Origin of the sequence: Microbispora sp. NBC_01389, assembly GCF_045040095.1 — a bacterium.
GTDB lineage: Bacteria > Actinomycetota > Actinomycetes > Streptosporangiales > Streptosporangiaceae > Microbispora.
Genome location: NZ_CP109552.1, coordinates 5,413,295 through 5,470,965, shown reverse-complemented (window position 1 = coordinate 5,470,965; position 57,671 = coordinate 5,413,295). Strand labels below are relative to the sequence as shown.

The 57,671-nt window shown below is 70.1% G+C and carries 42 protein-coding genes and 1 pseudogene (1 of these 43 cut by a window edge); 29 read left to right on the top strand and 14 right to left on the bottom strand.

The window, feature by feature from the left end; translation table 11 throughout:
- Positions 1-252 carry a LuxR C-terminal-related transcriptional regulator gene (locus tag OG344_RS24030; protein ID WP_405085008.1) on the top strand — a complete coding sequence of 84 codons (252 nt, stop codon included), beginning with the start codon at positions 1-3 and terminating at the stop codon, positions 250-252.
- A 314-nt stretch (positions 253-566) separates the two neighbouring features.
- Positions 567-1,517: pseudogene (locus OG344_RS24025) on the top strand (glycoside hydrolase family 44 protein); the annotation flags it as partial.
- Positions 1,518-2,062: 545 nt separating this feature from the next.
- Here OG344_RS24025 and OG344_RS24020 read toward each other — a convergent pair.
- Positions 2,063-2,362 carry a hypothetical protein gene (locus tag OG344_RS24020; protein ID WP_405089162.1) on the bottom strand — a complete coding sequence of 100 codons (300 nt, stop codon included), beginning with the start codon at positions 2,360-2,362 and terminating at the stop codon, positions 2,063-2,065.
- On the opposite strand from OG344_RS24020, the gene OG344_RS24015 reads away from it, so the two are divergent.
- The gene (locus OG344_RS24015; protein ID WP_405089161.1) at positions 2,349-2,657 is read left to right on the top strand and encodes a cellulose binding domain-containing protein; all 309 of its coding nucleotides are present in this window, start codon (positions 2,349-2,351) and stop codon (positions 2,655-2,657) included. The genes OG344_RS24020 and OG344_RS24015 overlap by 14 nt on opposite strands.
- 141 nt (positions 2,658-2,798) lie before the next feature.
- Positions 2,799-3,341 carry a DUF4259 domain-containing protein gene (locus OG344_RS24010; RefSeq protein WP_405085007.1) on the top strand — a complete coding sequence of 181 codons (543 nt, stop codon included), beginning with the start codon at positions 2,799-2,801 and terminating at the stop codon, positions 3,339-3,341.
- Positions 3,342-3,360: 19 nt separating this feature from the next.
- Here the strand turns inward: OG344_RS24010 and OG344_RS24005 are convergent, their stop codons facing one another.
- Positions 3,361-3,552: a hypothetical protein gene (locus tag OG344_RS24005; protein WP_405085006.1), complete on the bottom strand. Its 192-nt coding sequence runs from the start codon at positions 3,550-3,552 to the stop codon at positions 3,361-3,363.
- Positions 3,553-3,894: 342 nt separating this feature from the next.
- On the opposite strand from OG344_RS24005, the gene OG344_RS24000 reads away from it, so the two are divergent.
- Positions 3,895-4,398, top strand: coding sequence for a hypothetical protein (locus OG344_RS24000; RefSeq protein ID WP_405085005.1), 504 nt, complete (start codon positions 3,895-3,897; stop codon positions 4,396-4,398).
- A 95-nt stretch (positions 4,399-4,493) separates the two neighbouring features.
- Here the strand turns inward: OG344_RS24000 and OG344_RS23995 are convergent, their stop codons facing one another.
- From OG344_RS23995 to OG344_RS23985, 3 genes are all read right to left on the bottom strand, one after another.
- Positions 4,494-6,869 (bottom strand): PHB depolymerase family esterase, encoded by a 2,376-nt coding sequence (locus OG344_RS23995; protein ID WP_405085004.1) that lies wholly within the window; start codon positions 6,867-6,869, stop codon positions 4,494-4,496.
- Between the two features lie 209 nt (positions 6,870-7,078).
- A complete protein-coding gene (locus tag OG344_RS23990) occupies positions 7,079-7,312 on the bottom strand; it encodes a hypothetical protein (RefSeq protein WP_405085003.1) in 234 nt (77 codons plus the stop codon).
- 130 nt (positions 7,313-7,442) lie between these two features.
- Positions 7,443-8,117, bottom strand: a complete 675-nt coding sequence (locus OG344_RS23985; RefSeq protein WP_405085002.1) for a helix-turn-helix domain-containing protein — start codon at positions 8,115-8,117, stop codon at positions 7,443-7,445.
- Between the two features lie 185 nt (positions 8,118-8,302).
- Between OG344_RS23985 and OG344_RS23980 the strand changes: the two genes are divergently transcribed.
- Both OG344_RS23980 and OG344_RS23975 read left to right on the top strand, forming a co-directional pair.
- Positions 8,303-9,511 (top strand): cytochrome P450, encoded by a 1,209-nt coding sequence (locus OG344_RS23980; RefSeq protein WP_405085001.1) that lies wholly within the window; start codon positions 8,303-8,305, stop codon positions 9,509-9,511.
- Positions 9,512-9,623: 112 nt separating this feature from the next.
- A complete protein-coding gene (locus OG344_RS23975) occupies positions 9,624-10,088 on the top strand; it encodes a cupin domain-containing protein (protein WP_327045523.1) in 465 nt (154 codons plus the stop codon).
- Positions 10,089-10,179: 91 nt separating this feature from the next.
- Here the strand turns inward: OG344_RS23975 and OG344_RS23970 are convergent, their stop codons facing one another.
- Positions 10,180-12,303, bottom strand: a complete 2,124-nt coding sequence (locus OG344_RS23970) for a S8 family peptidase (RefSeq protein WP_405085000.1) — start codon at positions 12,301-12,303, stop codon at positions 10,180-10,182.
- Between the two features lie 716 nt (positions 12,304-13,019).
- Here OG344_RS23970 and OG344_RS23965 point away from each other — a divergent pair.
- From OG344_RS23965 to OG344_RS23955, 3 genes are all read left to right on the top strand, one after another.
- The gene (locus OG344_RS23965; protein ID WP_405084999.1) at positions 13,020-13,241 is read left to right on the top strand and encodes a hypothetical protein; all 222 of its coding nucleotides are present in this window, start codon (positions 13,020-13,022) and stop codon (positions 13,239-13,241) included.
- Positions 13,242-13,379: 138 nt separating this feature from the next.
- Positions 13,380-14,720 carry a M1 family metallopeptidase gene (locus tag OG344_RS23960; protein WP_405084998.1) on the top strand — a complete coding sequence of 447 codons (1,341 nt, stop codon included), beginning with the start codon at positions 13,380-13,382 and terminating at the stop codon, positions 14,718-14,720.
- Positions 14,721-15,185: 465 nt separating this feature from the next.
- The gene (locus tag OG344_RS23955; RefSeq protein ID WP_405084997.1) at positions 15,186-16,454 is read left to right on the top strand and encodes a hypothetical protein; all 1,269 of its coding nucleotides are present in this window, start codon (positions 15,186-15,188) and stop codon (positions 16,452-16,454) included.
- Between the two features lie 348 nt (positions 16,455-16,802).
- Here OG344_RS23955 and OG344_RS23950 read toward each other — a convergent pair whose 3' ends face one another.
- The 3 genes from OG344_RS23950 to OG344_RS23940 all read right to left on the bottom strand — a co-directional run bounded on the left by OG344_RS23950 (position 16,803) and on the right by OG344_RS23940 (position 21,445).
- Complete coding sequence (locus OG344_RS23950; protein ID WP_327045517.1) at positions 16,803-17,627, bottom strand: SAM-dependent methyltransferase; 825 nt, start codon at positions 17,625-17,627, stop codon at positions 16,803-16,805.
- Positions 17,628-17,690: 63 nt separating this feature from the next.
- Entirely contained in the window at positions 17,691-19,289 is a 1,599-nt protein-coding gene (locus OG344_RS23945) for a lectin (protein WP_405084996.1), read from the bottom strand.
- Positions 19,290-19,315: 26 nt separating this feature from the next.
- Positions 19,316-21,445: a family 43 glycosylhydrolase gene (locus OG344_RS23940; protein WP_405084995.1), complete on the bottom strand. Its 2,130-nt coding sequence runs from the start codon at positions 21,443-21,445 to the stop codon at positions 19,316-19,318.
- A gap of 1,050 nt (positions 21,446-22,495) precedes the next feature.
- Between OG344_RS23940 and OG344_RS23935 the strand changes: the two genes are divergently transcribed.
- From OG344_RS23935 to OG344_RS23910, 6 genes are all read left to right on the top strand, one after another.
- Positions 22,496-23,977 (top strand): lectin, encoded by a 1,482-nt coding sequence (locus OG344_RS23935; protein WP_405084994.1) that lies wholly within the window; start codon positions 22,496-22,498, stop codon positions 23,975-23,977.
- A 303-nt stretch (positions 23,978-24,280) separates the two neighbouring features.
- Complete coding sequence (locus OG344_RS23930) at positions 24,281-25,315, top strand: LacI family DNA-binding transcriptional regulator (protein WP_405084993.1); 1,035 nt, start codon at positions 24,281-24,283, stop codon at positions 25,313-25,315.
- A gap of 101 nt (positions 25,316-25,416) precedes the next feature.
- Positions 25,417-26,514: a multiple monosaccharide ABC transporter substrate-binding protein gene (gene chvE / locus OG344_RS23925; protein WP_405084992.1), complete on the top strand. Its 1,098-nt coding sequence runs from the start codon at positions 25,417-25,419 to the stop codon at positions 26,512-26,514.
- Between the two features lie 33 nt (positions 26,515-26,547).
- Positions 26,548-28,083 carry a multiple monosaccharide ABC transporter ATP-binding protein gene (gene mmsA, locus OG344_RS23920; RefSeq protein ID WP_405084991.1) on the top strand — a complete coding sequence of 512 codons (1,536 nt, stop codon included), beginning with the start codon at positions 26,548-26,550 and terminating at the stop codon, positions 28,081-28,083.
- Positions 28,084-28,085: 2 nt separating this feature from the next.
- The gene (gene mmsB, locus OG344_RS23915; RefSeq protein ID WP_405089160.1) at positions 28,086-29,282 is read left to right on the top strand and encodes a multiple monosaccharide ABC transporter permease; all 1,197 of its coding nucleotides are present in this window, start codon (positions 28,086-28,088) and stop codon (positions 29,280-29,282) included.
- A 278-nt stretch (positions 29,283-29,560) separates the two neighbouring features.
- Entirely contained in the window at positions 29,561-30,133 is a 573-nt protein-coding gene (locus OG344_RS23910) for a TetR/AcrR family transcriptional regulator (protein WP_405084990.1), read from the top strand.
- On the opposite strand, the gene OG344_RS23905 is transcribed toward OG344_RS23910, so the two are convergent.
- The gene (locus OG344_RS23905) at positions 30,130-30,717 is read right to left on the bottom strand and encodes a hypothetical protein (protein WP_405084989.1); all 588 of its coding nucleotides are present in this window, start codon (positions 30,715-30,717) and stop codon (positions 30,130-30,132) included. The genes OG344_RS23910 and OG344_RS23905 overlap by 4 nt on opposite strands.
- Before the next feature lie 31 nt (positions 30,718-30,748).
- Positions 30,749-33,250, bottom strand: coding sequence for an ATP-dependent Clp protease ATP-binding subunit (locus OG344_RS23900; protein WP_405084988.1), 2,502 nt, complete (start codon positions 33,248-33,250; stop codon positions 30,749-30,751).
- A gap of 647 nt (positions 33,251-33,897) precedes the next feature.
- Between OG344_RS23900 and OG344_RS23895 the strand changes: the two genes are divergently transcribed.
- On the top strand, positions 33,898-35,697 hold the full coding sequence (locus OG344_RS23895; RefSeq protein WP_327045506.1) for a ricin-type beta-trefoil lectin domain protein: 1,800 nt from the start codon (positions 33,898-33,900) through the stop codon (positions 35,695-35,697).
- A gap of 83 nt (positions 35,698-35,780) precedes the next feature.
- On the opposite strand, the gene OG344_RS23890 is transcribed toward OG344_RS23895, so the two are convergent.
- Positions 35,781-37,385, bottom strand: a complete 1,605-nt coding sequence (locus OG344_RS23890) for a ThuA domain-containing protein (RefSeq protein WP_405084987.1) — start codon at positions 37,383-37,385, stop codon at positions 35,781-35,783.
- Positions 37,386-37,779: 394 nt separating this feature from the next.
- A complete protein-coding gene (locus OG344_RS23885; protein ID WP_405084986.1) occupies positions 37,780-38,499 on the bottom strand; it encodes a FadR/GntR family transcriptional regulator in 720 nt (239 codons plus the stop codon).
- Between the two features lie 188 nt (positions 38,500-38,687).
- On the opposite strand from OG344_RS23885, the gene OG344_RS23880 reads away from it, so the two are divergent.
- From OG344_RS23880 to OG344_RS23855, 6 genes are all read left to right on the top strand, one after another.
- On the top strand, positions 38,688-39,959 hold the full coding sequence (locus OG344_RS23880) for an ABC transporter substrate-binding protein (RefSeq protein ID WP_405084985.1): 1,272 nt from the start codon (positions 38,688-38,690) through the stop codon (positions 39,957-39,959).
- Positions 39,960-39,961: 2 nt separating this feature from the next.
- The gene (locus tag OG344_RS23875; protein ID WP_405084984.1) at positions 39,962-40,939 is read left to right on the top strand and encodes a carbohydrate ABC transporter permease; all 978 of its coding nucleotides are present in this window, start codon (positions 39,962-39,964) and stop codon (positions 40,937-40,939) included.
- On the top strand, positions 40,939-41,766 hold the full coding sequence (locus OG344_RS23870) for a carbohydrate ABC transporter permease (protein ID WP_405084983.1): 828 nt from the start codon (positions 40,939-40,941) through the stop codon (positions 41,764-41,766). Before OG344_RS23875 ends, OG344_RS23870 begins: the two co-directional genes overlap by 1 nt.
- A 1-nt stretch (position 41,767) precedes the next feature.
- Positions 41,768-42,964, top strand: coding sequence for a mandelate racemase/muconate lactonizing enzyme family protein (locus OG344_RS23865; protein ID WP_405084982.1), 1,197 nt, complete (start codon positions 41,768-41,770; stop codon positions 42,962-42,964).
- Positions 42,961-44,919, top strand: coding sequence for a right-handed parallel beta-helix repeat-containing protein (locus tag OG344_RS23860; RefSeq protein ID WP_405084981.1), 1,959 nt, complete (start codon positions 42,961-42,963; stop codon positions 44,917-44,919). Before OG344_RS23865 ends, OG344_RS23860 begins: the two co-directional genes overlap by 4 nt.
- Positions 44,920-44,982: 63 nt before the next feature.
- On the top strand, positions 44,983-46,479 hold the full coding sequence (locus tag OG344_RS23855) for an alpha-N-arabinofuranosidase (protein WP_405084980.1): 1,497 nt from the start codon (positions 44,983-44,985) through the stop codon (positions 46,477-46,479).
- On the opposite strand, the gene OG344_RS23850 is transcribed toward OG344_RS23855, so the two are convergent.
- Positions 46,460-47,500, bottom strand: coding sequence for a LacI family DNA-binding transcriptional regulator (locus OG344_RS23850; protein ID WP_405084979.1), 1,041 nt, complete (start codon positions 47,498-47,500; stop codon positions 46,460-46,462). The genes OG344_RS23855 and OG344_RS23850 overlap by 20 nt on opposite strands.
- A 291-nt stretch (positions 47,501-47,791) precedes the next feature.
- Between OG344_RS23850 and OG344_RS23845 the strand changes: the two genes are divergently transcribed.
- The 6 genes from OG344_RS23845 to OG344_RS23820 form a co-directional block, all read left to right on the top strand.
- Positions 47,792-48,784, top strand: coding sequence for an ABC transporter permease (locus tag OG344_RS23845; RefSeq protein WP_405084978.1), 993 nt, complete (start codon positions 47,792-47,794; stop codon positions 48,782-48,784).
- Positions 48,781-49,653 carry a carbohydrate ABC transporter permease gene (locus OG344_RS23840; protein ID WP_327045495.1) on the top strand — a complete coding sequence of 291 codons (873 nt, stop codon included), beginning with the start codon at positions 48,781-48,783 and terminating at the stop codon, positions 49,651-49,653. The genes OG344_RS23845 and OG344_RS23840 overlap by 4 nt, the downstream gene beginning before the upstream one ends.
- A gap of 60 nt (positions 49,654-49,713) precedes the next feature.
- Positions 49,714-51,369 (top strand): extracellular solute-binding protein, encoded by a 1,656-nt coding sequence (locus tag OG344_RS23835; RefSeq protein WP_405084977.1) that lies wholly within the window; start codon positions 49,714-49,716, stop codon positions 51,367-51,369.
- Between the two features lie 201 nt (positions 51,370-51,570).
- On the top strand, positions 51,571-52,263 hold the full coding sequence (locus OG344_RS23830; protein ID WP_405084976.1) for a hypothetical protein: 693 nt from the start codon (positions 51,571-51,573) through the stop codon (positions 52,261-52,263).
- 40 nt (positions 52,264-52,303) lie between these two features.
- The gene (locus OG344_RS23825) at positions 52,304-54,451 is read left to right on the top strand and encodes an alpha-glucuronidase (protein ID WP_405084975.1); all 2,148 of its coding nucleotides are present in this window, start codon (positions 52,304-52,306) and stop codon (positions 54,449-54,451) included.
- Positions 54,452-54,876: 425 nt separating this feature from the next.
- Positions 54,877-57,671, top strand: the 5' portion of a protein-coding gene (locus tag OG344_RS23820) for a glycosyl hydrolase family 95 catalytic domain-containing protein (RefSeq protein WP_405084974.1). Its footprint extends 814 nt past the window's final position; 2,795 of the gene's 3,609 nt are visible here — the first part of the coding sequence; it begins with the start codon at positions 54,877-54,879; the stop codon falls past the right edge of the window.

Here is a 57,671-nt window from a genome sequence, read left to right as displayed (position 1 = left end):
ATGGACCTTGTTTCCGACGGCCTGATCAATGATCGCGACCGATGGCTGATCGTCATGCTGGCCAGGGGTTACACGACGACGAAGATCGCCCACGAGATGCACCTCAGCCGGTACACCGTGGCGGAGCGGATCAGCAAGCTGCTCCTCCAGTTCGCCTGCAGCAACCGCAGCCAGCTCGTGGCCTACTTCTACGCGCACCGGCTCCTGAACGTCGGCATCTGGCCGCCCAGCGCCTCCGACGTCCTCGGGTAAGCAGGCCCCGTAGCTCAGGCGGGGTTCACGCGGCCTTCATGCGGCGTTCACGCGCGGGCGGAACCGGGCGGCCCGGCGCGGTCCCGGCCGCCGCTGAAACTTTCGTCCCGCGCGGCGGGCCGTGCCAGCTCACCGCCCGTTTCCGCTGCCCCGGCGGCCTTCCTTCTTGTCTCCCGCCCGGCCCTTGGCCAGCGTGGTGCCCTGGCCGCGACGGCGACTCCCGGTAATCCCGCGCCGTCAGGCCGCCAGGATCCCAGGGATTCGGAAGGAAACACGTGCTCAGAAGAACGCTTCCCGCCAGCCTCACGGTGGCGATGGCCCTGGCCGCCGGCGCGGCCGGGGCGGCTCCGGCCGCCCTCGCCGCCGCCACCGGCCCGGCGGTCACCGTGGACGTGACCGCCGGACGGCACGCCATCAGTCCGTACGTCTACGGCATGAACTTCGCCGACGAGACGCTGGCCAAGGAACTGCGCCTGCCCGTACGGCGCTGGGGCGGCAACGCGACGACCCGCTACAACTACCTGTACGACACCAGCAACCGGGCCTCCGACTGGTTCTTCGAGAACATCGCGGAGGACAACACCAACCCGTCCGCGCTCCCCGACGGCTCCAGCGTCGACAAGTTCGTGGAGCAGGACCGGCGCACCGGCACCGACACGATCCTCACCATGCCGCTGATCGGCTGGGTGCCGAAGGGCCGCGACGCCTCCTGCGGCTTCTCCGTCGCCAAGTACGGCACGCAGCAGCAGACCGACCAGTGGCGGCCCGACTGCGGCAACGGCGTGAAGCCGGACGGCACGAAGATCGCCGGCAACGACCCCCACGACACGAGCGTGGAGGCCGGGGCGTCGTACGTGAAGGACTGGATCGGCCACCTCACCGGCAGGTACGGCACGGCGGCCGGCGGCGGGGTGAAGTTCTTCAACCTGGACAACGAGCCCGACATCTGGCATGGCACGCACCGCGACGTCCACCCCGAGGGCGCGAGCTCGGTCGAGCTGCGGGACAAGGCGTACCTCATCGGCGCCGCGATCAAGGCCGCCGACCCCGGCGCCAAGACGCTCGGGCCGGTCGGCTGGGGCTGGTCCTCGTGGGACTACTCGGGCCTCGACCAGGACGTCTGCGGCCGGACCAACTGCTGGTCGAACCCGCCTGACAAGGCGGCCCGCGACGGCCTGCCCTTCACGACCTGGTACCTGCGGCAGATGAAGAAGTACGAGGACACGAACCACCTGCGCGTCCTCGACTACTTCGACGAGCACTTCTATCCCCAGGCCTCGGGTGTCGCGTTCGGGAGCGGCGGCGACCCTGCGACCGACGCACTGCGGCTGCGCTCCACCCGGGCCCTGTGGGACCCGTCGTACACGGACGAGAGCTGGATCAACACCCAGGTCCGGCTGATCCCCCGGATGAAGGAGCTGGTCGCCGCGGAGTATCCGGGCACCAAGACCGCGATCACCGAGTACAACTGGGGCGCCCTCGACCACATCAACGGCGCCCTGGCGCAGGCCGACGTCCTCGGCATCTTCGGCCGTGAGGGGGTCGACCTGGCCAGCCTTTGGGGCCCGCCGACCGCCTCCCAGCCCGGCGCGTACGCCTTCCGGATGTACCTCAACTACGACGGCAAGGGCGGCCGCTTCGGTGAGACCGCGGTCAGCTCCGTCAGCGCCGACCAGGGCAAGCTGGCGGTGTACGCGGCCGAGCGCGCCTCCGACAAGGCCCTCACCCTCGTCGTGGTCAACAAGACCGGCGACGCCCTGACCAGCGACATCGCGCTCAAGGGCCGCACCGGCGGCGCGACCGCGCAGGTCTACCGGTACGGCGCGGCCGACACCTCGGCCATCAGGAGGGACGCCGACGTCCAGGTGGGCGCGAGCGGCTTCACCGGCACGTACCCGGCGAACTCGATCAGCACGATCGTCGTCCCGGCGGGGACCGTGACGTCCCCCAGCCCGTCGCCCAGCGCGTCTCCCTCGCCCAGCGCGTCTCCCTCGCGCAGCCCCAGCCCCTCCCCGTCGCCGTCGCCGAGCCCGACGCGGTCCCCGTCGCCCAGCCCGTCGCCCAGCGGGACCCCGACTCCGCCCGGCTCCTGCTCGGTGACGTACACCATCACGAACCAGTGGCCCGGCGGGTTCCAGGCCGATGTGCGGATCGTCAACCGCGGCGCCTCCGCCGTGAAGGGCTGGCAGCTCGGCTGGACGTTCGGCAACGGGCAGACCGTCAGCCAGCTGTGGGACGGCTCGTACACCCAGAGCGGCGCGAAGGTGACGGTGACCAACGCGAGCTACAACGCCTCGATCGCGGCCAACGGAGGCAGCGTGAGCTTCGGCTTCATCGGCGGCTGGAACGGCTCCAACACCGCACCCAAGCAGTTCACCCTCAACGGCGCCCCCTGCGGCGCGTGAGTTGAGGACGCGGAGGGCGGCGCGGTCCCGCACCGCCCGCCCTCCGGCCCCGGCCTGACTCCGTCCCTCGATGCTGTGTCCCGCGAGACTCCGTCGGCGATGTCACCGCGCGGCGTGCGCGATCATGGCAGGATCGCCGCCATGGACGATGAGATCGGCTTCCTGGAGGGGCCGTTCGACAGCGACGAGACCGCCGACGCGGTGGCGGAGATCGAGGAGAGCGACGACGTCGCGGCCGCGATGACCGGCCTGCTCGGCGAGTTCCTGCGGTTCCACGAAGAGGACGACGATCTCGCCGAAGCCGCCCTGGCGGTCGCCTGCCTGGTCGCCGCCCGGATGTCGGGGATCGCCCCCGACGAACGGGCCCACCACTGGCTGGACCGCAACCCCTTCGCCGTCACCGAGGACCTGCGCCGTCTGGCCGCCGCCGCCTTCGCGTGCACGACCGGCCCGGACGGCCTGCTCGCCCATCTGCGCCCGGACTGGCAGGACTTCCTGGACCACGTCGAGCCGTATCGGAAGGCGCTGGCCGGGGAGCCGCAGGAGGTGTGGATCGACTTCGGGCACCCGCACCTGCTCCCCGGCGAGGACGTCGAGCGGGAGGTCGCGGCCGATCTGCACCGGGCCCTGTCGGCCGCGGGCCGTTACCTCGGCCTCGCCTCCCTCCCGCCGCTGCCCGCCTGACCCGGCCCGGCCGGCCCGGTCAGCCGTAGGTGTAGCAGTAGTTCGACCTGCCCTTGAACCGGTGGAAGGCCTTCGGGTCGTGGAAGCGCCATCGGCAGCCCGCGTCACGCTGGCTCTGGGAGAGGTACATGGTGTCGCCCTTCCGCTTGACGCAGTACGCACCGGGCGTGGGCGACTCCCGGTACTCCACCCACTCCCAGCCGAGGCTCACGCAGTAATCGGTGAAGTGTCCGCCGCCCAGCTCCACGAGCCGCCCGGCCGGCGCGGGCGACGGCTTCGCCTGCTTCGAGGCCGACGGATCCGCGGGGACCGGTGCGGCCGTCTTCGAGTGGCGGACGGTCGGCCGTGCGGTGATCGTCCTCGTCGGGGCCGGCCGGGTGACGCCGGGCCCGGCCGTGGGCCGGCTCGCCCGCGGCGGGGGCGCACGAGGCGGTCGAGGATCTCCCGTGCGGCCGGGCGCCGTCCGGGGTCCTTGGCGAGGCAGGCCGTGAGCAGGTCGCGCAGCGGCGCCTCGACACCGTCCAGGTCGGGTTCGTGGTGGAGGATCCGGTTGATGATGGCGGGGATCGCGTCGGCGCCGAACGGCGCGCGGCCGGTGGCGGCGAACACCATCGTGGACGCCCAGGCGAACACGTCGAGGGCGAAACCGAGCTCGCCCGCCGCGAACTGCTCGGTACTCGCTCACGATGTACGGCCGGCCGCCGTCCACGCCGGACTCCAGCACCTGGGCCGTGCAGAACCGGGCGACCCTGCGGGCGAGCTCCGTCTCGCGGACGAAGGCGTCGCGGGCCGCGGCGTCCCCACCGAGCCGCGCGTGGAGGAGCTTGACCGCGACGAGGTCGCCGGACTCGCCCTCGCCGAGATAGACGACGCCCTGCCCTCCCTCGCCGATCCTGCCGGTGATGCGGTAGGAGCCCAGGCGACCGGGGTCGCCGGGCTCCAGCGGCTGCGGCATGACTCTCCGGTGGGTCGGGGGCACGTACGGCGCTCCCATTATCCCGCCGAAGATCGGCGGCAGGGCCGGGTTCGCCGGACCGCGGCCGCACCGATGCCTTGAGGGCTGCCGAAGGCGTGCGCTGGGCACCCCCGCGAACGGCGGGAGTGCCCAGCACGCTCCTCCTGGTCAGGAGCTCGTCATCGGGTTCCCGCCGGTCAGGACGCGCCGCACGTCAGGCTGGGCGTCTCAGCGCTGCCGCTGCCGGTGAAACCGAAGGTGGTGGTGCCGCCCGCGGCGACCGTGCCGTTGTAGGACTCGTTGCGGACGGTGACGGCCGAGCCGGAGCCGGACCGGACGCCGTTCCACAGCTGGGTGATGGACGGGGAGCCGGACCAGTTCCAGCTCACCGTCCAGCCCCTGATCGCCGAACCGCCCGCGCGCACCGTGACCTCGGACTGGAATCCGCCGGGCCAGGAGTTCACCGTCAGCATCGTCGCGCTGCATCCGCCCGGCTCCACCGTGGGCGACGGCGACGGGCTGGGCGACGGGCTGGGCGACGGGCTGTCGGAGGGAGTCGGGCTGGGGCTGTCCGAGGGGGTCGCGCTCGGGCTCTCGGACGGCGTCGCGCTGGGGCTCACCGGCGGGGTGGGACTGGGCGAGGTGCTGGGGACGGCGGCGTTGAGGGCGTTGAGGACCGCGTCGTAGGCGGGCTTCTTGTTGTTGCCGCTGAACAGCAGCGGGGTGTCGCCCGAGCGCCAGGAGTCCTGGTCGCGCACGCCCCACGTGGTGAGGCCGGCGCAGCGCGACACTGCCAGGCAGTCGTTCACCACGGCGGCGTAGGTTTGCGCGGATGCGCCCTGGATGTCCAGCTCCGTGATCTGCACGTCCACCCCGAGGGCGGCGAAGCTGGAGATTGTGGTGCGGTAGTTGCTGTTGTACGGGCTGCCGCTGTTGAAGTGCGACTGCAGGCCGACGCAGTCGATCGGCACGCCGCGCGACTTGAAGTCCTTGACCATGTTGTAGACGCCCTGCGTCTTGGCCCAGGTCCAGTTGTCGATGTTGTAGTCGTTGTAGCAGAGCTTGGCGGCCGGGTCGGCGGCCCGCGCGGTGCGGAAGGCCACCTCGATCCAGTCGTTGCCCGTCGCCTGCAGGTTGGACTGCCGACGACCGCCGTTGCTGTCGTCGAAGGCCTCGTTGACGACGTCCCAGGCGTAGATCTTGCCCTTGTAGTGGGCCATCACGCCGTTGATGTGGTCGATCATCGCCTGGCGCAGCGAGCTGCCCGACAGCGACTGCATCCAGCCCGGCTGCTGGGAGTGCCAGGCCAGCGTGTGCCCGCGCACCTGCTTGCCGTTCTGCACCGCCCAGTTGTAGACCTGGTCGCCGCTGGAGAAGTTGAACTGACCGCGGTTCGGCTCGGTCGCGTCGATCTTCATCTCATTCTCGGCCGTGACCATGTTGAACTCACGGTTCGCGATCGTCGTGTACTGCGAGTCGCCGAGCTTGCTCGCACTGATCGCGGTGCCGAAGTAGCGGCCACTGCGGGCCGCCGCCGCGCCCAGTGTCGAGGCGGGCGGACCGGCCGAGGGGCTGGGCGACGGGCTGGGCGACGGGCTGTTCGGCGGCGTGAGTGAGGGGGTAGGTGACGGCGAGCTGGGCGTCGTGCTGTTGAGTCCGAGGAAGTTGATGGCGTAGGCGATCTGGCCGTTGAGGGGCAGCGTGTGGTCCTGGCCCGAGACGCTGACGCCCTCGACGGGCGGCTGGGTGCCGTTACCGCCGTACCGGGTGCGGGTCCAGCCCGACGAGGGGGTGTCGGTGGCGGTCGGCGTCTGGCTGACGCCGTTGAGGTTGGTCCACTGCTTGATCTCTTCGCCGAAGTTGTTGTAGCGCAGAGTGCTGTCGTTGGTGCCATGCCACAGCTGCATCCGCGGGTAGGAGCCGCTGTAGCCGGAGTACATCGAGCGGGCCAGGTCCCCCCACTGCTGGGCGGTCTTGCTCACCTGCCCGTCGGCGCACTGACTGTTCCAGGTGGAGCCGTCGGTCGTCGCGAAGCAGCCCGCCGGGACGCCCATGAACGCCGAGCCCGCCTTGAACACGTCCGGATACTCGGCGGCGAGCACGTTCGTCATCATCGCGCCGGAGGAGACGCCGCTGACGTAGATCCGGCCGGGGTCCACGTTGTAGCGCGACCTGGCGTAGTCGACCATCGACATGATGCCCACCGGGTCGCTGCCACCACCTCGCCTGAGCGCCTGGGGCGAGTACACGTCGAAGCACTGGCCGCTGCGGGTGGCCTCGGGGAACACGATGATGTATCCGTACTGGTCGGCCGCGGTGACGTAGTCCCGGAAGTACCCGCTGTACAGCGCGGACGCGGTTCCCGTGCAGTAGTGGACGGCGACCAGCAGCGCCGGCCGGGAGGCCACCCGGTCCGGCACGTAGATGTACATGTTGAGGTTGCTCGGGTTGTTCCCGAAGCCGGTCACCCGGGTCAGGGAGGCCGCGGCGGCCGGCTGGGCGACCAGTAACGCGGCCATCGCGACCACGGGCATCAGCACGGCCGCCAGCACGGCCACGATGCGTCGTCTCACGTGAGGTTTCCTTCCTCCGGTCGCACCGGCCCGGTGTCGCGCCGGCGACACCCGGGATCGGGCTCCCCGCACCACTCCGAGATCGCGGGACATCGGGCCATGCCTCCACCGGATTCTGCGCCATTTAATGTTTCAGAAGACTGCCTAAAACTTTCCGGCACCACAACCGGTGGCGGATTCGTTTGGGGGCCAACCGAAGGAGCCAAAGCTCACGAGACAACCAGGCCCTCATGGAGAGCCCGGCGCTCGGAAACTTTCATACGCTTATCGAAAAGTTCCGAATCCGTTCGACATTTCGACACCACATGTTCGGCCTTCAGGTAGGCGAGCAGGCGGTCGCGCCAGTCGAGGCCGGGGACGGGCCCGTCGGCGAACCTGGCCAGCACGGCAGGCTGCCCGGCCAGGCCGGCGAGCGCCGGCAGGATGCCCGCGTGCAGGGCCATGCCGTACTCGATAATGTTCCGGCCGTCGCCCTCCGTCAACGGCGGGCCCGGTCAGCTCTTCCGCTTCGCGCAGGTGCCGCGGGTCGCCTTGTCGAGCAGCCAGAGGGCCGCCACGGCGAGACGACGCCCGTCAGGTCAGGAGGGCGCGCCAGCGGTCGGCCGACTCCATCATGTCCAGGCTGACCCGCTCCAGGAACGCCCCTCCCCTGGCCAGCCGCTGCCCCACGGGCCCGTCGAGCCCGACCGTCTCCGCCGCCGCCATCGAGACCCGGGCCGCCTCCAGCGTCTGCCGCGTACTGGTCACGATCGAGTGGTACCACGCCTCGTTGTCGACCACGTAGACGTCGCGACGCCGCCGGGGATCGCGCTCACGCCGGACGAACCCGTGCTGGACCAGGTAGTTCACGGACATGGAGACGGAGGCCGGGCTGACTTTGAGCCTGCGGGTCAGCTCGGCCGCGGTGCGCCTGCCGTCCTCGGACAGCAGCAGGTCGAGGTGCACGCGCGCGATCATCCGCGGGAGGCCCGTCCGGACCGCCATCTCGATGATCTCCTGTTCCATCGCGCCCGGCGACGGCCCGGCCGCGTGCGAGGGGGCCGGTGCGTCACGCCGTGCCCGCCGGACCGTCGCCTGATGCGCCTGCTGGGGCCGGTAGCCGCCGGGCCCGCCGTTGCGCCCGATCTCCCGGCTGATCGTCGAGGTCGGCCGGCCGAGCCGCCGGGCGATCTCGGCGTAGGAGAGCCCGTCGGCGAGCCCGGCCGCGATGCGCTGGCGGTCCTGCTGGGTCAGTCGTCCTCCTGGCATCCCGCCAGTATTGCCTTCGCTTCCATTCATTGCAACGCCGCATTGCATTCGGATTCAGTGCCATTGCATCAGTTTATGCGTATTTATCTGGGCAAACGCAATCTTCTCTATTGACGTCCAGTACGAACGCAACGTAGCTTTCGACAGAACCCGAAACACGTACTATCGCGAAATGAGGAACGGCGATGGGTGACTCCCTCCACACGGTCCCGACGCTGCCGACGGCCCGTCGGTCCGGTTGCCCGTTCGACCCGCCCAAGGAGCTGATCCAGGCCCGCGAACACGGTCCCATCAGCCGATTCCCCTTCCCCGACGGGCACCAGGGCTGGCTGGTCACCGGATACGACCTGGTCCGGTCCGTTCTCGCCGACTCGCGGTTCAGCTCGCGCAGGGAGCTCATGCGCCACCACCCGCTGGTGGACTACGGGGACGTCGAGGTGCCACCGGCGCCGCCCGGCGAGTTCCTCCTCATGGACGAGCCGCGGCACAGCCGCTACCGCAAGCCGCTGGTGGGCAGGTTCACCGTACGGCGGATGCGGCAGCTCGCCGAGCGCGTCGAGCAGATCACCGCCGACCACCTGGACGCCATGGAGAAGGCCGGGCCGCCGGCCGACCTGGTGACCGCGTTCGCGAGGCCCATCCCCTCCGTCGTCATCTGTGAGCTGCTGGGGGTGCCGTACGAGGACCGGGGCTCCTTCCAGGGGCACATCGACAAGTTCCTCGGCGGAGAGGCCGGCGACGAGGAAGTGCTGACGGCCTACACCGCGACCCAGCGGTATCTCGCGGAACTGGTGGCGGCCAAGCGCGCGAACCCCACCGACGACGTGCTCAGCGACCTCACCGACAGCGACCTCACCGACGAGGAGCTGCGGGGGATGGCCCTGATCCTGCTGGCGGCGGGATTCGACACCACCGCGAACATGCTGGCGCTGGGCACCTTCGCACTGCTGAGCCACCCGGCACAGCCGGCCGCGTGGCGCGCCGATCCCGCGCTCACCGACCGGGCCGTGGAGGAGCTGCTGCGGTATCTCAGCGTCGCCAAGACGTTCATGCGCACGGCGCTGGAGGACGTGGAGCTGGGCGGCCGGACCATCGAGGCCGGTACGACGGTCATCCTGTCGTACCACACCGCCAACCGCGACCCCGAGCGCTTCGCCGATCCCCACGTGCTCGACCTCGGCCGGGAGAACGGCGGGCACCTGGCCTTCGGCCACGGCATCCACCAGTGCCTGGGGCAGCAGCTCGCCCGCGTCGAGATGCGGGTCGCGTTCCCCGCGCTGCTCAGTCGCTTCCCCACGCTGCGCCTCGCCGTACCGGCCGAGGAGGTCGGCCTGCGCCCGGAGACCGCGGACATCTTCGGGGTCAAGAACCTGCCCGTCACCTGGGACGCGTGATCCGGGCGGGTCCTTCGCGGGCGACGCCGCGCCGTCTGCCGTTCACCCGGAATATTCCGTCACATCCTACTGATTCAGTAGGTGAAAGCCGTTCGCACCGGAGGAGCGCCAGGTGAGCAGCATCATCCTTCCCGAGGACCCGTTCCACCGCAGGCTGCATCACGTGGCGCCGGCCGGTCTGACGCCCGAGACCGCACAGACGGGCGGGATGACCCGCCGCGCCGCCGTCAGCGGCGCCACCGTCGGTTCGAGTCGCCTGTGGATGGGCCAGACGCACGTGGCCCCGGGAACCGTCTCGGCGAACCACCACCACGGCGACTCCGAGACCGCCATCTACGTGGTCAGCGGCACCCCGTCGTTCGTGTTCCTCGACGTCGACGCCGAGGAGCCGCGGGAGGTGCGGATCGACACGAAGCCGGGAGACTACATCTTCGTGCCCCCGTTCGTGCCCCACCGGGAGGAGAACCCGGACCCCGGCCTGGAGGCCGTCGTCGTCATCGCCCGGAGCACCCAGGAGGCCATCGTGGTCAACCTGCCCGAGCTGAGATGGTCCGGCCCGGTCCGGACGACGGCCTGACCAGTGCCGCGCGCACGACCACGGCCCGTACGCCGCCGGAAACGGAGAGCCCCCGGCCGGAAGGCGTCCGGCCGGGGCTCTCCGTGATCTGTCAGAAGGTGGGGTAGATGTCGTAGGTCCCGCCGCCGACGCCGTAGTAGTTGGAGCCGGTGGCCCAGACGCTGTCGTTGATCAGCGGCTTGTAGAGGAACGGCTGCCCGGTGGAGAGGTTGAACCCGCACTCCCACAGGCCGGCCGTGGTGCTGACGCAGTTCTGCCCGCCGGCCCAGCTCAGTGGCGAGTCGCCGCGGAGGGTGATCCGGTTGCCCGCGCCGGGGTTGTAGTGGACGCGGACCGTGGTGTTGTAGGTGGAGGTCGCCTGGATCCGGCCGCCCAGCGCGGTGCGCACCGACGCGCCGCCGGAGGACGTCGCGGTCAGGACGCCCCCGTAGAGGCTGTTCGCGGCGCTCACCTGGTGCAGGGAGACGGTGACCTGCGCGGTGCCGTTCGCGGGCACCGTCACGGCGCTCGCGCTCAGGGTGAACAGGCCCGACGGGGCGGCCGTCGTCCCGGCGGCGTCGGTCGCGGACACGGCCAGGTTCAGCGTCACCGCGGAGGCCGCGCCGTTGGTGTAGGTCACCGTGCGCGTGGCCGTGGGCTGGGCGGTGGTGACCGACAGCGCGGCGCTCGGCGGGTTGGCGGTGAGTGACTGGCTGACCGCCCGGGCCGCGTCGACCCGGCCGGTGCCGTACGAGTACGGGGTGAGCCCCGCGGCCGCCGCGGCCGTGCCCATCAGCGCGTCCTTCAGCCGCTGCGCGCCCCACGCGGGGTGGCGCTGCTTCACGAGCGCGGCCGTGCCGGCGACGTGCGGGGTCGCCATCGAGCATCCGCTCATCGTGCCGTAGCCGCCGCCCGGCACGGCCGCGGTGATGTCGACACCGGGCCCGGTCATGTCCGGCTTGAGGCCCTGGTCGCCCACCGGGCCACGGCTGGAGAAGCCCGCCACCGTGTCGGTCAGGTCCACCGCGCCCACGGTCAGCGCCTTGTCGGCGACGCCGATGGAGCTGATGGTGGACGTGCCGGGACCGTAGTTGCCCGAGCAGACCACGAACAGCGCGTCGTACTGCGAGGTCAGGCTGTTGATCGCGGCCGCGACCGGGTGGTCGGGATAGCCCGCGCCGCTCTGGATGCTCATGCTGACGATCTTGGCGCCCTGCTGACCGACCGCCCAGTTCATCCCGTCGATGATCCAGGAGTCGTAGCCCCAGTTCTCGTCGCTGAGGACCTTGCCGACGACCAGGCTCGCACCGGGGGCGACCCCCTTGTAGCGGCCCCCGGAGGCGGCGCCGGTCCCGGCGACGGTGGAGGCGGTGTGCGTGCCGTGCGAGTTGCCGTCCTCGACCCCGCCTGCGTTGCCGGTGAAGTCCGCGGAGGCGACGACCCTGCTGACGAGGTCGGGGTGGTCGGTGTCGTAGCCGCTGTCCAGCACCGCGACCTTGACGCCGGTGCCGTCGTACCCGCTCGCCCACGCGGCCGGCGCGCCGATGTGCGGGACGCTGCGGTCGAGCCCGGCCGTCACCCTCCCGTCCAGCCACAGCTTGGTGACGCCGCCCCGCAGGCCGGTGGGCGTGGCGGAGCCGCCGGTGAGGCCGCGCCAGGCGTCGGGTGCGGCCGTCTTCCCGATGCTGAGCGCGCTGATGCCCAGCCGGGGGAAGGCGCGCCGGCTCCTGGCCGCCCCGCCGAACGCGGCCCGGGCCCGGTCGGCGTTCTCGGTGGTCGTGCTCTTGTCATAGGTGGTCATGACCGGGATCGACTGGCTGCGCGCGTCGTCGTAGCCGTCCGCGATCAGGGTGCCCACCTCGAAGAGGTCGGGGTCGAGGCGACCGGCCCGGACGAGGGGGGCCGCGTCCGACGGGACCACCGACACCTGGTCGCCGCGGTCGGTGACGTCGAAGGTGATGCCCGTACGCCCCTCTCCCGGCTCGGCCGACAGGACGCGCAGGTCGTGGCCTTCCAGGCGCGCCCGCACCGTGTCGCCGGTGACGAGCGTGACGGTGTGGTCGCCGTCCTGCGGGGCCGCGGCGGCTCCCGTCGCCGCGGAGGTTCCGGTGGGGACCGCGCTGGAGAAGGCCGCGCCGGTGAGGGCCGGAGGGGCCGCCTGTGCCGCGGCGGACACGGCGGGCAGGCCGAGGAGGACGGCCGTCGTGAGGGCGACGGCCACGGATGAACTTCGCAAGAGGTTTCTCCCGGTTGCTGCGGGTTGATCAATGCGGCATCAGGCTAGGGTTTTCCGGGATAATTGGGAATTGTGCGGAATTCGTGTATTTGAGCTGACCCTGTGATCGAAAAATCGGCGTGTCGCATACTGATGAAAGCGGTTTCAGTGGCAGTGGACCCGACCGCGCGACGAGATCGGCAGCGGACCACTCCCCTGTGGCTTCGATCACGCCCGCCGGCGTTGTTTTCTCCGTCGGCCCTGGTGTACGGGCCGGAGATCAGCCGGGCTCCCATAAGCGCCCGGCAGCGGATTTGCGTTTCGAATGGCGGAACATTTCGTGAAAGCGATGTAACGGAATTTTGTTCGCTGGATTTTCGGCCGGTGCCGGGCTGAGACCGTCAGCAGGTGCGGCGGGGCCGGGCATCGGCGTCGCGCGACGGGCGCGGCGACGGGCGTGAACGCCGGCCCGAGGGCCACTGTGGGGGTTTCCCCCAGGAGGCGGGGGCGTAGTGGCGCCGAGGTGAATGGAACCCGCGGAGCCCGCCGAGAGTTCCCCCTGTGACATCCGGAAGAACGCACCGTTTCGCGGGGGTGGAAAGGGTGGCCGTAAACGGCTTTCGGCACCGCTCGAAATGGGATTCGACACTACGGACACGAAGGGATGGCGAATGTCAGACGCGGACATGAGGGCTGTCTTGACCTGGCGGGCCACGATACTCACGATCATCACAGGGGTGAACGTTCTGCAGATCACCGCGGACCCGGCCTACTGGGACAAATACCGCTTCGTCGTCATCTTCGGGGCCCTCGCGACCATCTACTTCTGGATCACCGCGATCCGCGCCGAGGAGGACCCGGAGGAGGCCGCCGAGAGGATCTACCGGGAGACCCGGGTGCACCGGCCCCTGTCCGCGTCGGACGTCCGCGACGAGGCACGGCGGCGCTACCCCATGTGATCCCCGGCCCCGCCGGCGTCGCTTCCGGACGCCGCGCGGCGGCGGATCGCCCTGCAGGTCCATTGACCGGTTCTTGACGAAAAGTTAGATTACGTCGGCAGATTCGGGGGGCCGGGTACCTGAAGGGAGACCGTCCTCATGCTGCGACGTGTCCTGATCTCCGCCGCAGCCGCGGTGTCGCTCCTCGTCCTGGGTGTCCCGCCGGCGGCCCACGCCGCGGACGGCGTCCGGACTCCGTCGAAACCCTCCTACACCGTCACCCTGAGCAGTAACGCCTCGGGCACCACCTGGACGGGCCACGAGAGCGTCACCTTCACCAACGCGTCCGCCGACCCCCTGACGGAGGTCTACCTCCGGTTGTGGGACAACGCCCACGGGGCGTGCCCGTCCACTCCGATCACGGTGTCCAACGTGACCGGGGGCACGCCGTCCGCCCTGTCCGTAAGCTGCACCGCGATGAAGATCGCGTTACCCGCCGCGCTCGCCCAGAACCAGAGCGCCTCGGTCGGGTTCGACCTGAGCATCGTGGTGCCCAGCGGCGCCGACCGGTTCGGCCGCGACGGGTCCTACAACTTCGTCGGGAACGCGCTGCCGGTCCTGGCGGTCCGCGACGCGAGCGGATGGCACCTCGACCCCTACACGAACAACGGGGAGTCCTTCTACGCGCTCATCGGCGACTTCGACGTCACGCTCGACCATCCGACGTCGCTGCTCGTGCCCGCCACCGGCACGTCCGTCGACACGCCGGGCGCCTCCGGCCGTACGGTCACCCGGGCCACCGCGAAGAACGTCCGCGAGTTCGCGTGGGCGGCCGGGCCGTTCACGAAGACCACGGGCACCACGACCACCGGCGTCACGGTGAACGTCTACCGGGTGAGCTCGATCAGTTCGAGCAGCGCGAGCTCGATGATGACCACCGCCAAGAACGCTCTGGTCGCCCATGCCGGGCGGTTCGGCACCTTCCCGTACGCCGAGGTGGACGTGGTGCTGGACAACAACTTCTGGTTCGGCGGCATGGAGTATCCCGGCTTCGTGCTCGACGTGATCAGCTCCACGGCGCTCGCCCACGAACTGGCCCACCAGTGGTGGTACGGCATCGTCGGTGACGACGAGTACACCAGCCCGTGGCTGGACGAGTCGTTCGCCGACTACGCCACCGACCTCTACAACGGCCTGTCCGGCACCAACTGCTGGAACAGCGTCTCCTGGCAGTCGTCCGCCGAGAAGATCACCAACTCGATGGCTTACTGGGACGCCCACTCCAGCCGGTATTCGACGGTCGTCTACGGCTACGGCAAATGCGCGCTGCACGACCTGCGGCGCGCGATCGGCACGACGGCCATGGAGACCCTCCTGAGGAACTACGCGGCCGCCCACTGGTACGGGATCTCGACCACCGCGGACTTCAAGGCCGCCGCCCAGGCCGCGACCTCGGTCAGCCTGTCGTCGTTCTGGACCACGCACCGCATCGACGGCTGACGGCCGGGACGGACCGCAACCGGCCGGACCGCGACCGGCCGGACCGCCCGGCCGGTCGCGGCCTTCGGCGTGCGCCCGGGTGGCCGTCACCCCACCGCGGATCGCGGCGACGGCCCGCGTCCCATCCGCGCCGTATTCTCGTGCTCCCTTTTCCCCGTACGGACGGGCCGGATCGTTGTTGAGGGCTCCCCTCATCCCCGCTTTCGGTTCACCGATTCTTTTCCCCGAAACGCATTCCGATACGGCGATATTCGGATCGAGCGAAATTCCCCGCAGGCAGCGCCATCGCCGCAGCCCAGAGGGCAGACGGGCCTCACATAGTTCTCGACCGCAATCCCTGTATACGGCCCGTCTGACTTCCGGCGATACCGCCGGTTCAGCAGTCAGTCAATGCATTGATCGAGCGCGGAAATCGTGAAATACCGGATTCGCCCCGCTAGATATCCGGCAAGGAGGAAATCCTTCGTGAACCTCTCCCCCACCACCAGGACCACGGGACGCTTCGCCCGCCTCGCGACCGCGCTCGGCGCCGGCCTCGTCCTCGTGGCCGTCGCCGGCGCCCATCCGGCCGCCGCCCAGGACCCGGGCAAGGACACCACGACCCAGGCCATCGAGCCCGCCGGGGCGGTGCCCGGCGGCTTCGCCTCCTGGAAGGACCTCCTCTCGACCCAGGAGCGGCTCGTCCGCGCCGCGGACCGCATCACCGCCGCCGTCGCACAGGAGCGGAACGGCGGCGGCTACGCCGGCATCGTGGTCGCCCCCGAGAACCACGAGCTGCGCCTGTACTGGAAGGGCCGCACCTCCCAGGCGATCGACGGGCTCGTCGGCCAGTTACGCGGTGACGTCGCGGTGAACGTCCTGCCTGCCCGGCACTCGGCCGCGGAGCTCACCGCCGCGATGGGCCGGATCGCCAAGAGGGCCGGCAGCGTGATCACTTCCATCGCGCCCCGCGTGGACGGCTCCGGCCTGACCGTCACCGGCCTCGACGCCGCCAGGGCCCGCTCGGCGGCGTCGGGCGAGACCGTGCCGATCACCGTGGAGACGGGCGTCCGCCCGCAGCTCACCACCCGCTGGAACGACTCCCCGCCCTGGTACGGCGGCGCCGCGTGGCAGTCCCCCGGCGGAGGCTGCACCACCGGCTTCGCGGTGACCTACGGCGGATCGAGCAAGATCCTGTCAGCGGGTCACTGCGGCGCGCTGGGCGACACGGCCACCGACCCCACCGGTGAGGTGATCGGCAGCGTCAGCCAGGACAACAACGGCCTGGACGTCCTGCTGATCAACGCCAGCGCCGCGGGCCGCGTCTTCAACAACCCCATCGGCAACGTCTCCACCGAGTACAACAACCCGGTCATCGGCACCACCAGCAGCTACGTCGGCATGTGGCTGTGCACCTCCGGCGCCTACTCCGGCACCAACTGCAGCATCCAGGTCCAGCAGACGGGCGTGACCATCAACGTCGGCTACCTGATCACGGGCACCGTCCGCGCCGAGCAGTCGGCCCACACCAACGCCGTCGGGCAGGGCGACAGCGGCGGCGCGGTGGAGGTCGTCAACTCCGCCAACACCAGCCAGGTGTACGCGGCCGGCGTCAACACCGCCATCGACACCAGCACCGCCGTCACCTGCACCGGCTACGTGACCAGCGGCCGGACCTGTGCCTGGCGGATGTACTTCTCGCCGTGGAGCAACGCGACCTCCGCGTTCCCCGGCATCGCGATCACGCTCGGCTGAGCCCGCCACCGGCCCGGCTTCGGGCGGGCGGGGCGGGGCCGGCGCCTACCGCGAGTCCCGCCCCGCCACCATCATCACCATCGCCGTCGCCACCGCCCGCACCCTCACCGGAGAGGGTGCGGGCCGTGGTGGTTCACACCGACAAGGAAGGGCGGCCGAGTGGCCCGGGCCTCCGCCGTGCTGCGGCGGCGGTACGGCTCCGCGCCGCTCGCGATCGTGGAGGCCGGGCCCACGCTCATCCCGGCGCGCTGAGGCCCGTGCGGTCCCGCCGCACGAGGACCGCACGGGACCGTACGGGATGGCCGGCCCGCACCGGGTGCGGGGGCGCACCCGCCGGGTACGGCGGCGTCAGGGCTTGATCGCGACGCCGCCGTAGGCCCAGGCGTGCCCGCCCGGGATGTACTCGAAGCCGTCGTCCGGCCGCCACCGCACCACTTCGACCAGGCCCGGGTCGATCACCCGCCAGCCGTCGAAGAACGGCAGCACCTCGGCGAGCGTGCGGGGCACCATGGGGGCGGTGCTGTTGTCGTACGGCTTGGTGAACTCCTCCCGGTCCACCTTGGGGGCGAAGTCGAGCGTGATGTGCGACAGCAGCAGGTGGCTTCCGGTGGGAACCGCCTCCTTGAACCGCTCGACCAGCGCGTACGGCTCCTCTTCGTCGCGGATGAAGTGCAGGACCCCGGCCAGGATGACGCCCACCGGGCGGGTGAAGTCGATCACTTCCCGGACCTCCGGGTGGGACAGGATCGTCTCCGGCTCCCGCAGGTCGGCCTCGATCACCGTCGTCGCCCCGGCCACGTCGCCCCGCAGCAGCGCGCGGCCGTGAACCAGGACGATCGGATCGTTGTCGACGTAGGCGACCCTGGCCCGCGGGTTGGCCTCCTGCGCGACCTCGTGGGTGTTGCCCTGGGTGGGGATGCCGGTGCCGATGTCGAGGAACTGCGTGATCCCCGCCTCCGCCGCGAGGTAGCCGACCGCCCGGCGCAGGAAGGCGCGATGGGCCTGGACGCCCTCCCGCGTGCCCGGCGACATCTTCACGAGCTGCTCGGCGGCCTCACGGTCGGCCGCGAAGTTGTCCTTGCCGCCCAGCAGATAGTCGTACACCCGCGCCGGATGGGGGATGCTCGTGTTTATCCGCGAGGCCGCCGGCTCGTGGGCCGTCGAGTGGGACATGCGTACTCCTTGCCGTCCCTCGCCGGGGGTGGCCCCCCGGCGAGAAAGGTCACCGTGTAGAGATCAGGCGCGGGTCCATCGCTGGTTCGCGCCGCCGTTGCAGGACCAGATTGTCAGCTTGGTGCCGTTCGCGGTGGCGTTGTTGGGCACATCCAGGCACTTGTTCGCGCCGACGGCCGTGATGGTGCCGTCCGCGTTGAAGCGCCACTGCTGGTTGTTCTGGCCGTTGCAATCCCAGATGATCACATTAGTACCATCCGCCGTGCCGCGGTTGTACACGTCCAGGCACTTGTTGCCGTACACGCGCAACTCGCCGGAACTGGTCGGGGTCCACTGCTGGTTCGTCTGGCCGTTGCAGTCCCAGATCTGCGCCTGCGCGCCGTTGGTCTGGGAAGCGACGTCCAGGCACCTGCCGGAACCCACCCCCTTGATCGCGCCGGTCGAGCCCGGAGGAGGCGTCGGCGTGGCCGAGGGGGTGACGAGACCCCCACCGGTCACGACGTACATGGCGGCCCCGTGCGCGGGCACGGACGCGCTGATCGCGCCCGTCGAGGAGCCGGTGCTGTGCGCCCACAGGTCGCGGACCGAGTAGGAGGACGCGGCGCCGAGGCCCAGGGCGGAGGCGGTGGTGGACACCGTCGCCGTCGAGGTGCCCCGGTTGAGCAGCACGACCGCGACGGATCCGTTCGACATCGGCTTGCGCCAGACCTCGAGGTTGCCGTTGTCGCTGATCTTGCTGCCCTGCCGACCGCCCCAGTCCTGGTTCACCGCGATGACCTCGGTGTTGGTGAGGATCGTCCGGGTGTCGGCGCTCATCGTGCGGAGGTCGTTGCCCGCGATGAGCGGCGCGTTCAGCAGCGCCCACAGGCTGAAGTGCGCCCGGCCCTCGGTGCCGGTGATCGAGCCGTTGCCGACCTCCAGCATGTCCGGGTCGTTCCAGCCGCCCGGCCCCGCGTACCCTTCAAGCCCTACCTGCTGGTCCAGGATGCCCATGACCGAACCGAAGTTCGACTGGATGTCCCCGGTCGTACGCCAGGAGTTGCCGGTCTGCATGCCCCAGGTCCAGACGTTCTCCTGGCCCCAGTTGCACAGGCTGAAGAGGATCGGGCGCCCGGTCGCGGCCAGCGCGTCCCGCATCGCCTGGTACCGCTGCTGCCCGTTCTTGCCCTGATGGTCGCCGCAGTTGTCGTACTTGAGGTAGTCGACGCCCCAGGACGCCCACAGGGCCGCGTCCCGCCGCTCGTTGCCGAGGCTCGCCGGGTAGCCCGCACAGGTCGTGAGACCCGCCGACGAGTAGATGCCGAGCTTCAGACCCTTGGAGTGGACGTAGTCGGCCACGCCCTTGATGCCGTTGGGGAACTTCTGCGGGTCCGGCACCAGGTCGCCGCCGGAGTTGCGGCTCTTGGTGGACCAGCAGTCGTCGATGTTCACGTACTGGTAGCCCGCCGCCGCCATGCCGCTCGACACCATGATGTCCGCGGTCTGCCGGATCAGGCTGTCACTGACGTTGCAGCCGAAGCTGTTCCAGTCGTTCCAGCCCATCTGGGGCGTACGGGCGAGCCCGTTGTCCAGGGCCGCGGCCGGTGACGTCGCACCGCCGACCGCGACCAGGGACCCGGCGGCGAGCGCCGCCGCCGTCGCCCAGCGGAGAATCCTTCCCATCTGCCTGCTCCTCAGCATCGTGTTCGTCAGGGGGTGGTGAGGTCGAACCGGTTGACGGTGACCGAGCCGCCCAGGGACTGGGTGGCGTAGTTGAAGATGCCGAAGCGGTAGCCCATGAAGAACTGCCAGGCGTTGCCCATCGTGAAGGCGGGGCCGAAGGAGGTGAAGTTCACCCCGTCGGTGCTGTAGGAGAACTTGGCCTGGCGGCCGGTGCCGGGCCGGATGTCGGCGTTGACGCGCAGCCAGATCCGGCCGCCGGACACGGCGGTGGAGGCCACCTCGGTTCCGGTGGAGGTGGTCTGCCAGCTGCCGTTCATGGTCAGGTTGTTGGTCGCGACCAGCCGGGTCTGCCCGTTGTCGCGCCGGACGCCGATCCAGGCCGAGGAGTCGCGCAGCATCGCCAGTCCCGCCCGGTCGCCGTCGCGCATCTGGGAGTAGTCCAGCTGGATCGTCGCCGTGGACGACGGCCCGAGGATGCGGTGGGTGAGGGTGTTGCGGGCGGAGTACAGGTCGTTGGTCACGGTGGCGGTCTGCAGCCGCAGCCCGTTGCCGACGCCGAACCTGGTGGTGTCGGGGTTGTGGTTCCACTCCCACTCCGGCCCCAGCTGCGACCCGGTGAAGGTGTCGCTTCCGGTCGGCGACTTCACCTCGCGCGTCGTGACGGGGTTGGGGTAGGACGCGCCCCAGCCTCCGTTGACGGTCGTGATGGTGGGCCAGCCGTCAGAGGTCCAGGTGACCGGGGCCAGGACGGGGATCCGGCCGCCGGGGTAGGCGTCCTGGAAGGCCATGTAGTACCAGGCGCCGTTCTGGGTCTGCACCAGCCCGCCCTGGTGCGGCACGCCGCCGCCGGAGACCGGGCCGGACATGTTCAGCAGGACCTGGCGCATCTCGTACGGGCCGAAGGGCCCGTTGGTGGACTTCAGGATGTACTGCCCGTTGGCGGGCTTGGTGACGAAGATGTAGTAGTTCCCGTTGCGCTTGTACATCCGCGAGCCTTCCAGCGTGCCGACGCTGGAGGGGGTGGAGAACACCTGCTGGCTGCGGACCTCGCTCTTGCCGTCGGCCGACAGCTGGGCGACGCTGATCTGCGTGTTGCCGTAGGCGACGTACATGGTGTCGTTGTCGTCGACGAGCAGGCCGGCGTCGTAGTAGCACTTGTTGATCGTGGTGTGCCGGTTCCACGGGCCTTCGACGGAGGTGGCGGTGTAGATGTAGGTCTTGTTGAAGTCGATGCAGCCGCCCCAGTAGAAGGTCTTGTTGCTGGGCCGGTAGTTCAGGAACGACGCCCAGATGCCGTTGACGTAGCCGCGGCCGCCGTTGAGGTCGTACTTGCTGCCGAAGTCGAGCGTGGGCACCGAGTGGCCGGCGTACTCCCAGTGGACCAGGTCGTAGGAGCGCAGGACCGGCGCGCCGGGCGAGTAGTGCATCGTGGAGGCGGAGTAGTAGTAGGTGTCGCCGACCCGGATGATGTCGATGTCGGCGAGGTCCTCCCACAGCACCGGGTTCGTGAACTGCCCGGAGGGCGCGCTCGGCGACGGGGAGGCGGACGGTGACGCCGGCGGGGACGCCGACGGGGAGGTGGTGCCGCCGTCGACGCGGACGAGCTGCCACTGCTGGTTGGTGCCACCCCAGTCGGAGTACTGCACGACCTTGCCGCCGTCGGCGGTGGAGGCGTTCTGCACCTCCACGGCCTTGCCGCTGTTGCGGTTGATCAGCCGTACGTAGCCGTCCGAGGAGTCCGCCAGCCGGAACTGCTGGTTGACGCCGTTGCCGTCGGTCCACTGCACGACGGCGGCGCCGTCGGCCGTGGAGAGGTTGGAGACGTCCATCACCTTGCCGGAGTGCCGCGACTGCACGCGGTAGTAGCCGCCGCCGGAGTCGACGAACCGCCACTGCTGGTTGTTGCCGTTGTTCCGGGTCCACTGCACGAGCGACCCGCCGTCGGCGGTGGAGAGGTTGTACACGTCCAGGGCCTTGCCGCTGTTGCGGTTGACCAGCACGTACCAGGCGTTGGTGTCGACGGTCGCGGCCGTGGCCGGCGTCAGGGACACGAGCGCGCCGGCGAGCAGGGTCGCGAGCGCCGCGAGCAGGCACGTCAGGAGGGCCGCGGGCGATCGTCTCCGTCGCCCGGTCACACGGGGCGGCGCTGGATGCATTCTCTTCTCCTCTGGGGGGTGGAGGCGGTGGGGACGGGCCCGCCGTCCCTCACTGGCGGAGGGACGGCGGGCCGTCCCCATAGCCCCCGGCTGTGGAAGGCGTGGGCCGGGGGCCGGATTCGGCGGATCGGGTGGGAGCGTTCACTGCCAGGGAGCGCCGGACGCCCGGGCGCGGCCGCCAGGAGCGAGTTATCGCTAACATCGCGGGCCGCGGAAACGCCGCGGTACGGGGCCGGCGACGGTTCAGCTCCGGACGACGCCCCGCGGCCGCGCGGGGCGCGAGCCGCGACCACCGGTCACGAGGACAGCGGAGGTCCACGCCGCCCGTGGCCGGACCGGGCCGGAGAACCGGAGGACCGGCCCGCGCACCGCCCTGCTCGCCGACGCGCTGCTCGCGGTCGTCGGCCACTGCCCGCGTAGTCCGGTGAGCGCTGATCCTGTGAGCGCTAACATTTCCGCGATGTGAACTCCCTTCTCACATCTGGCGAATGTCGGTGGTGGTGCGGCGGAGCCAATACGACGACGCGGGGTGTGTCAACACGCGGGCCGCTCCCGGGTGGTCGCCCGCGGCCGGGAGGAGCGCCCGAACTGGGACGACCGCGAAGCGGCCGGTCCGCCGGCCGGTCCGGCCCCGGTGAAACTTTCACAGCCGTCGTCACCACACGCCGAGGCCTGGGCCGCCGCGGATATCCGCCGCGCAGGAGCCCCTACGGGTGAACGGCCGGCCCCCTGAGGGATGCGGCCCTGACGGGCTGCCGCCGATAGATCGACACAACGCCTTGACACGTTACGCCAGTGTTTCCAAACTGATCCCCGGCGGCCTCCTTCTGCCCGGTCGGTGGTGAACGGCAGGGGCCGCATTGCCGGTGCCGCGGTCCGTGACGGGCCGTGCGCGACATCGCGGGCGTCTTCCCGCGTCCATCCGCGTTCGTTTCAGCACTCGTTCTTCCGGCACCACCGTTCTTTCACACCACCGTTCTTTCACACCGCGTTCGACAAGCACCCTTGTTGATCAAGCACCCTCGTTCATCAAGCAGTGGAGGCTCAGGCATGAGTGATTTCCCCTTATCCGCCGGTGGCGCCAGGCGACCGCTCAGCGGTCCGCGCCGGGCGCTGGCCGCCGGGGCTCTCGGCGTGCTCGGGGTGGTGACGGCGCTGGCGGCGACCCTCCCCGCCAATGCCGCGGCGAGCACCCTCGGGGCGGCCGCCGCGCAGAGCGGCCGTTACTTCGGCACCGCGATCGCGGCCGGCCACCTGAACGACTCGACCTACGTGGCCACGTGGGACCGGGAGTTCAACTCCGTCACCGCCGAGAACGAGATGAAGTGGGGGCCGATCGAGCCGTCCCGCAACTCGTTCAACTGGGGCTCGGCCGACCAGATCGTCAACCACGCGGTCGGCCAGGGCATGAAGGTCCGCGGGCACACGCTGGTGTGGCACGCCCAGCTGCCCAGCTGGATCAACAGCGGCATGTCGGCCAGCGATCTGCGCTCGGCGATGACCAACCACATCACCCAGGTGATGAACCACTACAAGGGCAAGGTCTTCGCCTGGGACGTGGTCAACGAGGCGTTCAACGACGGCGGCGCGGTCGGCACGCTGCGCGACTCGATCTTCACCCAGAAGCTCGGCAACGGCTTCATCGAGGAGGCGTTCCGCGCGGCGCGGGCCGCCGACCCGAATGTCAAGCTGTGCTACAACGACTACAACATCGACGACGCCAACGCCAACAAGACCCGTGGCGTCTACAACATGGTCAAGGACTTCAAGGCGCGGGGTGTGCCGATCGACTGCGTCGGCCTGCAGTCGCACTTCGGTAACCCTCCGTCGAACTACCAGCAGAACATCGCCCAGTTCGCCGCGCTCGGCGTCGACGTGCAGATCACCGAGCTCGACGTCGGCGGCTCCGGCTCCACCCAGGCCGACGCCTACCGCCGCGTCACGCAGGCCTGCATGGCGGTCTCCCGCTGCACCGGCATCACCGTGTGGGGCATCACCGACAAGTACTCCTGGCGCAGCGGCGACACCCCGCTGCTGTTCGACGGGAACTACAACAAGAAGCAGGCCTACAACGCCGTCCTGGACGCGTTCAACGGCGGCGGAAGCACCAGCAGTCCGCCGCCCAACAGCCCCCCGCCCGGAGGGAACGGCAACGCCCTCAGGGGCGTCGCCTCGGGCCGGTGCCTCGATGTCAACGGCGCCTCCCAGTCGAACGGCGCCACGGTGCTGATCTGGGACTGCAACGGCCAGAACAACCAGCAGTGGACCTCCACCAGCGCGACCGAGCTGCGCGTCTACGGCAACAAGTGCCTCGACGTGAACGGCGCGGGCACGGCGGACGGCACCGCGGTGATCATCTGGGACTGCAACGGCCAGAACAACCAGAAGTGGCGCCTGAACTCCGACGGCACCATCACCGCCGTCGGCGCGAACAAGTGCCTGGACGTGTCCGGCAACGGCACCGCCAACGGCACCAAGGTGCAGATCTGGTCGTGCACCGGCGCCAACAACCAGAAGTGGACCCGCGTCTGACCCCATTCCCGGTCTGACGCCATCCCCGATCTGACCCTGCCCGGCTCCCCCGGCCGGGCCCGATCACCCGGGCGTCCTCTTCCGGGACGCCACCCGGAGCCGGTTCGTGCGAGTCCCGCACGGACCGGCTTCCGGCTTTCCGGGGACGGCCGTCGTCTCCCGTCACCGATGACGCCGCCGGTCAGAGGGCCCGTGCGACGCGGCGCCGAACACCTTTATGAAACCGGTTCGGACAGTGGGCTTGACACGTGTTGTGTTATCGCTAACATGCAGAACACCTCATCGAGAGCGGGGAACCGGCGGATGACGAAGATCCGGCCTGGAGAGAGCCCGGCCGAGCGCCCGAGGGCGGCGGTCATGGAAGACGTCGCGGAGCTGGCGGGGGTGTCGGCGATGACGGTGTCGCGGGTGCTGAACGCTCCGGAGAAGGTGCGTCCGGAGACGCGGGAGCGGGTGCTGGCGGCGGTGCGGGAGCTGGACTACCGGCCGAACTCGGCGGCGCGGATGCTGGTGACCGGGCGGTCGGGGGTGCTGGGGGTGGTGTGTTTCGACACCACGTTGTACGGGCCGGCGTCGACGTTGTTCGGGGTGGAGCAGGCGGCGCGGGACAGTGACTATCTGGTGAGCATCGCGAGTTTGCCGGTGCTGGATCGGCGGTGGATCGGGCGGGGGGTGGATCGGCTGCGGTCGCAGTCGGTGGACGGGGTGATCGTGGTGGCGCCGCATGAGTCGGCGGCCGAGGGGGTGCGGCAGCTTCCGGCGGGGTTGCCGGTGGTGGTGGTGGGTGGGGGCGGGGATGTGCCGGTGCCGGTGGTGGCGGTCGATCAGGTGGCGGGGGCGGCGCGGGCGACGCGGCATCTGCTGAGTTTGGGGCATCGGACGGTGTGGCATGTGGCGGGTCCGCCGAACTGGGTGGATTCGCGTGGTCGTCTTTCGGGGTGGCGGTCGGTGCTGGAGGCGGAGGGCCGGGTGGTGCCCGAGCCGTTGGCGGGTGATTGGACGGCGTCGTCGGGTTATGAGCTGGGGCGGCGGCTGGCGGCCGATGGCGGGGTGACGGCGGTGTTCGTGGCCAATGACCATATGGCGATGGGGGTGTTGCGGGCGTTGCGGGAGGCGGGGCGGCGGGTGCCCGAGGATGTGAGCGTGGCGGGGTTCGACGACGTGCCGGAGGCGGCGTATTTCTGGCCGCCGCTGACCACGGTGCGGCAGGACTTCGGCGAGCTGGGCCGGCAGGCGTTCCGGCTCCTGCTGCACCGCATCGCGACCCACGACGGCGCACCGGCGCGCCTGGTCGAGCCCGAGCTCGTGGTCAGGGAGAGCACCGGCATGAGCCCGTGAGAGCTTCCGCCCGGCTCCACAGCCGGGCGGGAAAACCGCGCCCCGCCGGTCTAGGCCCCCGACGGGACGCGAGGAACAACCATTCCGAAGGAGATTGTTTCATGCGCAAATTCACAGGCGCGCTGGTGGCGGGGCTGTTACTGCTGCTCGCGGCCGCGTGCGGCAACAGCGCGGACGGCGGGGACGGCGGGAACACGACCGCCGGCGGCAAGGGGACCGTGGGCATCGCGATGCCCACCAAGTCGTCCGAGCGCTGGGTCAAGGACGGCGACAACATGGTCCAGCAGTTCAAGTCGCTGGGCTACGACACCGACCTGCAGTACGCCGAGGACGTGGTGGAGACCCAGGTCTCCCAGGTCGAGAACATGATCACCAAGGGCGTGAAGGTGCTCGTCGTCGCGGCCGTAGACGGCGCCGCCCTCACCGACGTGCTGCAGCAGGCGGCCGGCCAGAAGATCCCGGTCATCGCCTACGACCGGCTGCTGATGAAGACCCCCAACGTGGACTACTACGCCACGTTCGACAACTTCCAGGTCGGCGTGCAGCAGGCGGGCTACATCGAGGACAAGCTGGGGCTGAAGGACGGCAAGGGCCCCTTCAACGTCGAGCTGTTCGCCGGCTCCCCCGACGACAACAACACGGTGTTCTTCTTCAACGGCGCCATGTCGGTGCTCCAGCCGTACATCGACTCGGGCAAGCTCGTGGTGCGCAGCAAGCAGACGAAGCTGGACCAGGTCGCGACGCTGCGCTGGGACGGCGCCACCGCCCAGGCCCGCATGGACAACCTGCTGAGCGCGAACTACACGTCCGAGAAGATCGACGCGGTGCTCTCGCCGTACGACGGGATCAGCATCGGCATCATCTCCGCGCTGAAGAGCGTCGGGTACGGCTCCTCCGGCAAGCCGCTGCCGATCATCACCGGCCAGGACGCCGAGCTGGCGTCGGTCAAGTCGATCATCGCGGGCGAGCAGACGCAGACCGTCTACAAGGACACCCGTGAGCTGGCCAAGGTGGCCGCCTCGATGGCCGACGCCGTCGTCCAGGGCAAGAAGCCCGAGGTGAACAACACCGACAGCTACAACAACGGCGTCAAGACGGTGCCGTCGTACCTGCTGAAGCCCGTGTCGGTCGACAAGGACAACTACAAGCAGATCCTGGTCGACGGCGGTTACTACACCGAGGCCCAGCTCACCGGCTGAGCCTCGCGGTTCAACGGCACGAAAGGGGCTCCGATGCCCGACCATATCCTCCGGATGCGGGGGATAACCAAGGAGTTCCCCGGTGTCCGCGCGCTCGACGACGTGAACTTCGACGTCGAGCGCGGGACCGTCCACGCCCTTGTGGGCGAGAACGGCGCCGGGAAGTCCACGCTGATGAAGGTGCTCAGCGGGGTCTACCCCCACGGGAGCTACGAGGGGGAGATCCTCCTCGACTCCCACCCCTGCGCCTTCCGCGGCCTGCGGCAGAGCGAGGCGGCGGGCATCGTCATCATCCACCAGGAGCTCGCGCTCATCCCGGGCATGTCCATCGCGGAGAACGTCTTCCTCGGCAACGAGCGGGCGCGGCGCGGGATCATCGACTGGCACGCCACGTCGGACGAGACCGTGCGCCTGCTGGAGAAGGTGGGCCTGCGCGAGGACCCGGACACCCCGGTGAACGCGCTCGGAGTGGGCAGGCAGCAGCTCGTCGAGATCGCCAAGGCCCTGGCCAAGGACGTGAAGCTGCTCATCCTCGACGAGCCGACCGCCGCGCTCAACGAGACCGACAGCGAGAACCTGCTGCGGCTCCTGCGTGACCTGCGCGACCACGGCATCACCTCGATCCTCATCTCGCACAAGCTCAACGAGGTGATGGCCGTGGCCGACGCGATCACGATCCTGCGGGACGGCCGGACGATCGAGACGCTCGACGTCGCCGACGGGGTGGACGAGGACCGCGTCATCAGGGGCATGGTCGGGCGCGACCTCGACCACCGCTACCCGCCGCGCACCCCGGAGATCGGCGACGTGCTGTTCGAGGTCGAGGGGTGGAACGTCTTCCACCCCACGGTCCCCGACCGGCAGGTCGTCCGCGACGCGAGCCTCACCGTGCGGCGCGGCGAGATCGTGGGGATCGCGGGGCTCATGGGCGCCGGCCGCACCGAGCTCGCGATGAGCGTCTTCGGCCGATCGTACGGCACCCGGATCAGCGGCACGCTCCGCAAGGACGGCCGCGAGCTGCACCTGGCCACGGTGGGCGACGCGATCGCGGCCGGCCTCGCGTACGTCACCGAGGACCGCAAGGAGCTCGGCCTGCTGCTGGAGGAGGACATCCGGCGCAACGTCACGCTGGCCAACCTGCACCGCGTCTCGCGGCGCTCGGTCATCGACCTGCACCGGGAGGTGGCCGACGCCGAGGGGTTCCTTCACCGGCTGCGGATCAAGGCGCCCGGCGTCTTCACCAAGACCGGCAACCTCAGCGGCGGCAACCAGCAGAAGGTCGTGCTGAGCAAGTGGATGTACACCAACCCCGACGTGCTCATTCTCGACGAACCCACCCGGGGCATCGACGTGGGCGCGAAGTACGAGATCTACACGATCGTCCAGGGGCTCGCCGCCGAGGGCAAGGGCGTACTGCTGATCTCCTCGGAGCTGCCCGAGCTCCTCGGCATGTGCGACCGGATCTACGTGATGAGCCAGGGGCGGATCACCGGTGAGCTCGGACGGCGGCAAGCGACACAGGAGGCTGTCATGAGGCTGATGACGAACACACCGGCGGTGGCCCGATGACCGTGGTGGACCGCCCGGCGACCACCCCCGCGTCCTCGGGCGGGTCGGCCGGTCCCCGCCTGCGGGGGAACCTCCGGCAGTACGGGATGATCGCCGCGCTGGTCGTCATCGTCGTGCTGTTCGAGATCCTGACCGACGGCATCCTGCTCAAACCGCTGAACGTCACCAATCTGATCATGCAGAACGGCTACGTGCTGGTGCTGGCGATCGGCATGATGCTGGTGATCATCAACCGGGAGATCGACCTGTCGGTCGGCTCGGTGGCGGCGTTCGTGGGCGCGGTCACGGGCGTGGCGATCGTGAACTGGGGCCTGCCGTGGCCGCTGGTCGTGGTCGGCGCGCTCGTCACGGGTGGGCTGATCGGGGCGTTCCAGGGTTTCTGGATCGCCTACGCCCGCATCCCGGCGTTCATCGTCACACTCGGCGGCATGCTGCTGTTCCGCGGCCTCAGCATGGTCGTGCTGCAGGGGCAGTCGATCGCGCCGTTCCCCTCCGGGTTCCGGCAGCTGGGCTCGGGCTTCGTGCCGGAGTTCGGCGCCGGCGACCTGCACCTGGTGACCATGCTGCTCGGGCTCGCCGGGGCCGCGGTGATCGTGTGGAACGACTGGCGCTCGCGCGCCCGGCGGCGTGAGTACGGCCTCGCCGTGCCCGCCCCGCAGTGGTTCGTGCTCAAGGCCGTCGCGATCGTCGCCGTGATCGGGGCGTTCGCCTGGGTCCTCGCGGTCTACCAGGGCCTGCCGATCGTCGGCCTGGTGGTGATCGTGCTGACCGCGGCGTACTCGTTCGTCACGACGAGCACGGTGGTCGGCCGGCACATCTACGCGGTCGGCGGGAACGAGCGCGCGGCCGCGCTGTCGGGCATCGCGACCAAGAAGACGAAGTTCTGGGTCTTCGTCAACATGGGCGTGCTGGCCGCCCTCGCCGGGCTGGTGTTCGCCGCCCGGCTCAACGCGGCCACCCCCAAGGCGGGCACGAACTTCGAGCTCGACGCCATCGCCGCGGCCTTCATCGGCGGCGCCTCGGCGTCGGGCGGCGTCGGCAGCGTGGTCGGCGCCATCGTCGGCGGCCTGGTCATGGGCGTGATGAACAACGGCATGTCGCTGCTCGGCCTCGGCGTCGACTGGCAGCAGGCGATCAAGGGCGGCGTGCTGATGCTCGCCGTGGCCTTCGACGTCTACAACAAGAACAAGTCGAAGTGACGGGAGGACGCGGGTAGCCCGGGACGACCGCGAACCGAGGGTGACGGCCACTCTTGGTGCCGGTGGTCGTGCCGCTGCCTCCCGCGGCGCGCGGAAACCCGAGGCGCCGGCCGGACATGTCGTACGTGTCCGGCCGGCGTCGTCGTCCCGACACGCTCCGTCCCGGCGGGGCGGACGGCTCTCCGCGTCGCCGTGGGGTGTCCCCTACAATCGGAGTCACAGCTCCTGTTGAGCGGCGCGGGCACCCGCTCGGAGAGCGGCGAGGCGCGAGGGGTTCCATGACCAGGTCGCTGCGCTCGGACGCCCGGCGCAACCGGCAGCGCATCCTGGAGGCCGCCGAGGTCGTGTTCGCGCTCAAGGGGCCGTCCGCCTCCACCGAGGAGATCGCGCGGAAGGCCGGAGTGGGCATCGGGACCGTGTTCCGCCATTTCCCGACGAAGGATGCGCTCCTCCAGGCGATCATCGAGGTGCTCGCCGTACGCGTCGCCACGGAGACCGGGAATCTGGCGCGCACGGGCGAGCCGGCCACCGCGTTCTTCCGGTTCTTCAGCTGGGTGATCGGTCAGGCCGCGGAGCAGCGGACGGTCGTCGATCTGCTGACCGAGGCGGGCGCCGAGGTCACCGTGGCCGAGCCCGTCGACGCGCTGCGCGAGGCCGTGGCGCGGCTACTCGCCGGGGCCCAGCGGGCGGGAGTCGTACGGCGGGACGTCGGGGTCCCCGAGGTGCTGGCGCTGCTGACCGGCCTGTGCCAGGCGTCGCCGCACGCCGGCTGGTCCCCCGAGGTCCGCGACCGCACCCTGGCCGTCGTGCTCGACGGGCTGCGCCCCTCCCCCGCCCCCGAGTCGCCCTAGCCTGGGCGGCCCGGGCTCTCGATCTGTGCGATCATCGGGCCCACCAGCCGGTTCAGCTCCCGGACCAGCACAACCAGGGCCCGGTGGGCCAGTTCCGGCAGGTCCTCGGCGGGGCCGTCCGGCGCCGGGGGGAGGTCGTCGAGCGGCAGCGGCGCGTCCACGAGCAGGACGGGCCGGACGAACGGGATCTTGGTGAGATCCCGCTCGGCGGGCTCGACGTACTGGCCGAAGACCTCCGGCCAGCCCTCCCAGCCCCGGTCGCGCCACCAGGCCCGCGACGCCGTGAGCGCCGCGGGCGGCGGCGCGACCAGGCCGATCCGGGCGATCATCGACCCGTCCCAGCCGTTGCGCGCGCACGAGGCCGAAAGGACCCGCCGATGCCACCGCACGAACCCCGGCGAGGCGACGGGAGGCGTGGCGACCCGCCAGGCGGCGCAGGCGAACGCGACCGGGGCGATGTCGCCCCAGACGCCGTCGAACGCGCCGATGTTGTCGCGCAGCAGCTCGGTGAAGCGGCTGTCACCACCACGTGCGCGCTCCCGGTCGGAGCGGGCGTCGATCCAGAATGCCTGGTCTTCGCGCATGTGTCCCGTCTTCCGGCCCGGGGGCGCGTGGTCAGCGGGCGGGCAGCGCGGCGGGAGCCGCCCCGCCGGCCACCTGCGAGGGCCCGGCTTCGCCGGTGAAGCTGAACGTGGCGTTGTCGCCCTCGCCCTCGATGTCGATCTTCACGACCTGGCCCGGCCGCAGCTCGCCGTAGAGGATCTTCTCCGACAGGGTGTCCTCCAGCTCCCGCTGGATCGTCCGGCGCAGCGGACGGGCGCCCATGACCGGGTCGTATCCCCGGTCGGCCAGCACCTGCTTGGCCGCCGCGGAGACCTCCAGGCCCATGTCGCGGTCCTTGAGACGCTCGGCCACCTGGGCGAGCATCAGGTCCACGATCTGGATGATCTCCTTGGGCGTCAGCTGGTGGAAGACCACGATGTCGTCGACGCGGTTGAGGAACTCCGGCCGGAAGTGCTGCTTGAGCTCCTCCTGCACCTTCGCCTTCATCCGGTCGTAGTTCGACTCGCTGTCGTCGGCCTTCGAGAAGCCCATCCCCACGCCCTTGGAGATGTCCCGGGTGCCGAGGTTGGTCGTCATGATGATGACGGTGTTCTTGAAGTCGACCACCCGGCCCTGGGCGTCGGTCAGGCGACCGTCCTCCAGGATCTGCAGCAGCGAGTTGAAGATGTCCCCGTGGGCCTTCTCGACCTCGTCGAACAACACCACCGAGAACGGCTTGCGCCGCACCTTCTCGGTGAGCTGGCCGCCCTCCTCGTACCCGACGTAGCCGGGCGGGGAGCCGAACAGCCGCGAGACGGTGTGCTTCTCCATGAACTCGGACATGTCCAGCATGATCAGCGCGTCTTCGTCGCCGAACAGGAACTCCGCCAGCGCCTTGGACAGCTCGGTCTTCCCCACACCCGACGGCCCGGCGAAGATGAACGAGCCACCCGGACGGCGCGGGTCCTTCAGACCGGCGCGGGTGCGGCGGATCGCCCGTGACAACCCCTTGATGGCGTCGTCCTGGCCGATGATCCGCTTGTGCAGCTCGTCCTCCATGCGGAGCAGCCGCTGCGACTCCTCCTCGGTGAGCTTGAACACCGGGATGCCGGTGGCCACCGCGAGCACCTCGGCGATGAGCTCCTCGGTGACCTCGGCCACGACGTCCATGTCGCCGGCCTTCCACTCCTTCTCCCGGCGCTCCCGCCGCACCTGCAGCTGCTTTTCCTGGTCGCGCAGCGCGGCGGCCTTCTCGAAGTCCTGCGCGTCGATCGCGGACTCCTTCTCGCGCCGGACGTCGGCGATCTTCTCGTCGTACTCGCGCAGGTCCGGCGGCGCGGTCATCCGGCGGATCCGCATCCGCGACCCGGCCTCGTCGATCAGGTCGATCGCCTTGTCGGGCAGGAACCGGTCGCTGATGTAGCGGTCGGCCAGCGTCGCGGCGGCCACCAGCGCACCGTCCGTGATCGACACCCGGTGGTGCGCCTCGTAACGGTCCCGCAGGCCCTTGAGGATCTCGATCGTGTGCGACAGGCTCGGCTCGGCCACCTGGATCGGCTGGAACCGGCGCTCCAGCGCCGCGTCCTTCTCCACATGCTTGCGGTACTCGTCCAGCGTCGTGGCGCCGATCGTCTGCAACTCGCCACGCGCGAGCGGGGGCTTCAGAATGCTCGCCGCGTCGATGGCGCCCTCCGCGGCGCCCGCGCCGACGAGCGTGTGCAGCTCGTCGATGAACAGGATGATGTCGCCGCGCGTGCGGATCTCCTTGACGACCTTCTTCAGGCGCTCCTCGAAGTCGCCGCGGTAACGCGACCCGGCTACCAGCGCGCCCAGATCCAGCGTGTAGAGCTGCTTGTCCTTCAGCGTCTCGGGCACCTCACCCTTGACGATCTTCTGGGCCAGGCCCTCCACCACCGCGGTCTTGCCCACACCGGGCTCGCCGACCAGCACCGGGTTGTTCTTCGTACGGCGCGACAGCACCTGCATGACGCGCTCGATCTCCTTCTCCCGGCCGATCACCGGGTCGAGCTTGCCCTCCCGCGCGGCCTGGGTCAGGTTCCGCCCGAACTGGTCCAACACCAGAGACGTCGACGGCGCCGCCTCCTGCGGCCCGCCCGCCGCCGCCGGCTCCTTGCCCTGGTAACCGTGCAGCAACTGGATGACCTGCTGCCGCACCCGGTTCAAGTCAGCGCCCAGCTTCACCAGCACCTGCGCCGCGACACCCTCACCCTCCCGGATCAAACCCAGCAGGATGTGCTCGGTGCCGATGTAGTTGTGCCCAAGCTGCAACGCCTCACGAAGCGACAGCTCGAGCACCTTCTTGGCACGCGGAGTGAAGGGAATGTGCCCCGACGGCGCCGACTGCCCCTGGCCGATCGTCTCCTCGACCTGGCGGCGCACCCCCTCAAGGCTGATCCCAAGGCTCTCCAGAGCCTTGGCCGCCACACCCTCGCCCTCATGGATCAACCCAAGAAGAATGTGCTCGGTACCGATGTAGTTGTGGTTGAGCATCCGGGCCTCTTCCTGGGCCAGGACGACAACCCGCCGCGCACGGTCGGTGAACCTCTCGAACATGTCGGCTCCCTCCGAAGCTGAGCCAGGAATCGGAGTCTTCACTCTAGTTGCCTGGTCCCGGGTAAGGTCCTCCGCAATCCCGGCACGGAACACGAGGATCGGCCCGGCGGACGAGCGGGCGTGGCCCGGCCCGTCACCGGGACACCCGCCGTGGGCTGCGCGTCTTCGGCGCGAACGGCCCGGCGGCAGGCGGGGGAAGCCCGGGCGGGGCGCTGGCGCCCCGCGGTTCTTTCGCGCCAAGCGTAACCACCGGACCGGGCGGAGGCCCGGAGACAACCGACCGGCGTCGCCTGCATCCTCCCCCATCACCGCAGCACGTCTCTAACCGGTTCGATGGAAGTTTCATGCGATGAAACCGGTGCCGGTCCACGGGATCGCACGCCGCGAAGCTGGCCGGGAAACGGGCCGTACACATACAGGACACCCGCCATTGACATCAACTCAGAGGCAAGCCTAGGCTTCCTGACGAATCGATTCGATGAATCCGGCGGACGCCTCCGCCGCGCCTGCGGCGCGGCCACCGGTGAGGCCCGCCGGGAACCGCTCCGCGACGGCGTCCGGGAAGCCCCGGGAGAGGTTCGGTTTCCCACTCGCCCCATCCAGCTTCCGAGAACAACCCCAACACCCCTCTGTCCAAGGAGTCGCAAGTGGACACCACCCCCCGTACGCGACGCCGGCGTCGCCACGGCCTCGCCGCACTGCTGTCGGCCACGGCCATGGCCGCCGCGTCCGTCCTCGCGGCCGCCGGGCCGGCCCAGGCCGCCGACGAGTCCATCACCGTGAACTTCTCCGTCACGAACGGTTCCCCCACCTACCGGGCGTCTGGGTGGATCTACGGCATGACCGAGAACGGCGCGGCGCCCGCCGACAACTACTTCCGCGACGTGAAGTTCCGCTACATGCGGGCCGGCGGCGCGCAGCTCGACAGCCCGGGTGGGTGGGTGTCGGGCAAGTACGACCGGCGGTGGAACGCCACCCGGGCCCAGCTCCTGCGCACCCGCTCGCTGGGCGGTGAGTTCGTGCTGCTGGTGCACGACCTTTGGGGTGCCGACGGCTATCCCATCTCCCGCTTCCCCGGCGACAACGGCAACTGGACCGACTACGACAACTTCCTCACCCGCCTGATCAACGACGTGCAGGCGACGGGTGCGCCCGTCCAGTGGGATCTGTGGAACGAACCCAACATCACCCTGTTCTGGAACCGTACGCAGTCGCAGTACTTCGAGATGTGGAAACGCGCCTACCAGCGCATCCGCGCCGCGTTCCCGTCCCAGCTGATCGTGGGCCCGAGCTTCGCGGGCGTGCCGTCCACCGGCGGCTGGTGGACGCAGTACCTCGACTACGTCAAGGCCAACAACGTCGTCCCCGACATCGTCAGCTGGCACTCGCTGCCCGGCGACCCGGTGGCGAACGTCAACACGGCCAACACCACGCTGAACTCCCGGGGCATCGCCCACCCCCGCCCGTACCAGATCAACGAGTACGGCGCCTCGAACGAGCAGAACCCCGGTGACGGCGCCTGGTACATCGCCCGGCTGGAGCGGGCCGGCGCCGACGGCCTGCGCGCGAACTGGGCGGGCGGGAACAACCTGCACAACGACCTCGGCAACCTCCTGACCCACAACTCCGCCGGCCAGTACTCGCCGAAGGGCGAATGGTGGGTCTACCGCTTCTACGGCTCCCAGACCGGCCAGATCGCCTCCGTCACGCCCAGCTCGAACTACGACGCCTTCGCCACCAAGGACACCGGGAACGCCAAGATCCTGGTCGGCGGCGGCAGCACGACCGGCAACGTCGCGGTCAACCTGCAGCGCCTCGACACCACCAGCGGCATCGTGCAGAACAACCAGGTGCGGGTCGTCGTGGAGCGCATCCCCTACAGCGGCGGCGGCGCCGTCACCGGCCCGGTCACCGTGCAGAACACGGTGGTGAACGTGTCGAACAACAACGCCACCGTGAACGTCCCGCACACGAGCGTCGACGACACCTACACCGTCACGCTCCTGCCCCCCGACACCTCGGGTCCGTCGCCGTCGGCTTCTCCGAGTTCTCCGGGCGGCGGGGCGACGGCGGTGCGCAACGTCAACGCGGGCCGCTGCCTGGACGTACCGGGCCAGTCGCAGACGAACGGCACGCAGCTGTCGCTCTGGGACTGCAACGGCCAGGCCAACCAGCAGTGGACGTACACCTCGTCGAAGCAGTTGCAGGTGTACGGCAATAAGTGCCTGGACGCCGAGGCCGGCGGCAGCGCGAACGGCACCCGGGCGATCATCTGGGACTGCAACGGGCAGGCCAACCAGCAGTGGAACGTGAACTCCGACGGCACCATCACCGGCGTGCAGTCGGGCAAGTGCCTGGAGGCGAGCAACTTCGGCACCGCGAACGGCACGAAGGTGCAGCTGTGGTCCTGCACCGGCACGACCAGCCAGAAGTGGACCCGGAGCTGACCCCTCCCCGGTGAGACGGCCCGGCGGCGAGACGTCCTCGCCGCCGGGCCGCAGGTCATCTCGTCCGGGTCATCGGGTCCGCGTCACCTGGTGACGGTGACGGTGTCGAGGTCGAACAGGTAGCCGGTGCCGCTGCCGGTGAAGACGAGGTACAGCGGCCCGGACGCGGAGCCGGTCAGGGTGGTCGAGACCGTCGCGAAGGTGTCCCAGCTTCCGGTGGACGTGACCGCGACCTGGCCGAGCAGCGTCCCGTTCTGCGACCCGGACCGGATCTGGATCGTCCCGCCCGAGCCGCCGGAGGACACCCGCGCCGAGAACGTCTTCGCACCCTGGGTGTTCACCTGTGAGTACGCCGCCCAGTCGCCGTTGTTGATGTAGCCGGCGGTCTTGCCGCCACTGGCGGTGGCGTGGTTCGCCTGCTGCAGGCCCGACTGCGCGGTGTACGCCTCACCCTCGACCGTCTGGCTGGTGGGAGTGGGGCTGGCGCTGGGGCTCGGACTCGGGCTCGGGCTCGGGCTGGAGCCGGACTTGGTGAGGGAGAACGAGTCCACGTTGAACAGGTAGCCGGACCCTCCTGTGAAGACCAGGAAGAGCGGCCCCGACCCCGACCCGTTGAGGGTCGTGGACACGGTCGTGAAGGTGTCCCAGTTGCCGGTCACCGGCACGGCGACCTGGCCGAGCAGGGTCCCGGTCTGCGAGCCGGCGCGGATCTGGATCGTGCCGCCCGAGCCGGCGGAGGAGACGCGCGCGGTGAACCCGGTCGCGCCCGCCGTGCTGACCGAGGAGTAGCCCACCCAGTCGCCGTTCTCGATGAAGCCAACGGCTTTGCCGCCGCCGGCCGTGCTCTGGGTGGTCTGCTGGACTCCCGACTGCGAGGTGTAGGACTCGGCCTCGACCGTCGTGCCGTTGCCGTTGCCGGGCGGGGCGCAGTCGGCCTGCACCACCCCGGCGGCGTATCTGATGCCGCCCAGCAGCACCGTGCGGAGGCCCTGCTCGGAGTAGGACTGGATCGAGTGACCCATGCCCGTGTAGAACGACCGGCCGGACGCCTGCGGGTGGCACCAGGTGATCGGGTGGTCGCCCATGGTCCCGCCGCTGTAGCTGGTCTCGTCCAGGGTCTGCAGCACGTGGGTCGTGGACCGCGGGTTGGTGCGGTAGTTGTACCACTCGTCGGTCCGCGACCACGCCGCCGCGAGGCCCGAGGTCGCCGGGTGCGTGGCGTCCTCGGTCCTGACGGTCGCCTGCTGGATCGCCGGGTGGTTGTTGAACCAGGCGCCCACGAGCTGCCCGTAGTAGGGCCAGTCGTACTCGGTGTCGGCCGCCGAGTGCACGCCCACGTAACCGCCCCCGCCGTCCACGTACGACTGGAAGGCGGTCTGCTGGGAGTTGTTCAGCACGTCGCCGGTGGTGCTGAGGAAGACCACGGCCTTGTACTGCGCGAGGTTGCCCGAGCTGAACGCGTTCGCGTCCTCGGTGGCGTCGACGGTGAAGTTGTTCGCCGCGCCCAGGTCACGGATGGCCTGGATGCCGGTGGGGATGGAGTCGTGCCGGAACGCGGCCGTCTTGGAGAAGACGAGCACCTTGTAGGCCGGGTCGGCGGCGTGGACGGCGGTCGGGAGCGACACGCTCGCGACCAGCGCGGCGGCCGCCGCCGACACGCTCAGTAAGACCTTTGCGGCTTTCGGCATGGGTGTCCTTTCGTCGCGGCGCCCGGCGGTGCCCCCTTCTTCCTGGTGTCGTGGGGGCGGTGCCGGGTCCGCACCAGGTGTGGTCAGGTCACGCCCTGTGAGGGGAGGCCCGCCGTCGGGACGAGCGGCGTGCGGCGGCGCACGGCGTGTGCGGATCGTCGAAGTGGGCCGGCCCGGAAGGAGAGCCCCGGAGGGATCAGCTACTAGTTAGTTCGCGTGTGTCGGGACCGTCAAGACCGTAAGCCCACTCATTCCGGTCTCCGCACAACCGCACCCGGTCACCGTCGGCACCCGCTCTGGTCAGCGCGGGGATGCGCCGGCCGAGGGTCGTCGCCCCCTCATGAAGCGTTCATATGTGTCGCACTCTTCACCCCGGGACCTGGCCGGGTCTCTTCTAACGTTCCAGGCGTACGGGATCGGCGGGGCCGCCGCGGCGGACCAGCCAGGCGTCGGTGATGTGGTTGAACATCGCCTTGGCCGCGCCGTCGGGGTCGTGGGCGGCGATGCGCTCGTAGATGCGGCGATGGCCGAGGTTGGAGGCCACGCACAGGGCCCGCTCGGACCGGCCCATGTAGCGCGCGGTGTTGACGACCTGGCTCTCCAGTGAGCGGACCACGCCGCGGGCGATGCGGTTCCCGGACGCCCGCATGACCACGTCGTGGAAGACGCGGTCGTGCTCCTCGTACGTCAGGTGGTCGTCCACGAGCTCGTCCATCCGGTCGACCAGCGCGCGGAGCCGGTCGACGGTGTCCTGGTCCGCGAGGCGGGCGGCGACGTTGGCCATGTCGGCCTCCAGCACACGACGGGTGACGACGACGTCGTCGAGGATCGCCAGGCTCTCGTCCTCGGCGATGGTCGCCGTGAGGACGAGCTCGTCGAGCATGTCCCAGGACGTCGACGGGGTGACCATGGTGCCGGCGCCCTGGCGCACCTGCACCAGGCCCTTCTCCTGCAGGATCTTCACCGCTTCGCGGACCACGGTCCGGCTCACCGAGAAGGCCTCGCACAGCGCGGGCTCGGGGGGCAGCGGCGTCCCCGACGGGTGCACGCCGCGCACGATGCGCTCCACCAGCTCCGCCGTCACCGCCTTGGCGAGACTCGCCGGTCGCCGCACCCAGGCAGGAGGCGACGGTACTTCACGGGCCGTTCCCTGCGATGCCGTCATCTCATCCTCCGATGGCCTGCGGGGAGAGCACGCCATCAGCGAGTATATGTCAGCGGTATTGACGTCAGACGTCATACGAGTTACGTTCTCGCCGCAGACGGCCGGGTCAACCGGCCACGCTCTGGAGAGTGACAGCCATGAAGCAGCGAACACTGTGGTCGGCCGTCCTGGTCGCGGGGCTGACCGTGTCGGGATGTGGCAGCGCCACCCGAACGGCTCCCTCACCTGCCGGTTCCGGAACCCCCTCGAAGCTGGTGGTCTGGGACTGGAAGTCGGGCGACGCGACCGCGGCCTCCTATATCGAGAAGGCGAAGGCCGATTTCGCCAAGAAGCACCCGGGCGTGACGGTCGAGTTCGTGGCCCAGCCCTTCGACCAGTACTACACCCTGCTCGGCACGGCCATCCAGTCCAGCACGGGACCGGACGTCATGCTCTTCAACGGAGGCGGGCAGCTGCGTGACCGCGTGGACGCGCTCCTCCCGATCGACGAGTACGTCGCCGAGGACCGCCAGCGGCTCGCGGGCTGGGACGCGTTCAGCAAGGACGGCAAGGTCTACGCCGCGCCGGTGACGCTGCAGGGACACCCGATCTACTACAACAAGGAGATCTACGAGAAGGCGGGGCTCGACCCGGCCAAGCCGCCCGCGACGTGGGACGAGCTCATGACCGACTGCGCCGCCGTCAAGAAGGCGGGGAAGAGCTGCTTCGCCCTGGGCAACAAGGAAGGCTTCGGCATCCAGTTCTTCCTCTCGGGCCTGGGCTCGGGTGTGCTGACGCCCCAGGAGTACGACGACTGGATCGCCGGCAAGCGCGACTGGACCTCTCCCCACGTGAAGCAGATCTTCACGCTGTGGAAGGACGTCAACGACAAGGGCTACAACAACGCCGGGGCCAACTCGACCGCGATGTTCAACGACTCGTGGGCGATCTTCCAGTCCGGCAAGGCCGCCAACGTCATCGGGCTGATGTCGGACATCGGGCACTGGAAGGACTTCGCCGAGTTCCTGCCGCCCGACAAGATCGGCGTGATGCCGGCCCCGGTCGTGACCGACGGAGCCACTCCGGGCCTCGCCTACGACGGCGGCATCGGCTACGGGATCGCGAAGTGGACGAAGGACCCGAAGCTGGCGGCCGACCTGGTGCGGTCCCTGACGTCGACCGACGCCCTGACCGCGTTCTACGCCAAGGCCGGCGCGATCGCCTCCGACACCACGATCGACACGTCGCAGTCCGGCCCGGCCGTCAGCACGATCGTGGCGGCGCTCAAGAGCGGTAAGCCCGCCCTGCACGTCGCGCTGTCCTCGAAGACGCTCGACCTGATGGGACGGGTGTCGCAGAAGCTGCTGAGCGGGTCGCTGACCGTCGACAAGGCGATGGACCAGATGGCCGCGGCCGACAAGGCGAGCTGACCGTGCCCATCGGAGGCTCCTCCCCGCTGGTCCGCCCGGGTGCGCCCGGGCGGGCCGGTGGTCCGGACACCACCCGGCAGGCGGGCCACCGGGCCGCCGGAGCGCACTCCCGGCGGGCGGCGCGCTCGGAGCGTTTCGCGCCGTACATCCTGGTGGCCCCGGCCGTACTGATCATCCTGGGGCTGCGGCTCTACCCGCTGCTCCTCGGCGTCAACTTCTCCTTCACCGGCGACGGCGACCAGAACGGAGCGGTCGTCGGACTTGACAACTACCTGGAGTTGGCCGACGATCCGCTGTTCCGCACCGCGCTGGGCAACGTGGGGCTGCTCGTTCTGTTGCTGCCCGTGGCGGTGGCGATCCCGGGCCTGCTGGCGACGTTCATCTACCTGCGGGTCCCCGGGCACCGGGTGTTCCGCAGCGTCTACTTCTTCCCCGCCGTGCTCTCGCCGGTGATCGTCGGCTCGATCTTCAATCTGATGCTCGCCTTCGACGGCCCGCTGAACACCGTGCTCGGCGTGGTCGGCATCGGCCCGGTCGACTGGCTCGGCGACCCGGGCGTCACCATGTTCACCGTCGTCGGCGTGCACGTGTGGGCGACGTTCGGGATGGCGCTGGTGGTCTTCCTCGCCGGGTTCTCGACCCTCGACCCCTCGCTGCTGGACGCCGCCCAGATGGACGGCGCGTCACTGGCCCGGACCATCTGGCACGTGGTCATCCCGAGCCTGTCCCGCACCATCGCGTTCGTCCTCGTGACCACGATGATCGGGATGCTGACGTCGATGTTCGGCCTGCTGTACGTCATGACCAGCGGCGGCCCGGAGGGGTCGACGTACCTGCCGGAGTACTACATCTGGATCCAGCAGGGACAGATGAACCGCCCGGCGCTGGCCTCCGCCGCGTCGACGGTTCTCTTCCTCATCATGCTCGTGGTGGGACTGGCGCAGGTCGGCCTGCTCCGCCGCGCGGGAAGGCAGGACTGATGCGCGGAAGGCGCCTCAGCGGCTGGGTGGCCGCCGTGCCGATGGCGGCCCTCGCGCTGGCCACGGTCTACCCCCTGGTGTTCACCGCCAACGTGGCCATGAAGACCCGGCGCGAGTACGTCCTCGACCGGTTCGCCCCGCTGAACTCCCCGCACTGGGAGAACATCGGCACGGCCTGGTCCGACGCCGGCATGGCGCGATACTTCGCCAACTCGCTCCTCGTGGTGACGGTCTCGGTGGCCCTGCTGCTGCTGCTCGGGTCGATGGCGGGCTTCGCGCTGAGCCGGCTGCGCTTCCGCGGCTCCAGGGTGATCTTCCTGGGCTGTCTCGCGGCGCTGTTCGTCCCGTTCCAGGTGATCATGGTGCCGCTCGCCCGGGTCATGGCGGACACCGGTCTCATCGACACCTACCCGGGTCTGATCCTCGCCTACGTCGCGCAGTGGCTCCCGTTCACCGTCTTCCTGATGACCAGCCACTACACGACGATCCCGATGGAGATCGTCGACGCGGCGAGGATCGACGGGAACACCGTCTTCGGCGTCTACCGTCGGATCATGATCCCGCTGGGCACTCCGGCGCTGTTGTCGGTCGGCATCCTCGACACCCTGTTCTGCTGGAACGACGTGCTGATCGCCCTGCTGACGATGAACTCGGCCGACCACCGCACCCTGATGGTCGGGGTCACCTCGCTGCGCGGGCAGTACTCCGACGACATCCCCACCTTCGCCTCCGGAGTCCTGATCGCCGCCGTGCCGGTTCTGATGATCTATCTGTTCCTCCAGCGGCAGATCGCCGACGGCGTGACCGCCGGTTCCACGAAGGGCTGACATGCGTATTTCGGGGTATCGCACACTGAAGACGATCCAGGACTGGGGTCGTCCCGTCGGTGACGCCAACGGCGTCTACGCCGACGGGGGCGTACCGGTCCAGATCGTCATGGTGGACACCGACGAGGGGATCACCGGAGTCGGCATCGGACCGCACGTGGAGATCGACGCGGTGTTCGCCGCTGTCGAGGGCGAGGATCCGCGCGCCGTGACGACGCTCTACGACCGCATGCTGCGGCACACCTTCAAGGCGGGTCACGCGGGCGTCGTGTTCGGGACCATCGGCGCGATCGACACGGCGCTGTGGGACATCAAGGCGCAGGCGGCCGGCGAGCCGCTCTGGCGCCTGCTGGGGGGACGCGACCGGCGCGTCCCCGCGTACGCCTCGGGCCTGGACATCGGCCTGACCGACGACGAACTCGTCGCGGCCTACAAGGAGTACGCCGGGTACGGCCTGCGCGCCGCCAAGATCAAGGGCGGCCTCGACGTCGAACAGGACCTGCGCCGGCTGAGGCTGGTGTGCGACGTCCTGACCGAGGCGGGGCACGGAGCGCGGCCGGGCCTGATGCTCGACGTCAACGAGGCCTGGACGCGCAAGCAGGCCGTGCGGCACGTCGGCGAGATCGAACGCGCCCTCGACCTCATCTGGATCGAGGAGCCCGTGCGGCGGTGGGACGCCGAGGGCATGGCCGCCGTCGGCCGCGGGATCCGGGCCTCGGTCGCCGCCGGGGAGAACCTCACCGGGCTCGAACAGTTCCGTCCGGCGCTGGCGGCGGGGGCCGTCGACATCGTCCAGACGGCCGCCGTGTGGGGTGTCACCCACTTCCTCCGGGTGTCGGCCCTCGCGCACGCCCACGACCTGCCGGTCAGCCCGATCGGCAACGTGCCGGTCGGGCTGCTGCACGCCGCCACGTCGGTGCCTAACCACCTGGTCAGCGAACTGCAGGACCTGCGGCCGCCGCTCGGCGTGTCCGCCGACATGCACATCGAGGACGGCGCGTTCGTCCTCGGAGACTCGCCGGGCCACGGCCTCACGGTCGACGAGAGCGCGATCGGCGCGTTCCCGGGCGCCGTCTCGGCCGACAGCCCCAACGTCCGGCCGGAGCACGCCGGCCGGCGCCTACTCCCCGCGCCCGGCCACGGCCACCCCGCCCGGCCGCACGAGCTCGCCCCCGCGAGCGACGGGGCGGCGAGGTGACCCGCTCCGCCCAGGCTGAGGCCCGAGCCGCCGACCCCATCGTGGTGGCGCCCGCCGGGGCCGGGAACGCCGACGACACGGGCCCCGGCGGCCGGGAGCGGCCGCTGGCCACCCTGGCGGAGGCGCGGCGGCGGGCCCGTGCCGCCGCGGCCGAGGGGAGGCACGACGTCACGGTCGAACTCCTCGCCGGGACCTACCGGCTGACCTCGCCGCTGCGTTTCGACGCCGGCGACTCCGGCCGGAACGGCCACACCGTCACCTGGAAGGCCGCGCGCGGGGCCGCGCCGGTGCTGAGCGGCGCCACGCCCGTCACCGGCTGGGAGGTCGACGACGCCGCCACCGGCGTCTACCGGGCCCGGGTGGCCGCCGGGGCCGACAGCAGGCAGCTTTACGTGGACGGGAAGCTCGCACCGCGCGCACGGATCAGCGTGGCGCCGTCCGACATCACCCTGACCCCCACCGGATTCACCGTCCGGAACCCGGATCTCGCCTACCTCGCCGGGCTCCCCGACCAGAGGCGCATCGAGTTCCAGGCGATGCTGTCGTTCACCAACCGGTTCGCGCCGGTGGAGCGCATCTCCGGCTCCACGGTCGTGATGCGGCAGCCGGCCTGGGACAACAACACCTGGGGATACGACGTCGTCCAGGCTCCGTTCCGGACGCCGCAGTTCTTCCTGCTCAATTCGAGGAGGTTCCTCGACGAGCCCGGCGAGTGGTATCTGGACTCCACCACTGGAACGCTCTACTACAAACCCCTTCCCGGGCAGGACATCTCCAGTGCGCGGGTCGAGCTGCCCCGCCTGGAGTCGCTGGTCGAGGTCGGCGGCACCTACGACGAGCCGGCCCGCGGCCTCCGGTTCGAGGGCCTGACCTTCAGCGGCACCACGTGGCTGCACCCGGGCACCTCCGACGGTTACGCGAACCAGCAGACCGGGGCCTTCATCAGCGGCGTCCAGCCCCACCGGCCGCCGGACGCGTTCACCTCGTGCTCCTCCGGCTGCCGGGAGTTCGAGGCGTCCCGCAACGGCTGGGCGCAGGCGCCCGCGGCGGTGCAGGTGTCGGCCGCGGCGGACATCGCCTTCGTGGACTGCGCCTTCGTGAACCTCGGTTCCGTCGGGCTCGGCATCGGCAACGACGCCGGCGCCCACGCCACCGGCGTGGGACTCGGCGCGCACCGGGTGTCGGTCGTGGGGAGCACGTTCACCGCCTGCGCCGGCGGCGGCATCATGGTCGGCGGCATCCGCCCGGACGCGCACCACCCGTCCGATCCGCGCATGGTCAACAGCGACATCCTGCTGCGTGACAACCGCGTCCACTCGACCGCGCTCGAATACCTGGACCAGGGCGCGATCGTCGCCAGCTACGTCACCCGGCTGGCCATCGAGCACAACTACGTCTCCGACATGCCGTACATCGGCATCGGCGTCGGCTACGGCTGGGGCGCCAACGACCCGGGAGGCAGTCCCGAGTACGCCGGCCGCGGCCTCTACGACTTCCAGCCGATCCACGACACGCCGACGACCCTGAGCGACGTCCGCGTCGTGGGCAACCACGTGCGCAACGTCGTGCAGACCATGTTCGACGCCGGCGGCATCTACACGCTCTCGGCGATCCCGCGCGGCACCATCGAAGAGAACTACTGCGAGAACAGCGGTCAGCTCGGCCTGTACTTCGACGAGGGCTCCCGCTACCTGAGCGCGAACCGCAACGTGTTCGCCGGCACCGCCGGGCAGTGGGCGCACGCCAACAACCAGAGCGGCAACCACACCGGCGATCTCACCCTCACCGGCAACTTCTCCACCAACCCCGCGATCACCGGCATCGTCGACGGACAGCGCGGCAACGTCACCAGGGACAACGTGACGATCACCCTCGGGGCCGTCCCCGCCGAGGCCGCCCGCATCATCGACGCGGCCGGCCCCACCGGGAAGTACCGTGACGCGCCCGGGCCTTGACCACGGAGCGTGCGAGTGCTGACAATCGCCGGGCGACACACTCCTGCGATCAAGGAGAGGCCCGTGCTCCAGGCACAGCTGACCATCGACCCCGCCCACCGGGTGGCCCCGGTGCGGCGCCGTACGTTCGGCACGTTCGTCGAGCACCTCGGCCGCTGCGTCTACACCGGGATCTACGAGCCCGGCCACCCCACCGCCGACGCGGAGGGGTTCCGCGGCGACGTGCTCGCGCTCACCCGTGAGCTGGGGGTGACCACCGTCCGTTATCCCGGCGGCAACTTCGTCTCCGGCTACCGCTGGGAGGACGGCGTGGGCCCGCGTGAGCGGCGGCCCCGGCGGCTCGACCTGGCCTGGCACAGCACGGAGACCAACGAGGTCGGGGTCGACGAGTTCGTCCGGTGGTCCCGCCTGGCCGGCCTGGAGCCGATGATGGCGGTGAACCTCGGCACGCGCGGCGTCGCGGAAGCCGTCGACCTGCTCGAATACTGCAACATCCCGTCCGGGACGACGCTGTCGGACCTGCGGGTGGCGGGCGGCGCCAAGGAGCCGCACGACATCCGCATGTGGTGCCTCGGCAACGAGATGGACGGCCCCTGGCAGATCGGGCACAAGACCGCCCGCGAGTACGGCAGGCTCGCCGCCGAGACGGCCCGGGCGATGCGCATGGTCGACCCCGGCCTCGAACTGGTGGCGTGCGGCAGCTCGGGCTCCTCGATGCCGACGTTCGGGTCCTGGGAGACGACCGTCCTGGAGGAGACCTACGACCTGGTCGACCACATCTCCTGCCACGCCTACTACGAGGAGAAGGACGGCGACCTCGGCGGCTTCCTGGCCTGCGCGACCGACATGGACCACTTCATCTCCACGGTCGTCTCCATCGCCGACCAGGTGGGGGCGCGGCTCGGCTCCGGCAAGAAGATCTCCGTGTCGTTCGACGAGTGGAACATCTGGTACCTCAGCCGGCACCAGTCGGCCCCTCCCCCGCCGGACTGGCCGGTCGCACCGCCGCTGCTGGAGGACCACTACCACCTCGCCGACGCCGTGGCGTTCGGCGGCCTGCTCGTCACGCTGCTGCGGCACAGCGACCGGGTCGCGGCGGCCTGCCTCGCCCAGCTCGTGAACGTCATCGCGCCGATCATGACCGAGCCGGGCGGCCGGGCCTGGCGGCAGACCACCTTCCACCCGTTCGCGCAGGCCGCGCGGTACGCCTCGGGCGACGTCCTGCTCACCGAACCGGTCGGGCCGTCGTACGAGACCGGCGAGTTCGGGCAGGTCCCGGTGCTCCACGCGGTCGCCACCCACGACGACCGGTTCACCACGGTGTTCGCGGTGAACCGGTCGGTGACCGAGCCTTTGGAGCTGGAGCTCGACACGCGGGCGCTCGGCGCCGTACGGATCGCCGAGGCGACGACGCTCACCCACGAGGACGTGTACGCCCGCAACACGGCCGACGACCCCGAGCGGGTGGCGCCCCGCCCCAACACCTCCCACCGGAGCGATCCCGCACGGATCGTGCTGCCGCCGGTCTCCTGGAACGTGATCAGGCTGACGAGGGCCTGACCGGCGGCGCGGTGCTGTCGCGGACCACCAGTTCGTTCGCGAGGTCGATGCGGCTCGTGGCCACCTCCGTGCCACGGGCCAGGTCGAGCAGCATCTGGGTCGCGACGACCGCCATGTCCGACAGCGGCTGGTTCACCGTGGTGAGAGCGGGCTCGACCCAGGCGGCGGCGGGCACGTCGTCGTACCCGACGACCGACAGCTCGCCGGGGACGTCGAGGCCGAGCCGCCGCGCGGCCCGCAGCACGCCGAGCGCCTGCAGGTCCGACCCGGCGAAGATCGCGGTCGGGCGGGCCGCCCCGGTCAGCAGGTCCATGCCGTGCTCGAAGCCGGCGTCGACGTAGAAGTTGCCGTACCGCACCAGGCCGGGGTCGACGGCCAGCCCGGCCTCGTCGTGGGCGACCCGGAAGCCGGCGACCCGCGCCCTGCTGCACAACACGTCCTTCGGCCCCGAGACGACCGCGATGCGGCGGTGGCCGAGCTCCAGGAGATGGCGGGTGGCGAGCAGGCCGCCGTTCCAGTTGTTCGAACCCACCGTGGGCACGGTCGCCGGGGTGACGCTGTCGGTGTCGACGACGACGAACGGGATCCGCTGCCGCCGCAGGCTCCGCTGCTGCGACTGGGACGGCCCGCACATGACGAACAGCACGCCGAGCGGCCGGCGGTCGAGGAGGCCGTCCAGCCACTCGTCCGGCGGCCGGTGCGCTCCCCCCAGTTGCGACAGGGCGACCTCGATCCCCGCGGGAGCGGCGACGGAGTCCACCCCCCGGATGATCTCCATCGACCACACGGAGTTCAGCTGGTGGAAGACGAGGTCGATCTGTCCCCTGAGCGGCCGCCGCCTGACGCGGGGGCGGTACTCGTGCCGCGTGAGGCAGGCCTCCACGCGTTCCCGGGTGGCGGGCGCGACGTCGGGGCGGCCGTTGAGGACCTTGGACACCGTGGTCACCGAGACGCCGGTCTCCTCGGCGATGGCCGCGATCGTCGCGCGGCGGGGGCCCTGGGCGGAGGTAGGGCTGGTCATCGGTCCACTCGTCGTTCCCGTGCGCTGGTGTTTTCCGAAAATTTCGTGAAACTCTACCAGCGTGAGGGCCTCTAATAAGCGGAGACCAGCGCGATTGTGAGTGGAGTCGACGGCACTTGACTTCCCTCTTGACGCACCCTGGCTTGAGGCTTATATTTCCGCAATATTAATCCAAATCATCGAAACTTTCGGTCATGTCGCCCCGGCGTTTTCCGTTCGCGGCGTGCTGACGCGGCGGCGTGGTCGTGACGCGGCGGCGCCGCCAACGGAGATGGCACCGGAGGCACGAGGATGAGCACCACCCAGGCGGTCGACGCGTCACCGCCCGCCGGTGATCCCCGGCGGGCGGGCCCCGGCCCCGCCCGTACGGACCGCCCTCCGGGCCGCACCTGGCGTCAGGCGCTGCGCCGGGACTGGCAGCTGTACTCGCTGGCGCTCCTCCCGCTGCTGTTCTTCGTGGTCTTCCGGTACCTGCCGATGCTCGGCAACGTGATCGCCTTCCGGAAGTTCCGGCCCGGCGGCGGCGTGCTGGGCGAGGAGTGGGTCGGCCTGCGCTACGTGCGGATGTTCCTGGGCGACCCGTCGTTCTGGCACGTGTTCACCAACACGGTGGTCCTCGGCGCGCTGACCCTGCTGTTCTGCTTCCCGATGCCGATCGTGCTGGCCCTGCTGCTCAACGAACTGCGCGGCCGGCGGATCAAGCGGTTCGTCCAGTCGGTGTCCTACCTGCCGCACTTCCTGTCGATGGTGGTCGTGGCCGGTCTCGTCATGGAACTGCTGTCGGTGGACGGGCCGGTGAACCAGGTGCTGCGGGCGCTGGGCGACGACCCGATCGCGTTCCTGCAGGAGGCGGGCTGGTTCCGGACGATGTACGTCTCCTCCGAGATGTGGCAGACGGTCGGCTGGGGAACGATCATCTATCTCGCCGCGCTCACGACGGTCGACGACCAGTTGTACGAGGCGGCCCGGATCGACGGCGCGGGCCGGTGGCGGCAGATCTGGCACGTGGCCCTTCCCGGCATCCGGCCGACGGCGGTCACCCTGCTGATCCTCAACATCGGCACGTTCATGGCGGTCGGCTTCGAGAAGGTCCTGCTGCTCTACAACCCGCTGACCTATCCGACCGCCGACGTGATCTCCACGTACCTGTACCGCATGGGCATCATCTCCAACAGCTTCAGCTACGCCGCGGCGATCGGCCTGTTCGAGGCGCTGATCGGGCTGGGCCTGGTGCTGTCGGCCAACCTGATCTCCCGCCGGACCGTGGGGACGAGCCTGTGGTGACCGTGGACCGGACCCGCGGCCGCCAGGTGTTCCGGGTGGTCAACGCCGTCGTCCTGACCGGCGTCGTGCTGGTGACCCTGTATCCCTTCGTCAACATCGTCGCGCGGTCGCTGAGTGACGAGTTCGCCATCCGGGCCGGCAAGGTCAACCTCGTCCCCGTCGGGTTCACCTTCCGTACGTACCAGTTCGTGGCGTCCGACCCGACGTTCTGGACGAACTACCGCAACACGGTGGTCTACACGGTCGTCGCCACGGCCATCGCGATGCTCATGACGACCTGCTACGCGTACGTGCTGTCGAAGAGGCACCTGAAGGGCCGCACGTTCCTGATCGGGGTCGCGGTCTTCACCATGTTCTTCTCCGGCGGGCTCATCCCCAACTACGTCCTGATCTCCAGCCTTGGGCTGAAGGACACCATCTGGGCCATCGTGCTGCCGAACGCGATCAGCGTCTTCAACCTCCTGGTGATGAAGACGTTCTTCGAGGGCATCCCGGCGGAGCTGGAGGAGGCCGCCGCGATCGACGGCATGAGCACGTACGGCATCCTGCTGCGGATCGTGCTGCCGCTGTCGAAGGCGGTCATCGCCACGATGGTGCTCTTCTACGCGGTCTCGTTCTGGAACTCGTGGTTTCCCGCCTTCCTCTACATGACCCAGAGCGACCTGTTCCCGGTGACGGTCTACCTGCGCAACCTCATCGCCGGGGCGACCACGGGCACGTCCGTCGGCGCCGACGCCACCGACATGACCGTGGCCACCAACATCAAGGCGGTGACGATGGTGCTCACCGTCCTCCCGATCCTGACGATCTATCCCTTCGTCCAGCGGTATTTCGTCAAGGGAGTCATGCTCGGCGCGGTGAAGGGATAGCCGCGCCGGATCCTCGCACTCAGGCAGCCCCGCTCCCCCCAGGGAAAGGACCCCCCTCTCATGCAGAAGATCAACCGGCGTCAGGCGATGATCGCCATGGGTGCGTTCGCCGCGCTCGCCGGCTGCGGCAGCGGTGACGAGAACGGCGGCAAGAAGAGCGGTGAGGCCCTCTCGGCGAACCGGGACGGCGCGATGGCCGACTACGCCGTCGGCACGCAGTTCAAGGCCGCCGCGCCGCTGACGTTCAGCATCCTCTACAACAACCACCCGTTCTATCCGATCAAGAACGACTGGTTGTTCTGGTCCGAGCTCACCAAGCGGACGAACGTGACGCTCCAGCCGAACGTGGTGCCGCTCAGCGACTACGAGAACAAGCGCAGCCTGATCATCGGCGCGGGCGACGCCCCCATGATCATCCCCAAGACCTACCCGGGCCAGGAGGCTCCCTTCGTCGCCTCCGGCGCGGTCCTGCCGGTCAGCGACTACATCGACCTGATGCCGAACTTCAAGGACAAGATCGCCAAGTGGAACCTGCAGCCCGACCTTGACACCCTCCGGCAGGCGGACGGCCGCTTCTACCTGCTCCCCGGCCTCCACGAGGACTACTGGGTGGAGTACACGCTGGAGGTCCGCGCCGACGTCCTCGACAAGCTCGGGATCGCGACTCCGCAGACCTGGGACGACGTGCACGCCATGCTGAAGGCGATGAAGGAGGAGCACCCCGACTCCTATCCCTTCTCCGACCGGTGGGCCATTCCCACGCCGGGCGGCGCCATGCTGAACCAGGTCTTCGGCCTGGGCTGCGGGGCCCGCGGCGGCTGGGGCTTCACCACTGGCCTCACCTGGGACCCGGCGGCCGGGAAGTTCGCCTACACGGGCGCGATGCCGCAGTACAAGCAGATGCTGCAGTTCATCCACACGCTGGTGCAGGACAAACTACTCGACCCGGAGAGCTTCACGCAGACCGACGACCAGGCGATCCAGAAGCTGGCGTCCGGCAAGTCCTTCGTGATCAGCGGCAACGCCCAGACCCTCGTCAACGAGTATCGCCCGCCGCTGGAGAAGGCGAACCCGAAGGCGAAGCTGGTCAAGATCCCGGTGCCCGTCGGGCCGCTCGGGCCCATCAAGGCCGACTCCAACGACACCCGGCTGGAGAACGGCATCATGATCTCCGCGAAGGCCAAGGACAGCAAGAACTTCGTGGCGATGATGCAGTTCATCGACTGGCTCTGGTACTCCGACGAGGGTCAGGTGTTCGCCAAGTGGGGCGTCGACGGGGTCACCCACACCAGGGACGCCTCCGGCTTCCACCTGCCGAAGGACGTCGACTTCGTCGGGCTCAACCCCGGGGCGCCCAAGCATCTGCAGAAGGACTTCGGCTTCTCCAACGGCGTGTTCGCGTACGGCGGGAGCACCGAACTGCTCCAGTCGACCTTCTCGGAGGAGGAGATCGAGTGGCAGAAGGGCATGAACGCCCGGAAGGCGCTGCCGCCGAAGCCGCCGGCCCCCCTCAACGACGAGGAGCGTGAGCAGGCCGCGCTGTGGCAGACCCCGCTGAAGGACCACGCCACCCAGAACTCGCTCGAGTTCATCCTCGGCAAGCGCGACTTCTCCGAGTGGGACGCGTACGTGCAGGAACTGGAGGGCAAGAACATGTCCGCCTACGTGAACCTGGCGAACAGCGCCTACGAGCGGTACAAGAAGGAGCACGGCTGACCGTTCCGCCGACCAGGCATGTACGGCTGCGCGGCGCGGCCCCGTAGCGGCCCCGCGACCCCGTGGCGGCAGTGTGTGGCGGCAGTGTGGCGGCAGTGTGGCGGCCCGATCGACCAGGAGATTCCCATGACCGGCACGACGACCGCGACATCAAGAGTGGCGACGTCAAGGGGGACGACGTCAAGGGGGACGACGTCAGCGGTGACGACGGCGGCGGCACGGCGGTTCGGCACCGGGCCGCTCTCGCGGGCCGCCGCGCTGGTCTACACCCTGCTCGTGGTCGAACTGCTGCTGCTGGCCGCCTGCCTGCCCGGCCTGGCGGGGCTCGTCCTGCTCGGCCTGTTCGGGCGTGCCGCCGCCAACGTCCCGCTGGCCGCGGCCTGCCTGCTCCCGGCCGGCCCGGCCCTTTCGGCCGCGCTGTACGCGGTGCACCGCCGCCGCGCGGATCTGGCGGATCTGCGTCCGGCGGCGGCGTTCCTGCGCGGCTACGCGATGAACGTGCGCGGCGCGCTCAAGGTTTGGGTCCCGGCGCTGGCGTGGCTGACCGTCGTGGCGGTCGTCCTCGTGAACTTCCCCGCCGCCGGGGTGCCGGACTGGTGGACGGTGCCACTCCTCGTCGTCGGAGTCGCGACGGTCCTGTGGACCGCGAACGCGCTGGTGATCACCTCTCTGTTCACGTTCCGGGGGCGGGACGTCGCCCGCCTGGCCGCCTACTTCCTCTTCCGCACGCCCTGGGTGGCGCTCGGCGGCGCGGGCCTCCTCGTCGCGGCGGCCGGTCTCACGCTGGTCGCCACCGAGGCGGCGACGGCGGCGCTGGCCTCGGTGTTCACGGCGCTGTTGCTGCTGAACAGCCGGCCGGTGATCGCCGAGGTGCGCGACAGGTTCACCGCGTGACCCCTCCGCGACGACCGGCACGCCCGTCCGGAGGAGGCCCGTGACCTCTCCCGGCCCGCCTGGCTCTTTCGGCCCCCCCGGCTCTCCCGATCCGCACGGCGTCCATCCGGCGTGGCTGCCGGACGAGGCGTTCCGGCCGATCGGCTCGCGCCGTACGCTCCTGCGCGGTGGCGGGCCGCTCGCCGGGACCGTGCACGAGGAGGTGGCGCGGGCCTGCGCGCGGTACGGCGGCAGCGTGCGGCGGCAGGCGGCCGGTCGGCACGACGACGGCGAAGACGGGGGCGAAGACGGCGACGGCGGTGCGGACGGCGGCGGTGCGGACGGCGGCGGGCCGTACGACCTCGTGCTCGCGCTCACCGCGGCCGGGGACCAGAGCGCCGGGGAGCATGGCATCGGGGAGGAGGGCTACGTCGTCTCCCGGCGCGACGGCGTCACGGTGGTGCTCGCCGATTCGGCGGCCGGCCTGCTCTACGGCCTGTTCCATGTGGTGCGGCTCGGCGAGGAGGCGTTCGGCGCCGAGCGGCCCGCCGAGCACCACCGGCCCGCGGCGCGGCTGCGCATGCTCGACCACTGGGACAACGTGGCCGTGCACCCCGTGATGGGCCAGGTCGAGCGCGGCTACGCGGGCGGGTCGATCTTCTGGTGCGACGGCGCCCCGCGCGACGACCTGACGCGCGTCGGCGCCTATGGGCGGCTGCTGGCCGCCTGCGGGGTGAACGCGGTCGCGGTGAACAACGTGAACGTGCACGCCGCGGAGACCCGCCTGCTCACCGACCGCCTCGGCGACGTCGCCGCGATCGCGGACCGGCTGCGCCCCTACGGCGTGCGGGTGCACCTGTCGGTGAACTTCGCCGCGCCCCTCGCCCTCGGCGGGACGGCGACCGCCGACCCGCTCGACGAGGACGTGCGGGCCTGGTGGGCCGCCGTCACCACCCGGGTGTACGAGGCGATCCCGGACTTCGGCGGCTACGTGGTCAAGGCCGACTCCGAGGGGCAGCCGGGACCCCACGCGTACGGGCGCGACCACGCCGACGGCGCGAACCTGCTCGCCGGGGCGCTGGCGCCGTTCGGCGGGGTCGTCCACTGGCGCGCCTTCGTCTACGACCACCGGCAGGACTGGCGCGACAGGTCCACCGACCGGGCCCGCGCGGCGTACGACCACTTCGCCCCGCTCGACGGGCGCATCCGCGACAACGTGATCCTCCAGGTGAAGCACGGCCCGATCGACTTCCAGGTGCGCGAGCCGGTGTCGCCGGTGATCGCGGCGATGCCCCGCACCCGGGTCGCGCTGGAGCTTCAGGTGACGCAGGAGTACACCGGTCAGCAGCGGCACGTGTGCTATCTCGCGCCGATGTGGAGCGAGGTGCTCGGCTTCCGGCCGTGGGGAACCGCCGGGCCCGGCGTGGCGGACATCGTGGCCGGTGATGCCGTGGGCGGAGGGCTCGTGGGGGTCTCCAATGCCGGCGACGACCCCTACTGGACCGGCCACCCGCTCGCGCAGGCCAACCTGTACGCCTTCGGCCGGCTCGCCTGGGCGCCGTCATCGGACCCGGCCGCGATCCTCGACGAGTGGATCGGCCTCACCTTCCCGGCGGGCGGGGATGACGCGGCCGGTGGGGACGACGGGCGGCTGCGGGAGGCGCTGCACGAGATCATGGACGACTCGTGCGGCACGTACGAGCGGTACACCGCGCCGCTCGGCGTCGGGTTCATGGTCCGCCCCGGCCACCACTACGGCCCGGACGTGGACGGCTACGAGTACACGCCGTGGGGCACCTATCACTTCGCCGACCGCGACGGCGTCGGCGTGGACCGCACCCGCGCCACCGGCACGGGCTTCACGGGCCAGTATCCGCCGCCGTGGTCGGAGGTGTACGAGTCACTCGCGCGGTGCCCCGACGAACTGCTGCTGTTCTTCCACCACGTCCCGTACGGCCACGTGCTGCACGACGGGTCCACCGTCATCCAGCACATCTACGACACGCGTTTCGCCGGTGTCGAGGAGGTGGACCGGGCGCGGCTGCGCTGGGCGGAACTCGCCGGGCTGGTGCCCGCCGCTCTGCACGCCCGCGTACGGGAGCTTCTCGCGGAGCAACTCCGCTGCGCCGAGGAGTGGCGTGACCAGGTCAACGCGTATTTCCTCCGCAAGTCGGGCGTGCCCGATAGCCGAGGCCGACGCATTCCCTGACATTCCGTGACATCTCCTGACATTTCGCGAATATCTCCTGAACACCGCATCTCAGGAACACCGGGCCGCGTGATCGCGACGGGCGCCGGTGGCGTCGGATGTGCCGCCGCCACGGCGATCCGCGGGCATCGGGGTCCCCGTCCACTCCATCCGCGGATTCGGCCCAAGTCAACGCGTTCCGGACAGGATTTCGGCCAAAGGTCAGATGTTCTCAAGCCCCGCGAGGGCAAGATGGCGGCTTTTAGGGCGTTTTGGTAACAGCCATTGACCCATACATCAAATCTTTGTAGCTTTGCGCTCACCCCCTACACCGCCTCGTCATCGTGCCGGTCCCGCCGAACTCGTCTGCCCCCGCCATCGCCGGGATCAGGCCTGTCGGCGTGCGCCGGACCGCCGGCAAGGCCGCAAGCGCGTTTGGAGAACCGATGTCAGACCTGACGCGAAGGCAGCTGATGAAGTACGGCACGGTCGGAGCCGGAGCTCTGATGCTGCCGATGCAGTGGACGGCCGTCGCCCGGGCCGGTTCGGTGGCGCCCGCGGAGGTTCGCGCCGCGAACGACATGGCTCTGTGGTACGACAAGGGCGCCGGCACCGACTGGCTCAAGGCCCTCCCCATCGGCAACGGGCGCCTCGGCGCCATGGTGTTCGGCAACGTCGACGTCGAGCGCCTGCAGCTCAACGAGGACACCGTCTGGGCCGGCGGGCCGTACGACCAGAGCAACACCAAGGGCGCGGCGGCACTGGCGGAGATCCGGCGCCTGGTCTTCGCGGACCAGTGGAGCCAGGCACAGACCCTGATCGACCAGGCGATGCTCGGGAACCCGGTGGGCCAGCTCGCCTACCAGACCGCCGGCAACATCAGGCTGACCTTCCCCGGCACCACCGGGTTCACGGAATACGACCGCCAGCTCGACCTCACCACCGCCACCACCTCCGTCAACTACTCGCTGAACGGCGTGCGGTACAAGCGCGAGGTGTTCGCCAGCGCGCCCGACCAGGTCATCGTCATCCGCCTGACCGCCGACAAGCCCGGCTCGATCACGTTCAGCGCGACGTTCGACAGCCCCCAGCGCACGACGCGCACCAGCCCCGACAGCAGCACGGTGGCGCTCGACGGCGTCTCCGGCAACCAGCGGGGCATCAACGGCTCGGTCAAGTTCCTGGCGCTGGCCAAGGCCGTCGCCGAAGGCGGCGCCGTCACCAGTTCCGGCGGAACGCTCCAGGTCGCCGCCGCCGACAGCGTGACGCTGCTGGTCTCCATCGGCTCCAGCTACGTGAACTACAAGGACGTCGGCGGCGACTACCAGGGCATCGCACAGCGGCACCTCGACGCCGCCCAGGGCAAGGCGTACGCCACGCTGCGAAGCCGGCACGTCGCCGACTACGAGGCGCTGTTCAAGCGGACGACGCTCGAACTGGACCGCACCTCGGCGGCCGACCAGCCGACCGACGTCCGGATCACCCAGCACGGGGCCGTCGACGACCCGCAGTTCTCCGCGCTGCTGTTCCAGTTCGGCCGCTACCTGCTGATCTCCTCCTCGCGGCCGGGCACCCAGCCGGCCAACCTGCAGGGCATCTGGAACGACTCCCTGAGCCCGCAGTGGGACTCGAAGTACACCATCAACGCCAACCTGCCGATGAACTACTGGCCCGCCGACACGACGAACCTGTCGGAGTGCTACGAGCCGGTGTTCAGCATGATCCAGGACCTCACGGTGACCGGCGCCCGCACGGCCGAGGTGCAGTACGGCGCCGGCGGCTGGGTCACCCACCACAACACCGACGCGTGGCGGGCGACCTCGGTCGTCGACGGCGCGCTCTGGGGCATGTGGCAGACCGGCGGCGCGTGGCTGTCCACCATGATCTGGGACCACTACCTGTTCACCGGTGACGTCGAGTTCCTCCGGAAGAACTACCCCGCGATGAAGGGCTCGGCGCAGTTCTTCCTCGAGACCCTCGTGGAGGAGCCGAAGCTCGGGTATCTGGTCACGAACCCGTCGAACTCCCCCGAGCTGCCGCACCACGCGAACGTCAGCGTGGCCGCCGGCCCGACCATGGACAACCAGATCCTGCGCGACCTGTTCGACGGCTGCGCCCAGGCCAGCGAGGTTCTCGGCGTGGACGCGAGCTTCCGGGCGCAGGTCCTGGCCGCCAAGGACCGGCTCCCTCCGATGAAGATCGGCTCGCGCGGCAACATCCAGGAGTGGCTGTACGACTGGGTGGAGACCGAGCGGAACCACCGGCACGTCTCGCACCTGTACGGCCTGCACCCCAGCCACCAGATCACCAAGCGCGGCACCCCGGAGCTGTACGACGCGGCGCGGCGGACCCTCGAACTGCGCGGCGACGACGGCACCGGCTGGTCCCTCGCCTGGAAGATCAACTACTGGGCGCGGATGGAGGAGGGCAAGCGGGCGCACGACCTGGTCCGTCTCCTCGTGACGCCGGCCCGGCTCGCCCCGAACATGTTCGACCTGCACCCGCCGTTCCAGATCGACGGCAACTTCGGCGCCACGTCCGGCATCGCCGAGATGCTGCTGCAGAGCCACGCCGGCGAACTGCACGTGCTCCCGGCGCTTCCGGAGGCCTGGAAGAACGGGAAGATCCAGGGCCTGCGGGGCCGCGGCGGCCACACCGTCGGCGCGGCGTGGAGCGACGGGCAGGCCGACGAGTACCTCATCACGCCCGACCGCGCCGGTGTCGTCAAGGTACGCGGCGGCATCTTCACGGGTCGCTACAAGCTCGTCGACGTCGCCGGCGGCAACGTCAACGTGGAGAAGACCGAGCCCGACGCCGTCAAGATCACGGCGCAGGCCGGGCACACCTACCGGGCGTACGTGCTGCAGAAGGTCTCGGTGGCCGCGCCCGCCGAGGTCACGCCGGGGCAGGGGGCGAAGGTCAAGGTCACCGTCCGGGCGGTCGAGGCGTCGCTGCCGTCGGCGGCGGTGGCCCTCAGCGCGCCGGAGGGGTGGACCGTCACCCCCGCGCAGGCCAACGTGGGGCCCCTGGCGGCGGGCGCGAGCGCCACGGTGGAGTTCACCGTCACTCCCGCCGCCGGCGCGGCTACCGGCACCGCGGTTCTCACCGCCGTGGTGAGCGGCACCGAGGGGGGCGCGGCCTGGACCACGTCCACGAAGGCCACGGTGCAGGTGTGGGGCGGCGGGGAGAAGACTCTGGAGGAGCTCTTCAGCAACGTCGCCGTCAGCGACGACAACAACAC

Excerpts from the sequence above, each read along its gene's own strand:
- OG344_RS23935 (WP_405084994.1), top strand. The coding sequence starts at position 22,496 with ATGAGTGATTTCCCCTTATCCGCCGGTGGCGCCAGGCGACCGCTCAGC.
- OG344_RS23980 (WP_405085001.1), top strand. The coding sequence starts at position 8,303 with ATGGGTGACTCCCTCCACACGGTCCCGACGCTGCCGACGGCCCGTCGG.
- chvE (WP_405084992.1), top strand. The coding sequence starts at position 25,417 with ATGCGCAAATTCACAGGCGCGCTGGTGGCGGGGCTGTTACTGCTGCTC.
- OG344_RS23835 (WP_405084977.1), top strand. The coding sequence starts at position 49,714 with ATGCAGAAGATCAACCGGCGTCAGGCGATGATCGCCATGGGTGCGTTC.
- OG344_RS24020 (WP_405089162.1), bottom strand. The coding sequence starts at position 2,362 with ATGGTGTACGTCACCGAGCAGGAGCCGGGCGGAGTCGGGGTCCCGCTG.
- OG344_RS23880 (WP_405084985.1), top strand. The coding sequence starts at position 38,688 with ATGAAGCAGCGAACACTGTGGTCGGCCGTCCTGGTCGCGGGGCTGACC.
- mmsA (WP_405084991.1), top strand. The coding sequence starts at position 26,548 with ATGCCCGACCATATCCTCCGGATGCGGGGGATAACCAAGGAGTTCCCC.
- OG344_RS23960 (WP_405084998.1), top strand. The coding sequence starts at position 13,380 with ATGCTGCGACGTGTCCTGATCTCCGCCGCAGCCGCGGTGTCGCTCCTC.
- OG344_RS23950 (WP_327045517.1), bottom strand. The coding sequence starts at position 17,627 with ATGTCCCACTCGACGGCCCACGAGCCGGCGGCCTCGCGGATAAACACG.
- OG344_RS24000 (WP_405085005.1), top strand. The coding sequence starts at position 3,895 with ATGATGGCGGGGATCGCGTCGGCGCCGAACGGCGCGCGGCCGGTGGCG.
- OG344_RS23890 (WP_405084987.1), bottom strand. The coding sequence starts at position 37,385 with ATGCCGAAAGCCGCAAAGGTCTTACTGAGCGTGTCGGCGGCGGCCGCC.
- OG344_RS23930 (WP_405084993.1), top strand. The coding sequence starts at position 24,281 with ATGACGAAGATCCGGCCTGGAGAGAGCCCGGCCGAGCGCCCGAGGGCG.
- OG344_RS23865 (WP_405084982.1), top strand. The coding sequence starts at position 41,768 with ATGCGTATTTCGGGGTATCGCACACTGAAGACGATCCAGGACTGGGGT.
- OG344_RS23985 (WP_405085002.1), bottom strand. The coding sequence starts at position 8,117 with ATGCCAGGAGGACGACTGACCCAGCAGGACCGCCAGCGCATCGCGGCC.
- OG344_RS23940 (WP_405084995.1), bottom strand. The coding sequence starts at position 21,445 with ATGCATCCAGCGCCGCCCCGTGTGACCGGGCGACGGAGACGATCGCCC.
- OG344_RS23910 (WP_405084990.1), top strand. The coding sequence starts at position 29,561 with ATGACCAGGTCGCTGCGCTCGGACGCCCGGCGCAACCGGCAGCGCATC.
- OG344_RS23905 (WP_405084989.1), bottom strand. The coding sequence starts at position 30,717 with ATGCGCGAAGACCAGGCATTCTGGATCGACGCCCGCTCCGACCGGGAG.
- OG344_RS24010 (WP_405085007.1), top strand. The coding sequence starts at position 2,799 with ATGGACGATGAGATCGGCTTCCTGGAGGGGCCGTTCGACAGCGACGAG.
- OG344_RS24030 (WP_405085008.1), top strand. The coding sequence starts at position 1 with ATGGACCTTGTTTCCGACGGCCTGATCAATGATCGCGACCGATGGCTG.
- OG344_RS23900 (WP_405084988.1), bottom strand. The coding sequence starts at position 33,250 with ATGTTCGAGAGGTTCACCGACCGTGCGCGGCGGGTTGTCGTCCTGGCC.
- OG344_RS23845 (WP_405084978.1), top strand. The coding sequence starts at position 47,792 with ATGAGCACCACCCAGGCGGTCGACGCGTCACCGCCCGCCGGTGATCCC.
- OG344_RS23850 (WP_405084979.1), bottom strand. The coding sequence starts at position 47,500 with ATGACCAGCCCTACCTCCGCCCAGGGCCCCCGCCGCGCGACGATCGCG.
- OG344_RS23870 (WP_405084983.1), top strand. The coding sequence starts at position 40,939 with ATGCGCGGAAGGCGCCTCAGCGGCTGGGTGGCCGCCGTGCCGATGGCG.
- OG344_RS23945 (WP_405084996.1), bottom strand. The coding sequence starts at position 19,289 with ATGGGAAGGATTCTCCGCTGGGCGACGGCGGCGGCGCTCGCCGCCGGG.
- OG344_RS23990 (WP_405085003.1), bottom strand. The coding sequence starts at position 7,312 with ATGGCCCTGCACGCGGGCATCCTGCCGGCGCTCGCCGGCCTGGCCGGG.